This is a genomic window from Pseudomonas sp. SG-MS2, assembly GCF_009933855.1.
GTDB classification, from domain to species: Bacteria; Pseudomonadota; Gammaproteobacteria; order Pseudomonadales; family Pseudomonadaceae; genus Aquipseudomonas; species Aquipseudomonas putida_E.
Genome location: NZ_MOMO01000103.1, coordinates 1 through 41,940, shown reverse-complemented (window position 1 = coordinate 41,940; position 41,940 = coordinate 1). Strand labels below are relative to the sequence as shown.

42 protein-coding genes and 1 riboswitch are annotated in these 41,940 nt (G+C 62.6%); of the genes, 19 read left to right on the top strand and 23 right to left on the bottom strand.

Annotation, left to right across the window (positions count from 1 at the left end; all coding sequences use genetic code 11):
• A partial coding sequence (locus tag BLX42_RS08590) for a lytic murein transglycosylase (RefSeq protein WP_161871565.1) occupies positions 1-1,189 on the top strand: 1,189 nt, incomplete at its 5' end.
• Between the two features lie 105 nt (positions 1,190-1,294).
• On the opposite strand, the gene BLX42_RS08585 is transcribed toward BLX42_RS08590, so the two are convergent.
• The 13 genes from BLX42_RS08585 to BLX42_RS08525 all read right to left on the bottom strand — a co-directional run bounded on the left by BLX42_RS08585 (position 1,295) and on the right by BLX42_RS08525 (position 13,707).
• Positions 1,295-2,233 carry an LD-carboxypeptidase gene (locus BLX42_RS08585; protein WP_046785133.1) on the bottom strand — a complete coding sequence of 313 codons (939 nt, stop codon included), beginning with the start codon at positions 2,231-2,233 and terminating at the stop codon, positions 1,295-1,297.
• Between the two features lie 86 nt (positions 2,234-2,319).
• Positions 2,320-3,336, bottom strand: a complete 1,017-nt coding sequence (lipA, locus tag BLX42_RS08580) for a lipoyl synthase (RefSeq protein WP_012312558.1) — start codon at positions 3,334-3,336, stop codon at positions 2,320-2,322.
• Between the two features lie 2 nt (positions 3,337-3,338).
• Positions 3,339-3,986: a lipoyl(octanoyl) transferase LipB gene (gene lipB, locus BLX42_RS08575; RefSeq protein ID WP_012312557.1), complete on the bottom strand. Its 648-nt coding sequence runs from the start codon at positions 3,984-3,986 to the stop codon at positions 3,339-3,341.
• A complete protein-coding gene (locus BLX42_RS08570) occupies positions 3,986-4,261 on the bottom strand; it encodes a DUF493 domain-containing protein (RefSeq protein ID WP_012312556.1) in 276 nt (91 codons plus the stop codon). The genes lipB and BLX42_RS08570 overlap by 1 nt, the downstream gene beginning before the upstream one ends.
• A gap of 72 nt (positions 4,262-4,333) precedes the next feature.
• Positions 4,334-5,494 (bottom strand): D-alanyl-D-alanine carboxypeptidase family protein, encoded by a 1,161-nt coding sequence (locus BLX42_RS08565; protein ID WP_046785132.1) that lies wholly within the window; start codon positions 5,492-5,494, stop codon positions 4,334-4,336.
• A gap of 261 nt (positions 5,495-5,755) precedes the next feature.
• Entirely contained in the window at positions 5,756-6,754 is a 999-nt protein-coding gene (locus BLX42_RS08560) for a septal ring lytic transglycosylase RlpA family protein (protein WP_046785131.1), read from the bottom strand.
• Positions 6,754-7,764 carry a lytic murein transglycosylase B gene (gene mltB, locus BLX42_RS08555; RefSeq protein WP_161871564.1) on the bottom strand — a complete coding sequence of 337 codons (1,011 nt, stop codon included), beginning with the start codon at positions 7,762-7,764 and terminating at the stop codon, positions 6,754-6,756. The genes BLX42_RS08560 and mltB overlap by 1 nt, the downstream gene beginning before the upstream one ends.
• 17 nt (positions 7,765-7,781) lie before the next feature.
• The gene (gene rodA, locus BLX42_RS08550; RefSeq protein WP_042111868.1) at positions 7,782-8,885 is read right to left on the bottom strand and encodes a rod shape-determining protein RodA; all 1,104 of its coding nucleotides are present in this window, start codon (positions 8,883-8,885) and stop codon (positions 7,782-7,784) included.
• Positions 8,886-8,923: 38 nt separating this feature from the next.
• Positions 8,924-10,813 (bottom strand): penicillin-binding protein 2, encoded by a 1,890-nt coding sequence (gene mrdA, locus BLX42_RS08545; protein WP_046785130.1) that lies wholly within the window; start codon positions 10,811-10,813, stop codon positions 8,924-8,926.
• Between the two features lie 16 nt (positions 10,814-10,829).
• Positions 10,830-11,297 carry a 23S rRNA (pseudouridine(1915)-N(3))-methyltransferase RlmH gene (gene rlmH / locus BLX42_RS08540; RefSeq protein ID WP_008090421.1) on the bottom strand — a complete coding sequence of 156 codons (468 nt, stop codon included), beginning with the start codon at positions 11,295-11,297 and terminating at the stop codon, positions 10,830-10,832.
• Positions 11,298-11,306: 9 nt separating this feature from the next.
• Positions 11,307-11,729: a ribosome silencing factor gene (rsfS, locus tag BLX42_RS08535; protein ID WP_012312550.1), complete on the bottom strand. Its 423-nt coding sequence runs from the start codon at positions 11,727-11,729 to the stop codon at positions 11,307-11,309.
• A 45-nt stretch (positions 11,730-11,774) separates the two neighbouring features.
• Positions 11,775-12,467 (bottom strand): nicotinate-nucleotide adenylyltransferase, encoded by a 693-nt coding sequence (gene nadD, locus BLX42_RS08530; protein ID WP_046785129.1) that lies wholly within the window; start codon positions 12,465-12,467, stop codon positions 11,775-11,777.
• Positions 12,436-13,707: a glutamate-5-semialdehyde dehydrogenase gene (locus BLX42_RS08525; RefSeq protein WP_046785128.1), complete on the bottom strand. Its 1,272-nt coding sequence runs from the start codon at positions 13,705-13,707 to the stop codon at positions 12,436-12,438. The genes nadD and BLX42_RS08525 overlap by 32 nt, the downstream gene beginning before the upstream one ends.
• Positions 13,708-13,910: 203 nt before the next feature.
• Here BLX42_RS08525 and BLX42_RS08520 point away from each other — a divergent pair, with 203 nt between their 5' ends.
• The gene (locus BLX42_RS08520; RefSeq protein ID WP_046785127.1) at positions 13,911-14,603 is read left to right on the top strand and encodes a DNA-3-methyladenine glycosylase; all 693 of its coding nucleotides are present in this window, start codon (positions 13,911-13,913) and stop codon (positions 14,601-14,603) included.
• Between the two features lie 3 nt (positions 14,604-14,606).
• On the top strand, positions 14,607-15,923 hold the full coding sequence (locus BLX42_RS08515; protein ID WP_046785126.1) for a bifunctional DedA family/phosphatase PAP2 family protein: 1,317 nt from the start codon (positions 14,607-14,609) through the stop codon (positions 15,921-15,923).
• Positions 15,924-15,987: 64 nt separating this feature from the next.
• Here the strand turns inward: BLX42_RS08515 and BLX42_RS08510 are convergent, their stop codons facing one another.
• The 3 genes from BLX42_RS08510 to BLX42_RS08500 are packed head-to-tail and all read right to left on the bottom strand — an operon-like array spanning position 15,988 to position 17,663.
• On the bottom strand, positions 15,988-16,578 hold the full coding sequence (locus tag BLX42_RS08510) for an LON peptidase substrate-binding domain-containing protein (RefSeq protein ID WP_046785125.1): 591 nt from the start codon (positions 16,576-16,578) through the stop codon (positions 15,988-15,990).
• 9 nt (positions 16,579-16,587) lie between these two features.
• A complete protein-coding gene (locus tag BLX42_RS08505; protein WP_046785124.1) occupies positions 16,588-17,304 on the bottom strand; it encodes an LrgB family protein in 717 nt (238 codons plus the stop codon).
• The gene (locus tag BLX42_RS08500) at positions 17,301-17,663 is read right to left on the bottom strand and encodes a CidA/LrgA family protein (protein WP_046785123.1); all 363 of its coding nucleotides are present in this window, start codon (positions 17,661-17,663) and stop codon (positions 17,301-17,303) included. Before BLX42_RS08500 ends, BLX42_RS08505 begins: the two co-directional genes overlap by 4 nt.
• 145 nt (positions 17,664-17,808) lie before the next feature.
• Here BLX42_RS08500 and BLX42_RS08495 point away from each other — a divergent pair, with 145 nt between their 5' ends.
• The 3 genes from BLX42_RS08495 to BLX42_RS08485 all read left to right on the top strand — a co-directional run bounded on the left by BLX42_RS08495 (position 17,809) and on the right by BLX42_RS08485 (position 20,765).
• A complete protein-coding gene (locus BLX42_RS08495; protein ID WP_046785122.1) occupies positions 17,809-18,264 on the top strand; it encodes a MaoC family dehydratase in 456 nt (151 codons plus the stop codon).
• A gap of 95 nt (positions 18,265-18,359) precedes the next feature.
• The gene (locus BLX42_RS08490; RefSeq protein ID WP_161871563.1) at positions 18,360-20,093 is read left to right on the top strand and encodes a C13 family peptidase; all 1,734 of its coding nucleotides are present in this window, start codon (positions 18,360-18,362) and stop codon (positions 20,091-20,093) included.
• 27 nt (positions 20,094-20,120) lie between these two features.
• Positions 20,121-20,765, top strand: coding sequence for an oxidoreductase (locus BLX42_RS08485; protein WP_012312540.1), 645 nt, complete (start codon positions 20,121-20,123; stop codon positions 20,763-20,765).
• 46 nt (positions 20,766-20,811) lie between these two features.
• Here the strand turns inward: BLX42_RS08485 and BLX42_RS08480 are convergent, their stop codons facing one another.
• The 4 genes from BLX42_RS08480 to BLX42_RS08465 form a co-directional block, all read right to left on the bottom strand.
• Positions 20,812-21,078 carry a YceK/YidQ family lipoprotein gene (locus BLX42_RS08480; protein WP_371316849.1) on the bottom strand — a complete coding sequence of 89 codons (267 nt, stop codon included), beginning with the start codon at positions 21,076-21,078 and terminating at the stop codon, positions 20,812-20,814.
• A 17-nt stretch (positions 21,079-21,095) separates the two neighbouring features.
• Complete coding sequence (gene ubiX / locus BLX42_RS08475) at positions 21,096-21,725, bottom strand: flavin prenyltransferase UbiX (protein ID WP_039603651.1); 630 nt, start codon at positions 21,723-21,725, stop codon at positions 21,096-21,098.
• Positions 21,722-23,071, bottom strand: a complete 1,350-nt coding sequence (gene mpl, locus BLX42_RS08470) for a UDP-N-acetylmuramate:L-alanyl-gamma-D-glutamyl-meso-diaminopimelate ligase (RefSeq protein WP_119688203.1) — start codon at positions 23,069-23,071, stop codon at positions 21,722-21,724. Before mpl ends, ubiX begins: the two co-directional genes overlap by 4 nt.
• A gap of 66 nt (positions 23,072-23,137) precedes the next feature.
• Positions 23,138-25,123, bottom strand: coding sequence for a sigma-54-dependent Fis family transcriptional regulator (locus BLX42_RS08465; RefSeq protein WP_115273487.1), 1,986 nt, complete (start codon positions 25,121-25,123; stop codon positions 23,138-23,140).
• A gap of 256 nt (positions 25,124-25,379) precedes the next feature.
• Between BLX42_RS08465 and BLX42_RS08460 the strand changes: the two genes are divergently transcribed.
• From BLX42_RS08460 to BLX42_RS08420, 9 genes are all read left to right on the top strand, one after another.
• Positions 25,380-26,900: an aldehyde dehydrogenase family protein gene (locus BLX42_RS08460; protein WP_046785116.1), complete on the top strand. Its 1,521-nt coding sequence runs from the start codon at positions 25,380-25,382 to the stop codon at positions 26,898-26,900.
• 154 nt (positions 26,901-27,054) lie between these two features.
• Positions 27,055-28,503, top strand: a complete 1,449-nt coding sequence (eat, locus tag BLX42_RS08455) for an ethanolamine permease (RefSeq protein WP_039604782.1) — start codon at positions 27,055-27,057, stop codon at positions 28,501-28,503.
• A 48-nt stretch (positions 28,504-28,551) separates the two neighbouring features.
• Positions 28,552-29,946 (top strand): ethanolamine ammonia-lyase subunit EutB, encoded by a 1,395-nt coding sequence (locus BLX42_RS08450; protein WP_046785115.1) that lies wholly within the window; start codon positions 28,552-28,554, stop codon positions 29,944-29,946.
• 8 nt (positions 29,947-29,954) lie between these two features.
• Positions 29,955-30,773, top strand: coding sequence for an ethanolamine ammonia-lyase subunit EutC (eutC, locus tag BLX42_RS08445; protein ID WP_161871562.1), 819 nt, complete (start codon positions 29,955-29,957; stop codon positions 30,771-30,773).
• Positions 30,774-30,880: 107 nt separating this feature from the next.
• The gene (locus BLX42_RS08440) at positions 30,881-31,339 is read left to right on the top strand and encodes an N-acetyltransferase (protein ID WP_012312531.1); all 459 of its coding nucleotides are present in this window, start codon (positions 30,881-30,883) and stop codon (positions 31,337-31,339) included.
• A 191-nt stretch (positions 31,340-31,530) separates the two neighbouring features.
• Positions 31,531-32,178, top strand: coding sequence for a DedA family protein (locus BLX42_RS08435; protein WP_161871561.1), 648 nt, complete (start codon positions 31,531-31,533; stop codon positions 32,176-32,178).
• A gap of 8 nt (positions 32,179-32,186) precedes the next feature.
• Positions 32,187-33,002 (top strand): zinc-dependent peptidase, encoded by an 816-nt coding sequence (locus BLX42_RS08430; protein ID WP_125923504.1) that lies wholly within the window; start codon positions 32,187-32,189, stop codon positions 33,000-33,002.
• A gap of 93 nt (positions 33,003-33,095) precedes the next feature.
• Positions 33,096-33,623 (top strand): inorganic diphosphatase, encoded by a 528-nt coding sequence (gene ppa, locus BLX42_RS08425; protein ID WP_003255365.1) that lies wholly within the window; start codon positions 33,096-33,098, stop codon positions 33,621-33,623.
• 175 nt (positions 33,624-33,798) lie between these two features.
• Positions 33,799-34,500 (top strand): XRE family transcriptional regulator, encoded by a 702-nt coding sequence (locus BLX42_RS08420; protein ID WP_161871560.1) that lies wholly within the window; start codon positions 33,799-33,801, stop codon positions 34,498-34,500.
• 238 nt (positions 34,501-34,738) lie between these two features.
• Here the strand turns inward: BLX42_RS08420 and BLX42_RS08415 are convergent, their stop codons facing one another.
• From BLX42_RS08415 to BLX42_RS08405, 3 genes are all read right to left on the bottom strand, one after another.
• Positions 34,739-35,002 (bottom strand): DUF3077 domain-containing protein, encoded by a 264-nt coding sequence (locus BLX42_RS08415; protein ID WP_046785111.1) that lies wholly within the window; start codon positions 35,000-35,002, stop codon positions 34,739-34,741.
• 122 nt (positions 35,003-35,124) lie between these two features.
• A complete protein-coding gene (locus BLX42_RS08410; RefSeq protein ID WP_161871559.1) occupies positions 35,125-35,367 on the bottom strand; it encodes a hypothetical protein in 243 nt (80 codons plus the stop codon).
• A gap of 337 nt (positions 35,368-35,704) precedes the next feature.
• Positions 35,705-37,879 carry a TonB-dependent siderophore receptor gene (locus tag BLX42_RS08405; RefSeq protein WP_161871558.1) on the bottom strand — a complete coding sequence of 725 codons (2,175 nt, stop codon included), beginning with the start codon at positions 37,877-37,879 and terminating at the stop codon, positions 35,705-35,707.
• Positions 37,880-38,072: 193 nt separating this feature from the next.
• Here BLX42_RS08405 and BLX42_RS08400 point away from each other — a divergent pair, with 193 nt between their 5' ends.
• The 4 genes from BLX42_RS08400 to ribB form a co-directional block, all read left to right on the top strand.
• Complete coding sequence (locus BLX42_RS08400; protein ID WP_161871557.1) at positions 38,073-38,765, top strand: response regulator transcription factor; 693 nt, start codon at positions 38,073-38,075, stop codon at positions 38,763-38,765.
• Entirely contained in the window at positions 38,765-40,111 is a 1,347-nt protein-coding gene (locus BLX42_RS08395) for a sensor histidine kinase (protein WP_161871556.1), read from the top strand. The genes BLX42_RS08400 and BLX42_RS08395 overlap by 1 nt, the downstream gene beginning before the upstream one ends.
• An 82-nt stretch (positions 40,112-40,193) precedes the next feature.
• The gene (locus tag BLX42_RS08390; RefSeq protein ID WP_161871555.1) at positions 40,194-41,084 is read left to right on the top strand and encodes an alpha/beta hydrolase; all 891 of its coding nucleotides are present in this window, start codon (positions 40,194-40,196) and stop codon (positions 41,082-41,084) included.
• A gap of 92 nt (positions 41,085-41,176) precedes the next feature.
• A riboswitch (FMN riboswitch) is annotated at positions 41,177-41,318 on the top strand.
• Positions 41,319-41,398: 80 nt separating this feature from the next.
• The coding region (ribB, locus tag BLX42_RS08385; protein ID WP_161871554.1) for a 3,4-dihydroxy-2-butanone-4-phosphate synthase at positions 41,399-41,940 on the top strand (542 nt) is incomplete at its 3' end.

The following is a 41,940-nucleotide window of genomic DNA, read 5'->3' as shown; positions in this document are numbered from 1 at the left end:
CGCGCCGGTAGTGACTCTGCCCAGCGCCACGCCCGACGTCAGCACTGAAATTCAGCCGCTGCAAACATTTGCCCAATGGCAGGCCGGCTTCCGCCAGCAAGCGCTGCAGGCTGGTATCTCGGCAAGCACTTTCGACCGCGCGTTCATTGGCGTGACGCCGGACATGGATGTGATCAAGGCAGACCGCAGCCAGCCCGAATTCACCCGCCCGGTGTGGGAATACCTGGAGGGAGCGCTGTCGCCGCTGCGAGTGCGAAACGGCAAGAAACTGCTTGAGCAGAATGCCGAGCTGCTGGCCCGCCTCGAACAGCGCTATGGTGTAGACCGTCAGGTCTTGGTCTCGGTCTGGGGCATGGAGAGCAACTTTGGCCAGTTCCAAGGCAGCAAGTCGGTAATTCGCTCACTCGCGACCCTGGCGTATGAAGGCCGCCGCCCGCAGTTTGCCCAGGATCAGCTGATTGCCGCGCTGCAGATCATCCAGCATGGTGACATCCAACCAGAGGCCATGCGTGGCTCCTGGGCCGGCGCCATGGGCCAGACCCAGTTCATCCCCACCACCTACAACACCCATGCAGTGGACTTCGACGGTGACGGCCGCCGCGATATCTGGAACAGCACTCCGGATGCCTTGGCATCGACTGCGCATTACCTGCAAAGCTCCGGCTGGAAGCGCGGGCAACCATGGGGTTTCGAGGTTCAGGTACCTGCAGGCTTCGACTTCTGGCTGGCCGATGGCGCGCTGCGCAAGCCCGTCAGTGAGTGGTTGCAATTGGGTGTGAAACTGCCGGCGGGCACCAAACTGCCGATGGGCAGCAACGAACTTTCCGCAGCCCTGCTGCTGCCGGCCGGCGCCCGTGGCCCAGCATTCCTGGTGCTGGACAACTTCCGCGCCATTCTCAAGTACAACAACTCATCGTCCTATGCACTGGCCGTGAGCTTGCTGGGCGATCGTTTCTCGGGCTGGGGCTTCATCGCTGGCAGCTGGCCGAAGGAAGACTTGCCGCTGAGCCGCAGCGAGCGCATGGAGCTGCAGAACCTGCTCAACGCCAACGGGCATGATGCGGGCAACCCCGATGGCATCATCGGTGCCAATACGCGCAAGGCCATTCGCAATGCGCAGCAGGGTTTTGGGTGGCCAGCAGATGGGTACCCGACGCACAAGTTGCTCGATAGCCTGCGCCAACGGTGATAATGCCGGGGGCGCCTTGCGCCCCATCGCGACACGAGAAATCGCTCATCCCCCTGTAGGGGCGGCCTTGCGTCGCGAAAGGGCCGCAAAGCGGCCCCGACAATCTCACCCCTTGAACAAATCCTGCGCCAACACCAGGCTCCGCGCCTCGCTGTCCAGCACCACCTCTGCACCCAGCGGCAAACACACGTTCGGGTCACAATGCCCGCTGCGCCACCCGGCCAGCACTGGCACACCCAACGGCGCGAAGATGTCCAGCAACAGGGGCGTCAACGCCGCCACGGTGATACCGGCAAAATCCCCCACCAGCACCCCCTTCACCCCCGCCAACTTGCCTGCCAGACGCAACTGGGTCAGCAGCCGGTCCACCCGGTAAAGCGGCTCGTTGACGTCCTCGATGAACAGGATGCAGCCCTTCGTATCGATCTGCGCCAGTGTTCCCAGGGTCGCCCCCAGAATCGACAGGTTGCCGCCCAGCAAACGCCCCCTGGCAACACCAGGCACCACGCAATTCAAGACGAATTCAGCCGGGTGCACGATGGCATCACCCTCCCCTAACGCCCCACTCAACTGCGCCATCAGCGACGACTCGGTCGGTGCGAGCTTGGCACCCAGCAGGTCAGCGTTGAGCATCGCTCCATGAAAGCTGATCAAGCCGCTATGACGATAGATAGCCGTGTGCAGCGCAGTGATGTCGCTGTAGCCGATCAGCGGCTTGGGGTTGCGCCGGATCAGGTCGAAGTCGAGCTGATCGAGCAGGCGCATGCTGCCATAGCCACCGCGCATGCACAGGACTGCGTCGATGGTCGGGTCAGCGAAGGCATCGTGCAGATCCTGTAACCGTTGCTGATCGGAGCCCGCCAGATAGCCCTCGGCCTGGCTCACTCCAGGGTAGATCCGGCAGCGATAGCCGCGCTCGGCAAACCACTGGCCAGCCTTTTGCGCATCCAGCCTTGCCGGCCCGGCCGGAGCGACAATGGCAAAGCAGGCATTGTCCGGCAGCGCGGCGGGCAGGCGGTGTTCAAACGTTTCGGCGCAATTCATCGCAACTCCTTGCAGCGCTGGGCACAAAAACAAAAATGCCGATGCCGCCTTTAGGCGTGCATCGGCATGTACGGCTCAAACCAGGATCAGAGCTTGATCTTGGCTTCGTGAGCCTGCTGGTCGGCATGGTAGGACGAACGCACCAACGGGCCCGATGCGACGTTCTTGAAGCCCATCTTGTAGCCTTCCTCGGCAAACCAGGCGAAGGTGTCGGGGTGCACGAAACGCTGCACTGGCAGGTGGCTGCGCGAAGGCTGCAGGTACTGCCCGAGGGTGAGCATGTCGATGTCATGCTCACGCATGCGGTGCATCACTTCGATCACTTCTTCGTCCGTCTCGCCCAGGCCGAGCATCAGGCCAGACTTGGTCGGTACGTGCGGCACCATCTGCTTGAACTTCTGCAGCAGGTCCAGCGACCAGTCGTAGTCCGAACCGGGACGTGCGGCCTTGTACAGGCGCGGTACGGTTTCAAGATTGTGGTTGAAAACATCCGGCGGCTCTTGCGCGGTAATCTCCAGGGCCACATCCATCCGGCCACGGTAATCCGGCACCAGGGTTTCCAGCTGTACGCCCGGCGACAGCGCGCGGATCTCGCGGATGCAGTCGGCGAAGTGCTGGGCACCACCGTCGCGCAGGTCGTCGCGGTCCACCGAGGTGATCACTACGTACTTCAGGCGCAGGTCGGCGATGGCAACAGCCAGGTTTTTCGGCTCGTCCACATCCAGCGGTTTCGGCCGGCCGTGGCCGACATCGCAGAACGGGCAGCGACGGGTGCAGATGTCGCCCATGATCATGAAGGTGGCGGTACCACCGGAGAAGCACTCACCCAGGTTCGGGCAGGAAGCTTCTTCGCACACGCTGTGCAGCTTGTGCTTGCGCAGCAGTTGCTTGATGCGGTCTACCTCAGGGGAAACCGGGATGCGCACGCGGATCCAGTCGGGTTTCTTGGGCAGCTCATCGGTAGGGATGATCTTCACCGGAATGCGCGCCACCTTGTCGGCACCACGCAGCTTGACCCCAGCTTCCACCTTCTTCGGCGCTGGGCGCGGGGTGGCATCCTGGGTAGGTATCAGGTTCGGCACGGCTTCTTGCACAGTTGTCATATTCAGTCGATTCCGCCCGTCAGGGTCGTCTGCTCAGCATAGTCGAGGTGCTTGACCAGCTGTCCGCGCAGCCTTGTCCTGACCTCGTCGAGTTCGATCGGGCCTGCCAGGTCACGCAGCTGGGTCATGGCCAGCCCCGCATACCCGCAGGGGTTGATTCGGCGGAATGGCGCAAGGTCCATGTCCACGTTCAGAGCAAGGCCGTGAAAAGAACGGCCATTGCGGATTCGCAGGCCGAGGGAGGCGATTTTCGCTCCATCGACATAGACACCCGGCGCATCGGGCTTGGCCGCAGCGCTGACACCGTAACTGGCAAGCAGCTCGATCAGCGTCTGTTCGATGCGGCTGACCAGTTCGCGCACACCAAAGCCAAGGCGGCGCACGTCCAGCAGCAGGTAGGCAACCAGTTGCCCGGGGCCGTGGTAGGTCACCTGGCCACCCCGATCGGTCTGCACCACCGGAATATCGCCCGGTACCAGCAGGTGCTCGGCCTTGCCGGCCTGGCCCTGGGTGAAAACCGCGGGGTGCTCTACCAGCCAGATTTCATCCTGGCTGTCCGGGCTACGCTGCTCGGTGAAGCGACGCATGGCTTCCAGCACCGGTTCATAGGGCTGCAGGCCAAGCTCGCGAAAACCGAGACAAAGGGACATCAGAGCACCATTTTCACGATGCCGGTGGCACGCAGGGCGCTGTTTATATCGTGCAGCTGATTTTCGCTCTCGGCAACGATGTGCAACTGCACCGTGGTGTACTTGCCTTCCTTGCTCTGGCGTTCGGCCAAAGTGGCGAGGTCGACCTTGGCATGCTTGCTCAGGACCTCGATCACCATGTCCTTGAAGCCGACAACGGTATCGCCGATGACCTTGATCGGGTAATCGGCGCAGGGGAATTCGATCTTGTGCGACTTGACGTCAGGTTCGCTCATGGCGGAAACGGCCTCGTAAGCCGTGGCAACAACAACGCCCCCGCAGGATTACGGGGGCGTGCAGGTCACGTATCAGTTGAACAACCCGTAGAAGAATAGACGGATGCTATCCCACATACGACGGATGAAACCACCTTCCTCTACGCCATCGAGGGCGATCAGGTCGGCGCTGTGAACCACGTTCTCGTCCAGTTTGACTTCCACTTTACCGATCACGTCACCTTTGGCGATCGGTGCGGTGAGCTGCGGGTTCATGGTCATCGACGCCTGGAGGCGCTTCATCTGGCCTTTGGGCATGGTCAGGGTCAGGTCGTCGGCCAGGCCGGCTTTGACGATGCTGGTGGCGCCTTTCCAGACCGGGGCCTGGGTCAGTTCGGTGCCCTTCTGATAGAAGGTCTGGGTTTCGAAGAAGCGGAAGCCATAGGTCAGCAGCTTCTGGGTTTCGGCAGCACGGGACTGCTCGCTGTTGGTGCCGAACACCACCGCGATCAAGCGCTGGCCGTCGCGTACAGCCGAGGCCACCATGCAGTAGCCGGCTTCTTCGGTGTGGCCGGTCTTCAGGCCATCGACCGTCTTGTCACGCCACAGCAGCAGGTTGCGGTTTGGCTGCTTGATGTTGTTCCAGAAGAACTCTTTCTGCGAGTAGATGGCGTAGTGGGCCGGGTCGACGTTGATGATCGCGCGCGCCAGGGTAGCCATGTCATGGGCCGAGGAGTAGTGGTCCGGGTGCGGCAGACCGGTCGGGTTCATGAAGTGGCTGTTGGACAGACCCAGGTCGGCGGCAGTCTTGTTCATCATGTCGGCAAAGGCATCTTCGCTGCCAGCGATGTGCTCGGCCAAGGCGACCGATGCATCGTTGCCCGACTGGATGATGATGCCATGCAGCAGGTCACTGACGGTGACCTGGCTACCGACCTTGATGAACATGCGCGAACCACCGGTGCGCCAGGCATTCTCGCTGACGGTGACCGGATCGTTCTCGCCGATCTGGCCACGGCGGATGTCCAGGGTGGCGATGTAGGCGGTCATCAGCTTGGTCAGGCTGGCTGGCGGCAGGCGCTCGTCACCGTTGTTCTCGACCAGCACATTGCCGCTGGACGCGTCCATGAGTACGTAGGACTTGGCTGCCAGTTGCGGTGGTGCCGGCATCATCTGCTCTGCCGCAAAGGCAGCAGGCGTGATCATCAGCAGTACGGGCAGGCAAAGTCGTTTGGCAAGGTTGGTGATGTTCATCCGTCTCTCGAAAATCGCTAATGGTCTGAGATGTTCCCTGGGCCACATCGTGTGCCCAGCGCCAGTCAGTCTAGTTTTTGCGGCTCAGGGCCGAGCCCAGGAAGTGCGGCTTTATGTCGCTGCGGGCAAAAGCGGACATTGTACATGGCCGCGCCCGTCAATTCATGACAAAACAGACAGCTAGAGGCTCAAGCTTCAAGCTGCAAGACAAGGCGACGCGCACCTTGGCTTCTTCTTGAAGCTTGCCGCTTGCCGCTGCCGTCAGTCTGTGACCAGCTTGGCCTGGCCAAGGTTCGCCAGGCGAATGCTGTCCTGCGCCTGCTGGATTTCGCCCTGGCTGCTGATCGGCCCCAGGCGCACGCGGTGCAGGGTCTGCTGGTTGCGCACGATGGAGCTGATGAACACCGGTGCGCTGACCATGGTGCTCAGCTTCGAACGCAACAGCTCGGCGGCGTCCGGGTTGGCAAACGCGCCCACCTGCAGGAAGCTGCCACCGTTGCCTGCCGGCACATTGTTGCCCCCCACTTGCACTGGCACTACGGGCGCTGCGTGTTGCTGCGCCGGCGGCGACCATTGCTCGACACGCCCGGTGCTGGCCGCAATCGCCTGAGGCTGGGTGGCCTTAGGCTCCTTGAGCATCAACGGCGGCTGCTGGCCACGCTGAGCCCACCATTGCTGGGGATCGATACCTTCGACCCGCACATGCGCGGTGCCGCTCTCGGCATAGCCGAGCTTCTTGGCTGCGGCATAGGACAGGTCGATGATGCGGTCGGAGTAGAACGGGCCGCGGTCATTGACCCGCAGGATCACACTGCGCCCGTTGGCGAGGTTGGTCACCCGCACGTAGGCCGGCAGCGGCAGGGTCTTGTGCGCTGCGCTCATGCCATACAGGTCGTACAGCTCACCGTTGGCGGTGTTCTGCCCGTGGAACTTGGTGCCGTACCAGGAGGCGGTGCCTTCGGCACGGTAGTTGCGCGAGTCCTGCATGGGGTAGTAGGTCTTGCCCAGCACCGTGTAAGGGTTGGCCTTGTAGTTGCCAGTGTGCACGGTCGGCGTCGCGTCCGGGATCTTGTTCACATCCACGTCCCACCACGGCGCACCGTCCTTGTGGGCACGGTTGATATCCAGGCCAGGCTGCGCACGAACGGTATTGCCGCTTTTCTGGGGGGCCGGCCGGCTGGAGGAGCAACTGACCAGCAGCATGCCGACGGCCATGCAGGCCAGCAACTTGAAGGTATTGGCAGAAATCATTGCGCGCATTACTTGACGCCCCGTGCTTGGACCAGCTGCTCCGAAAGCTGATGCACCGCCATGGCATACATCACGCTGCGGTTGTAGCGAGTGATCGCGTAGAAATTCTTCAGGCCCAACCAGTATTCAGGCCCGTTTGCGCCTTCCAGACGGAAGGCGGTGACTGGCAGATCACCGCGCAACGCATCATGACTCGACCAGCCAAGCGCCTGCAACTCTGCGACCGTTTTCACCGGCTCGATACCCGTGGTCAGGCCGTCGTCTGCCCGCGCACCACTGACCTGGGCGCGACTGACCACGCCCTGCCCAGCCACCCAGCCGTGCTCTTTGAAGTAGCTGGCGACACTGCCGATGGCATCGTCAGGGTTGTTCCAGATATTGATGTGGCCATCGCCATCGAAGTCCACCGCGTAGTTGCGAAAGCTGCTCGGCATGAACTGCGGCAGGCCCATGGCACCGGCGTATGAACCTTTGAGGGTCAGCGGGTCGAGCTGTTCTTCGCGCGACAGCAGCAGGTATTCACGCAGCTCCTTGCGGAAGAACTCGGCGCGCGGCGGGTAATCGAAGCCCAGGGTCGACAAGGCATCGATCACACGGTAGTTGCCAGTGTTGCGGCCAAAAAAGGTTTCCACACCGATGATCGCGACGATGTACTGCGCCGGTACGCCGTACTCCTGCTCCGCCCGGGCCAGCACCGCTTCATGCTGGCGCCAGAAGTCCACACCGCGGGCGATGCGCGCGTCGGTAATGAACATCGGTCGGTAATCCTTCCACGGTTTTACCCGCTCGGCCGGCCGCGATATGGCGTCCAGGATCGATTGCTTGCGCTGAACCTCGCGGAACACGCCCATCAACTGCTCGCTGGCAAAGCCATAGTCGCGGCTCATCTCACCGACGAATTCGGCCACCTGAGGCGAGCCGTCATAATCGCCGGCATGCGCCTGCTGGACAGCGGCGAACAGGCCCACCGCGCCGAACCACGGCGCAAAACGGGCAGCCCAGTTACGCACTGCTTGCATGAAATTCTTCACCTTTTTCAAACCTGTGCGATCCATTTACGGTGCGTATGGATCGACATGAGAACGCCAAACGCTGACAGCAGCGTCACCAACGAAGTTCCGCCATAACTAATGAAGGGCAGCGGCACGCCCACCACGGGCAATAGGCCGCTGACCATACCGATATTGACGAATACATATACAAAGAAGGTCATGGTCAGGCTGCCTGCAAGCAGCTTGCCGAACAAGGTCTGCGCCTGAGCCGTGATCATCAGCCCACGACCGATCAGCAAGAGGTAAACGATCAGCAGCAGGCAGATGCCGACCAGGCCGAATTCCTCGCCGAGCACGGCGATGATGAAGTCGGTATGGCTCTCGGGAAGGAAGTCCAGGTGCGACTGGGTGCCCAGCAGCCAGCCCTTGCCGAACACGCCACCCGAGCCAATGGCCGCTTTGGACTGGATGATGTTCCAGCCGGTGCCCAGCGGGTCGCTTTCAGGGTCGAGGAACGTCAGCACACGCTGTTTCTGGTAGTCGTGCATGACGAAGAACCACATGGCCACCGCCACAGGCACGGCCGCCGTCAGCACGCTGAGGATCCAGCGCCAGCGCAGGCCGCCCATGAACAGCACGAAGGCGCCGGAGGCAAGGATCAGCAACGCCGTACCCAGGTCCGGCTGGCGGACGATGAGGATGAACGGCACGCCAATCAGCACCAGGCTGATGGCCACGTGTTTCAAATGAGGCGGCAAGGTGCGTTTGGACAGGTACCAGGCGATGGTCGCCGGCATGATGATCTTCATGAACTCCGAGGGCTGGAAGCGTATTACCCCGGGTATGTTGATCCAGCGCGTGGCACCCATGGCGTTATGGCCCATGACGTCCACCACGACCAGCAGCAGCACCCCAGTGAGATAGGCAAGAGGGACCCAGCGCGCCATGAAGCGGGGTTCAAGCTGAGCGATGACGAACATCGACACCAGCCCGATACCGAATGAAGTGGCCTGCTTAAGTAGCAAATCCCAGTTCTTGCCGCTGGCAGAATAGAGCACGAACAGACTGCCGGCGGCGAGGGTCAGCAGGATGACCAGCAAGGGGCCGTCGATGTGGATGCGCTGCAGGAAGCTGGCGCGTCGACGCATCACGTCCTCGCTGGAGAGCATGCGATCGAAATTGTTCTTCACGGGGCCGTTTCCTGGGCGACAGTGGCAGGAGCGAACTCAGGCTTGAGCCGACCGTTCTCGTCGAGCAGCCAGGCGTCCATGATCTGCCGCACCACGGGTGCGGCTACACCGGAGCCGGACTCGCCGTTCTCGACCATCACCGAAACCACGATCTTCGGATCGTCGGCCGGGGCGAAGGCGACGAACAACGCATGATCGCGGTGGCGCTCCTGAATTTTGTTGCGGTCGTATTTCTCGCCCTGCTTGATCGCTACCACCTGCGCGGTACCGCTCTTGCCGGCAATGCGGTACTGGGCACCGGCCGCAGCCTTGCGTGCGGTACCGCGGGCGTTGTGCATCACCTGCTCCATGCCGTGGGTGACCTTGGCCCAGTCGGACTTGTCACGCAGGATGATGTTTTCCATCGGGTTCGGGTCCACTGGCGGCTGGCCTTCGATGGTCTTGGCCAGGTGCGGACGGTTCCAAACGCCTTTGTTGGCGATCAGCGCTGTGGCCTGGGCCAGTTGCAGCGGTGTTGCCTGCATGTAGCCCTGGCCGATGCCCAGAATCAGGGTTTCACCGGGGAACCAGGCTTGGCGGCGGGTGGCGCGCTTCCATTCACGCGACGGCATCAGCCCGGCCGACTCCTCGAACATGTCCAGGGCAACTTTCTGGCCGATGCCGAACTTGTTCATGTAGATGGACAGCCGATCGATACCCATCTTGTGGGCAAGATCGTAGAAATAGGTGTCATTGGAACGCATGATTGCGGTATCCAGGTCGACCCAGCCATCACCACTGCGGTTCCAGTTACGGTATTTGTGATCGTAGTTGGGCAGTTGGTAATACCCCGGGTCGAACACACGACTGCCGGCGTTGACCACACCACTGTCGAGGCCGGCGATGGCAACCGCCGGCTTGATGGTCGAACCCGGCGGGTACAAGCCGCGCAGCACGCGGTTGAACAGCGGCCGGTCGATCGAGTCGCGCAACTCGGCGTAGGCCTTGAAACTGATGCCGGTGACGAACAGGTTGGGGTCGAAACTCGGCTGGCTGACCATCGCCAGCACTTCGCCGTTGCGCGGGTCGAGCGCTACCACCGCACCGCGGCGCCCACCCAGGGCCGCTTCGGCAGCTTCCTGCAACTTGATGTCCAGGCTCAGCACGATGTCCTTGCCAGGTTTCGGGTCGGTACGCTTGAGGACCCGCAGCACGCGCCCGCGAGCGTTGGTCTCGACTTCCTCGTAACCGACCTGGCCGTGCAGGTCGGCTTCGTAGAAGCGCTCGATACCGGTCTTGCCGATATGGTGGGTGCCGCTGTAGTTCACCGGGTCAAGGCTTTTGAGCTCTTTCTCGTTGATCCGCCCGACATACCCTACCGAATGGGCGAAATGCGCCCCTTGCGGGTAATGCCGCACCAACTGGGCGACCACTTCGACGCCAGGCAAACGGAACTGGTTGACCGCCACGCGGGCGATCTGCTCTTCGTTCAGCTCGAACAGGATCGGCACTGGCTCGAACGGCCTACGCCCCTGCCTCATGCGTTTTTCGAAAAGTGCACGATCGTCCGGCGTCAGCTCCAGCACTTCCACGATATTGTCCAGCACTTCCTGCCAGTTACCCGCACGTTCACGGGTCATGGACAGGCTGAAGCTCGGCCGGTTATCGGCGATGATCACCCCATTGCGGTCGAAGATCAGCCCGCGCGTCGGCGGGATCGGCTGCACGTGCACCCGATTGTTCTCTGACAACGTGGAGTGGTAGTCGTACTGGATGATCTGCAGGTAGTACAGGCGTGCGATCAACACGCAGACAAGCAGCATGATCGCGACGGCGCCGACCACGACGCGGTTACGCACCAGGCGGGCGTCTTTCTCGTGGTCCTTGAGGCGGATCGGCTGCGACATCGGACTGCTTACAGGCTCATTTGTGGTAAGGGTGCCCGGACAACACGGTCCAGGCGCGGTAGATCTGCTCGCCGATGAGTATCCTTACCAACGGGTGCGGCAGGGTCAGCGGCGATAGCGACCAGCGTTGCTCGGCGCGCGCACAAACCTCAGGCGCCAGCCCTTCCGGGCCGCCCACCATCAAATTCACCGTGCGCGAATCCAGCCGCCAGCGGTCCAGCTCGGTCGCCAATTGCTCGGTACTCCAGGGCTTGCCATGGACCTCGAGGGTGACGATGCGTTCCCCGGGCTGAACCTTGCTCAGCATGGCCTCACCCTCCTGACGAATCAGGCGGGCGACGTCGGCATTCTTGCCACGGGTGTTCAGCGGAATTTCCACCAGCTCCAGCGACAGCTCCTGGGGCAGGCGCTTGGCATATTCATGCCAGCCTTCCTCGACCCACTTGGGCATGCGCGAGCCGACCGCGATCAGGCGCAGACGCACGACGCTTCCTTATTCCCGGTCTTTGAGCTTGTCGGTGAAGTAGTCGCTGGCGTTTTCCGGGCTGTGGTGCTTGGCATCGGCGGCGCGGCTCTGCTCGGCACCCAGCCACAGGCGTTCCAGGTCGTAGAACTGGCGGGCAGCGGCGGTCATCATGTGCACGATGACGTCGTTCAGGTCCAGCAGTACCCAGTCGCTGTCGCCCTTGCCTTCTTCGCCCAGCGGCTGCGCACCTTCTTTCTTGACCGCTTCACGGACCTTTTCCAGCATCGCGTTGATCTGGCGATTGGAGGTACCGGTGGCAATGATCATGTAGTCGGTCAGGCTGTGCTTCTCGCGAACGTCGATGACCTGGATATCCTGGGCCTTGACGTCTTCCAGCGCGCTGATGGTCAGCTTGACCAGTTCTTCGCCATTGATTTTCTGCTTGCTCATATAAAACTCGTTCAACTCGTTGGATGAGGCGCCCACAGGGCACCGTCAGTTAGGCGCACGATACAGTTCATGCGCCTCGATGTAGGCCAGTACGGCGTCCGGCACCAGGAACCTCACCGACCTGCCGCTGGCCAGCAGCTGTCGGATCTGTGTAGCCGACACCGCAAGCGGTGTCTGCCAGACGAACGAAATACTACCCGCCGGGCCGGACATGGCGGTGGGATCGCTCTCGGAGCGCGCGGCCAACAGGTTGCGCAGCTCGTCAGGGGGTTCAACGTCGGCATCCGGGCGTTGCAGCACCAGGATGTGACAGTGTTGCAGCAGTTCTTCCCAGCGGTGCCAGCCAGGCAAACCGCAGAAGGCATCCCAGCCCAACACCAGAAACAGCTGGTCAGCAGCGCCCAGTTCGGCGCGGACCGACTCCAGCGTATCGATGGTGTAGGACGGTTTGTCGCGCTCAAGCTCGCGGGCATCCACGCTCAGGCGTTCGACGCCTTGCACGGCCCCACGCACCATCGCCAGGCGATCTTCGGCCGCCACCTGCGGGGTGTCGCGGTGTGGCGGCCGGGCATTGGGCAACAGGCGCATCTCTTCCAGCCCCATGAACTCGGCGACCTCAAGCGCGCTGCGCAGGTGGCCGATGTGCACGGGGTCGAAAGTACCGCCAAGAATGCCGATGCGCCGGACTGCCTGGGCCTTGCTCAACTCAGCAGGACTCCTGGCCGCGCAGTTGGCCATCGCCGATCACTACGTACTTCTCGCAGGTCAGGCCTTCCAGGCCGACCGGGCCGCGGGCGTGCAGCTTGTCGGTGGAAATACCGATCTCCGCGCCCAGGCCATACTCGAAGCCGTCGGCGAAGCAGGTCGGGGTGTTGAGCATCACCGATGCCGAGTCCACCTCGGCCATGAACTGACGGGCCTGGCCCTGGTGTTCGGTAATGATCGAATCGGTGTGATGCGAGCCATAGTGGTTGATGTGCTCGATGGCCTGGTCCAGGCCATCGACCACACGAATCGACAGGATGGCGTCGAGGTACTCGGTGTGCCAATCGTCTTCGCTGGCCGGCTTGGCCTCGATCAGCGCACGGGTACGCTCGCACCCGCGCAGTTCGACGCCCTTTTCCTGGAAACGGCGGGCCATTTCCGGCAGGAAACCTTCAGCCACACGTTGGTCGACCAGCAGGGTTTCCATCGCACCGCAAATACCGTAACGGTAAGTCTTGGCGTTGAAAGCAACGCGCCAGGCCTTGTCCAGGTCCGCGTGCTCGGCAACATAGACGTGACAGATGCCGTCCAAGTGCTTGATGACCGGCACACGGGCATCGCGGCTGATGCGTTCGATCAGGCCACGGCCGCCCCGCGGGACGATGACATCGACAAACTCAGGCATGCTGATCAGCGCGCCAACCGCCTCACGGTCGGTGGTCTCGACCACCTGAACCACGGCGGCCGGCAGGCCGGCCTCGGCAAGGCCACGCTGAATGCACGTGGCGATGGCGCGGTTGGAGTGAATGGCCTCGGAGCCGCCGCGCAGGATGGTGGCGTTGCCTGACTTCAGGCACAGGCTGGCGGCATCGATGGTCACGTTGGGGCGCGATTCGTAGATGATCCCGATCACCCCCAGCGGCACGCGCATCTTGCCGACCTGAATACCCGACGGGCGATAGCTCATGTCGCGGATGGCGCCGACCGGGTCTGCCAGGCTGGCCACCTGGCGCAGGCCGGTGATCATGCCGTCGATGCGCGCAGGGGTCAGGGCCAGGCGGTCGAGCAGGGCAGGCTCCAGACCGTTGGCACGGCCGGCGGCCAGGTCCTGTTCGTTGGCTGCGGTAAGCTCGGCACGCGCGGCGTCCAGTGCATCGGCAGCAGCCTGCAGGGCGCGGTTCTTCTGCGCAGTGCTGGCGCGGGCGATCACCCGGGAGGCCTGGCGAGCGGCGCGACCCAAACGGGTCATGTAGTCAAGAACGGACTCAGTCATGGGTTCGGTGTCTTGGCGAAGGGGAAATCGGCTGATTATAACTGCCGCGCAGGTATACGCCCAGCGGCGGGTGGCGGATGGTAGAAAATGGCAGACAAGAATCTGTAGGAAAGATGTAACCGGCCTTATCGAACTGTCTTGGTTCAGCCTCGATTAAGCCAATCGTTGCTATCATCCGCGCCTGACCACGACGAACCGCCAGCATGCCAGACACGACCCCCTGCCCTGCCCGCGCCTTGCCCGACAGCTTCTTCGACCGAGACGCCCAGACCCTGGCCAAAGCCCTGCTGGGCAAGGTCATCCGCCATCGGCATGGCGACCTGTGGCTGGCCGCACGGATCATCGAAACCGAGGCCTATTACCTGACTGACAAGGGCAGCCATGCCTCGCTTGGCTACACAGAGAAACGCAGGGCGCTGTTTCTCGATGGCGGGCATATCTACATGTATTACGCCCGCGGAGGTGACTCGCTCAACTTCAGCGCACACGGCCCGGGCAATGCAGTGCTCATAAAGTCGGCCTACCCCTGGGTGGACGCCCTTTCCGGTGCCAACAGCCTGGCGCAAATGCAGTTGAACAACCCCGACGCCAGCGGCAAGCTGCGCCCAGCCGAACGCCTGTGCGCCGGCCAGACCCTGCTCTGCCGGGCCTTGGGCTTGAAGGTAGCGCAGTGGGATGGCCAGCGCTTCGACCCTGAACGCCTGTACGTCGAGGATTGTGCCATCACCGTGCCCAAAGTGGTCCAGGCCGCGCGCCTGGGTATCCCCCATGGCCGCGATGAGCACCTGCCGTACCGTTTCATCGACGCCGAATACGCCCGCTTCTGCACCCGGAACCCGCTGCGCCGGGGGCAAGTCGAAGGGCAAGACTTTTTCATTCTCAAACAAGGAAGCTGAAACATGGGCCAATGGCTCGACAGCCTGACAGGCTGGCTCAGCGCCAACCCGCAGTGGCTTGGCGTGGCAATTTTTCTGGTGGCCTGCATCGAATGCCTGGCCATCGCCGGCATCATCGTACCTGGTACGGTACTGCTGTTTGCCGTCGCGGTATTGGCCGGCAGCGGCACCTTCAGCCTGGGCGAAACATTGCTGCTGGGGTTCCTCGGTGGCCTGCTCGGTGACGCCCTGTCTTACACGATAGGCAAGTACTTCCACCAGAACATCCGCCGCCTACCCCTGTTGCGCCACCACCCGGAATGGATCGGCAGCGCTGAAACCTACTTCCAGCGCTACGGCATCGCCAGCTTGCTGGTTGGCCGTTTCATCGGCCCGCTGCGGCCGATGCTGCCGATGGTCGCGGGCATGTTTGACATGCCGTTGCCGCGCTTCATCGCGGTCAGCGTGCTGGCCGGTGCCGGCTGGTCGGTCGCCTACCTGTTGCCGGGCTGGGCTACCGGGGCGGCCATGCGCCTGCCATTGCCGGAAGGGTTCTGGCTGGATGCAGGCATCATCGCCGGCGCCCTGGCGGTGCTGATCGGGCTGAGCCTGAACAGCAGCGTACGCGACCAGCGTCACGGGACGCGGCTGATCGCCGGTTTGAGCTTTCTGGCATTGGCCGGGGTGTTTCTGGGATGGCCGTATTTTCACGAGTTCGACCAGGGCGTGATGACCCTGGTGCAGGAGCATCGCAGCCAAGCCTTGGACGGCACCATGGTGCTGGTAACCCGCCTGGGCGATTTCCGCACCCAGCTGTTCCTGGGCGGGCTGCTCACCGGCCTGCTGCTGCTCGCCCGACAATGGCGGCATGCACTGTTCGCCGGTGGCGCCTTGATGGGTACGGCAATTGCCAATGGCTCGCTGAAATGGCTGTTCGCCCGGGCGCGACCGGAGGTGCTGACCGACCCCTTGACCAGTTACAGCATGCCCAGCGGCCATAGCTCGGCCTCGTTTGCGTTCTTCCTGGTGATGGCGGTGCTGGCCGGGCGTAGCCAGCCGCCACGCATGCGCCTGACCTGGGTGATGCTGGGGTGCATTCCGGCGTTGGCGATTGCCCTGTCGCGCGTTTACCTGGGAGCGCATTGGCCGACCGACATCCTGGCCGGAGCCTTGCTGGCCTGCTGCGTCTGCGCGCTCAGCCTGACGCTGGTGCAATATCGCCAGCCGCTCAATGCATTGCCACAACGCGTATGGTGGCTGGTATTACCGGCGTGTATCGCGTTGCTGGCTTTCTTTGCCCTGTATGCCTTGCCGCTGGCCCTGGAGCGTTACCAATATTGACGCTGCCTGTACAGCCCTATCGCCGGCAAGCCGGCGATAGGGCCATAAAGGCAACCACCCTCTATCAGGCAAACAACTCGCCCTGAATCCGCTCCAGCAGCCTCTGGATTTCTGCCAGCCGCTGTGACGGCGAGTCGATCGCCAGCAAGTCCAGCTTGTCCTCTTCCATGAACGGCAGCAGATAAGCCAGCTGGTTGGCCAGTGCCTGGCGCCCCGCGACGTCACGGGGCATGTCCAGCGCCTCGACCATCGGGTGCTCACCCAACGCCACCAGCAGGGCCAGCAGGTCATCGTCCTGATCGGTCAGCGGGCTGTCCGCCTGCTCCGCCAGCCAATGCACCTCGCCCAGCAGCAACTGGTCTTTCTGCACCTCGGTCTGACCCAGCTCGAAGCGCCGCACACCTTCCACACGGATACCCAGCAAGCCGTTGTCCTGCTGGACAAAATCACGGATCAGCGCCTCGCACCCGATCGATGCAACCACAGGCGGCGCCTTGCCGACCTGCTCGCCTTCGACGATGCACACCACACCAAAGCCTGTGCCCTGCTTCATGCAGCGGCCAATCATGTCCAGGTAGCGGGCTTCGAATATCTGCAAATCCAGCAGGCAACCGGGAAACAACACAGTATTGAGGGGAAACAGCGGTAGCGTCATCACAACTCCTCAAGCCACCAGGCTGACCGCCAACGGCAGGAACACCGCCGTGGCCACCCCCATCAGGCTCATCGCCAGTGCGGCAAACGCGCCGCACTCGTCACTTTCCTGCAAGGCCACCGAGGTACCCACGGCATGCGCGGTCACGCCCAGGGACATGCCGCGCGCCTCGGGGCTATGCACACCAAAACGGCTCAACAACGCAGGGCCGAAAATGGCCCCGATCACCCCGGTGATCAACACGAAGACCGCCGCCAGGGCCGCCACACCACCAATTTGCTCGGCCACAAGCATGGCAATCGGTGAGGTCACCGACTTCGGCGCCATGGTCATCAGGATCATGTGTTCGGCGCCGAACCACCAGCCCAGCAACAGGCAGCAGAGCGTGGCGAACAGGCCTCCGATTACCAGCGTAGTAAATGTCGGCCAGAACAGCTGACGGATACGCCGCAGGTTGAGGTAGAGCGGCACGGCCAAGGCCACCGTGGCCGGCCCCAGCAGGATGTTCATGATCTCGGTGCTCTTGCGGTACTCACGGTAGTCGATACCACAGACCAGCAACACACCGATCACCATGACCATCGACACCAGTACCGGCTGCAGGAAGATCCAGCGGGTTTTCTCGTAAGCTGCCAGCACCACCTGATAGGCACCCAGCGTAATGCCAATGCCAAACAGCGGATGGTGGACAACCGCATCGAGCGCGCCCTGCCAATCGAGGATCATGGCTGCTCCCCGCGCTTGCCCTGGCGATGCATGAGTTTCTGCATCAATACACCGACAAAGACCAAGGTGGCCAGGCAGGAGATCAGAAGCGCGCCGGCGATGGCCCAGAAGTCTGCAGCGATATCCTTGGCATACACCATCACACCCACTGCTGGCGGCACCAACAGTAGCGGCAGGTAACGCAACAGACTGCTCGCCGCCTCGTTCAACGGCTTGCCGACCTCACCGCGGGCCATGAGGAACGACAACAAAAGCAAAAGGCCAATGATCGGCCCGGGCAGTATCGGCACCAACAGATGATTGAGCGCCGTACCCAGCAGCTGGAACAGCACCAGCCAGGTCAAACCACGCAACAGCATAAGGATCTCCTTTCGGCCATGCCGGCCATTATAAGCACGCGCAAGGCTATGGGCGGATATTCGCCCTGATGCTGGCAACTTGACTGTAATTGTTCGCCGTGCTGATCTTGCACTCTCGTACCAAATGACAACCTGGAGAGTCGCGATGCCCTATGTACCGGTTACCGAGCTTTCGCAGTACGTTGGAAAGGAACTGGGACGTTCCGACTGGCTGAAGATCGACCAGCAACGCATCAACCTGTTCGCTGAGGCCACGGGCGATTTTCAATTCATCCATGTCGACCCTGACAAAGCGGCCAAGACACCCTTTGGCTGTACCATTGCCCATGGGTTCCTGACCTTGTCGCTGATTCCAAAGCTGATGGAAGACATACTGGTGCTGCCTGAAGGCCTGAAGATGGTGGTCAATTACGGGCTCGACAGTGTGCGTTTCATTCAGCCGGTGAAAGTCGGCAGCAAGGTGCGCCTGAAGGTGGATCTGGGTGAGGTGACCGAGAAGAAACCTGGGCAGTGGTTGCTCAAGGCTACCGCGACACTGGAGATCGAAGGCGAAGAGAAGCCGGCCTATATCGCCGAGCCGCTTTCGCTCTGCTTCGTCTGATCTTTTTTTGGGGGTCGCCACGCGGCCCCTGCCATGGCTGTCTCATCCGCCCCATTGTGCGGCATACTCGGCATAACTTTTGCCCGGATTCGGCCATGCGTGCTCTGTTGCCTCTCACCCTGACCCTGATGCTCGCTGCCTGTGGCGATGGCGAATCGCTGTTGCCACCGGATGCGCGCCTGCCCGACGGCGGTCGCTACAGGGGCCAGGTGGTTGACGGCTTGCTGCAAGGCGAAGGGCGCATCGACTATCCCAACGGCAGCTGGTACGCCGGCGGCTTCAAGGATGGCCAATGGCATGGTCAGGGCGAGTGGCATGGCAGCAATGGCGAGGTCTATCGCGGCCAGTTCGCCGCCGGCCTGTTCCAGGGCGTGGGCGATCTGACCACCCCCGGCAGCCACTATGCAGGCACCTTCAGCCACGGCCGTCGCGACGGCGAAGGTACGCTCAAGCAGGCGGACCAGACCTACCGCGGCCAGTTCAAGGACGATCAGTACCATGGCGCGGGTGAGCTCGAACTGGCGGACGGCAGCCGTTACCAGGGCTTGTTTGCCAGCGGCAAGCCCAATGGTGCCGGCGTACGCAGCGATGCCAGCGGCAATCAGTTCAGTGGCCGCTTCGTCGACGGTCTGTTGCAGGGCAGCGGCACCTACGACAGCGTCGATGGCGAGCAATATATCGGCGAGTTCAAGGACAACCGCCTGGAAGGTCGTGGCCGCTATGAAAACGCCGAAGGTGATGTCTGGATCGGCGAGTTCAAGGACGGCTCGCTGCTTGGCGAGGGGGAAATGCTGGGCAGCGATGGCAGCCACTACAAGGGCAGCTTCGTCGACTGGCGCCTGGCCGGCCAGGGCAGCCTGCAACTGCCCGATGGCAGCCGCTACGTCGGCGGCTTCGAAAACGACGCCTACCAGGGCCAGGGTAAACTGACCCTGGCCAGTGGCAAGGTGCAAAGCGGTTACTGGGTCAATGGTGTGCGCGTTCGCGACCACAACGGCAAACTGCTCCCCGACCCGCTGGAACTGGCCCTGCTCAATCAGGGCAAGCTACTGGATGAGGCGCTGGCGCGCGTACCGCGCTCCACGCCGCCCATTGAGCTGTATAGCCTGGTGGTCGCTGGTGACGGCCAGCAGAGTGTATTTCTGCGCGAGGCCGACTACGTCAGCAATCTTTTGAAGGTGCGCTTCGGTGCCCACGGCCAGATCACGCTGGTCAACCACCGCGACCAGATGTCCACACGGCCCATGGCAACCCGCGAGAACCTTACCCGCGCCGCCCGCACACTGGCTGAGCGCACCGGCCCGCAAGACCTGGTGTTCATCTACCTGACCAGCCATGGCAGCCAGGACCACCAGTTGGTATTCGACCAACCACGCCTGCAGCTTGCCGACCTGTCCGCCGACGAACTGGCCAGCGCCTTGGCGCCGCTCAAAGAGCGCGACAAGGTGATCGTCATCTCCGCCTGCTATTCAGGGGGCTACATCGCCCCGCTCAAAGATGAGCGGACGATCATCATGACTGCCGCACGGGCGGACAGGGTGTCATTCGGCTGCTCGGAAGAGGCCGATTTCACCTATTTCGGCGAGGCTCTGTTTGCCCAGGCGCTGAACCAGACCGACGACCTCGAACAAGCGTTCGAACTGGCGCGCAGCAGTGTTGCCGAACGGGAGAAGAGGGAAGGTTTCGAAGCCTCCGAGCCACAGATCTGGGCACCACCAACCGTACTGGCACATTGGCAACGCTTGCGCCAGCAGCAAGCTGAGAAAGCCTTACGCAATGCCGCACAAGCGACTTCGCAGGGGCAGGAAAAAAGGCCAGCCCCGCACTAGACTTGTGTGTAACACAGGAGAGACATCATGTACTTGACGCCTCAGCATGTCCTGCTTGCCGGAGCCACGGGCCTGACGGGTGAACACCTGCTTGACCGCCTGCTCAACGAGCCCACCATCAGCCGCGTTCTGGCACCCACCCGCCGCCCCCTGGCCGAACACCCACACCTGGAAAACCCGGTCGGTGACCCTGCGGTGTTCCTACCGCAACTGGCCGGGCGCGTGGACATCGCTTACTGCTGTCTGGGCACTACCTTGAAGCAGGCCGGCTCCGAGCAGGCGTTCCGCGCCGTCGACCTGGACATGGTGGTGGCCTTCAGCAAGCGTGCACGGGAGATGGGTGCGCGCCACCTGCTGGTGGTCAGCGCCATCGGCGCCGATCCCAAGTCGTCGATCTTCTACAACCGGGTCAAAGGTGAAATGGAAGAGGCGCTCAAGGCGCAGGATTGGCCGCAACTGACGATTGTCAGGCCTTCGCTGCTGCTGGGTGAGCGCATTGCGCCGCGCTTGGGCGAACGGCTGGCTTCCCCGTTTGCGCGGTTGATGCCGGGCAAGTATCGGGGCATCGAAGCCTGCACATTGGCGCGGGCGCTATGGCGCCTGGCGCTGGAGGAAGAGGACGGGATTCGGGTTGTCGAGTCGGATGAGCTGCGTAGATTAGGCAAGAAATAGCGCCCGCCTGAACGGCCCTGTCGCCGGCAAGCCGGCGACAGGGCCGTTACAGACCGCCAGTGGCCTGGAAGCCGATCCCGGCAGCCGTCAGCAACGATAATGGCAGCAGCAGGGTATCGAGCAACATGCTCCCAGGCAGGTCCAGCCGCGGATACGCCGGCGCCTGAGCCCCGAAATGATCCTTGGGGCAGCACCCGCCATTGATCACGTACAAGTCCAGCCGGGTGCCGGCATACACCACCGGCGCGCCCGGCTTGTTGGCATCAAGCGTGCGCACCGTGGCACAGCCGTTGAGCAACAGGACGGCCAGCATTGCAGGCAACGTGCGTTTCAATCATCCGCCCCAAGATGATGCTCCCCCCAACGCGGCAACATGTCCTGCGGGATGTTCAGCAGGTTGAGAATGCGCGCCACGACGAAGTCGACCAGGTCATCGATGGTCTGCGGCTGGTGATAGAAGCCAGGCGCCGCCGGCAAGATCACCGCCCCCATCTGCGAGAGCTTGAGCATGTTCTCCAGATGGATGGTCGAGAATGGCGCCTCGCGCGGCACCAGGATCAGCTGGCGACGCTCCTTGAGGGTCACGTCGGCGGCACGTTCGATCAGGTTGTTGCAGGCCCCGGTGGCGATGGCCGACAAGGTGCCGGTGGAGCACGGCACCACCACCATGGCCGCCGGTGCGCCGGAGCCCGAGGCCACCGGCGACATCCAGTCTTCCTTGCCATACACGCGGATCTGCCCATCGGCAGCACCGGTGTACTCGGTCAGAAAGGCCTGCATGGCCTGAGGCTTGGGCGGCAGCAGCACGTCGGTCTCGGTGGACATCACCAATTGCGCGGCCTTGGAGATGAGAAAATGCACCTCACGGTCTTCGCGCACCAGGCAATCGAGCAGCCGCAAGCCATACTGCGCGCCGGAGGCGCCGGTCATGGCCAGGGTGATGCGTTCCGGCCCGCTCACTTCAGGGCCTCGGCCAGCTTGCCATGCAGGCCGCCAAAGCCGCCGTTGCTCATGATCACCACGTGTGTGCCCGGCCGCGCCTGGCCCTTGACCCGCTCGATGATCGCTTCGAGGCTGTCGGCGACCACGCTCGGCACCTTGCACTGCGCCGCAGTCGCCGCCAGGTCCCAGCCCAGGTTGGCTGGCGCATACCAGACTACCTGGTCGGCATCGTTGACGCTTTCCGGCAGGCCGTCACGGTGCGCGCCCAGCTTCATGGAGTTGGAACGAGGCTCGATGATGGCGATCACCGGTGCCTCGCCCACCCGCTTGCGCAGGCCGTCGAGGGTGGTGGCGATAGCCGTCGGATGGTGAGCGAAGTCATCATAGATGGTCACGCCTTGAACTTCTGCGACCTTTTCCATGCGCCGCTTGACGCTCTTGAACGCGCTCAGGCCTTCAATGCCCATGGCAGGCACCACCCCCACGTGACGGGCAGCGGCCAATGTTGCCAGCGCGTTGGCAACGTTGTGCTGGCCGGTCAGGGCCCAGTCCACAACGCCTTGCGCTTGCCCCTCGAACAGCACTTCGAAGCGCGAGCCGTCGGCACTGAGCAAGCGCGCCTGCCATTGGCCACCCTCGCCGGTGGTCTGCACTGGCGTCCAGCAACCCATGCCGATTACCCGCTCCAGCGCCTGTTCGGTGGTCGGGTGGATTACCAGGCCTTCGCTCGGAATGGTGCGCACCAAGTGATGGAACTGCCGCTCGATGGAGGCCAGATCCGGGAAGATGTCCGCGTGGTCGAACTCAAGGTTATTGAGAATCGCAGTGCGCGGACGGTAGTGCACGAACTTCGAACGTTTGTCGAAGAACGCGCTGTCGTATTCGTCGGCCTCCACCACGAAGAACGGCGTATCGCCCAAGCGTGCCGACACCGAGAAGTTCTGCGGCACGCCACCGATCAGGAAGCCGGGGCTCATGCCGGCATGCTCCAGGACCCAGGCCAGCATGCTGCTGGTGGTGGTCTTGCCGTGGGTACCGGCCACGGCCAGCACCCAACGCCCCTGCAGCACATGGTCGGCCAGCCACTGGGGGCCGGAGACATAAGGCAGGCCTTTGTTGAGCACATGCTCCACCGCCGGGTTGCCCCGCGACATGGCGTTGCCGATCACCACCAGGTCCGGCGCCGGGTCCAGCTGGGCCGGGTCATAGCCTTGGGTCAGCTCGATGCCCTGGGCCTGGAGCTGGGTGCTCATCGGTGGGTAGACGTTGGCGTCCGAACCGGTCACACGGTGGCCGAGTTCTTTGGCCAGCACCGCTAGCGAACCCATGAAAGTGCCGCAAATACCGAGAATATGAATATGCATGGTCGACCTCGCAAAACTTCGAGGCAGGGTAGCCCAGGGCGCGGGAAATCGCACTCGCTGTTTCGCTCAGACGCCCCTGGCGATGCCGTGTTTGCGCAGTTTGCGATACAAGGTATTGCGGCTGATACCCAAGTGCTCGGCGACACGGGTCAGGTGCCAGCGGTTTGCCTCCAGTACCGATAACAGGGCCTGGCCCTCCGCCTGTAGGAGCGGCCTTGTGTCGCGAAAGGGCTGCGAAGCGGCCCCCGCAAACTGGGCAGCGCTATCGAAATCCTGGGGCCGCTCAGCGGCCCTTTCGCGACACAAGGCCGCTCCTACAGGGCTGGAGGTGTTGCGCACGATTGCGGGCAGGTCCGCAAACGCGACATGACAATCCTCACACAATGCCACCAACGTACGCAGCACGTTGCGCATCTGGCGCACATTGCCCGGCCAGGCAAAATCCAGTAGCGCCTGGCGGGCGCTTGGCTCGATTTCAATGGCCTGGCCTTGCGCTTCCTGTCGCAACAGGAAATCCAGCAACTGAGCCTTGTCACTGCGCTCACGCACCGCCGGCATCGTCACTTCCAGGCCATTGAGCCGGTAATACAAGTCCTCGCGGAAGGTGCCCTGCTCCACCCGCTCAAGCAGGTCGCGGTGGGTAGCACTGACGATCCGCACATCGACCGCTTGCGGCTCACCACCGATCGGCACCACCTGACGTTCTTCCAGCACCCGTAGCAGACGGGTCTGCAGCGCCAGCGGCATGTCACCGATCTCGTCGAGCAACAATGTGCCGCCATCAGCCTGCAGCAGCTTGCCGCGCATGCCTTCCTTGCGCGCCCCGGTAAAACTGCCGCCGCGGTAACCGAACAACTCGCTCTCTATCAGGCTTTCGGGAATCGAGGCGCAGTTGACTGCCACGAACGGCTTGCCGCGCCGCTGGCTAGCGTGGTGCACTGCCTGGGCGAAGGCTTCCTTGCCACAACCGGTCTCGCCCGACACCAGCAGTGGCACATCACGCTCGAACACCCGCAGCGCACGCCGGAAATCACCCTGCAGCGCCGGGTCCATCAGACAAATGCCGGGGGCAGCCTCTGGCCGGGCTTCGGGCAAACCCGCCGGCACCGCCCACACCGGTGCCTTCGCCTGCCCGCGCAAGCTGGCAAATACCTGGCGACCATCACGCGTATACAGCGGCCAGGCCGTGCTGCCATTGGGCATGGCGCGGCTGAAGAGCTCATCATGGTTACAGGCAAAAAACATTTCCAGCGGCTTGCCCAGTACCCCGCCACGGACGGTGCCCAACAGGTTGAGGGCGCTCTGGTTGGCCGCGCAGACACGGCCATCGGCGTCGAACGCCAGCAGCCCTTCGCTGAACAACCCCACCGACTCGGCCTGCAGATGGAAGCGCAGCAACCATTGCTGCTCGAAGTGGCGCAGGAAGTAACAGCTCTCGATCATCTTTGCCGAAAGGTTGACCAGCGCCATGGTATGAAACTGGCTCTGACGCGAGACATCCGGCCTCGCCGATGACACATCGAGCACTGCCAGCAGCTCGCCATGCGGGTCGAAAACAGGGCTGGCCGAACAGGTCAGCCCGGTGTGCCGCCCGCGAAAGTGTTCGTTCTGATGGATGGTCAGCGCCTGGCGCTCGACCAGGCAGGTGCCGATGCCGTTGGTGCCTTCGCGCGCCTCGCTCCAGTCAGCGCCCAACCACAACCCTGCACGCTCGAAAATGCGCCGTTCGCTGGGTGCGGTGACACAATTGAGGATGACACCGCGCGCATCGGTCAGCAGTACCGCGTGCCCGGCACCTGATAGCTGCTGGTGCAGGCTGTTCATTTCATTGTCGGCGATTTTCAGCACCTGGTTCAGGCGCTCACGGCTTTCGAGCAGGCGGCCGTGTTCCAGCACGACCGGCGCCGCAAGCACCTCGGGATCAAGATGATAGTCCTCCAGGCATCGCAGCCAGGATCGGGCAATCGACGGGTCGCTACCGGCACCGCCGGCTTCGCCGTGGGCAACGGTATGCACTTGCTGGGCATGCCGACTGAGGTGGTGGCTCTGCATTGGTTTTTGTTCTCCGCAGATAGAGCGTCCTGCCAGCATCCTCCACCCGCCCGGGCTTTGCAATGCACCGCAATCAAGCGTGTCGCAAACGGTACAAAGTGTCACCCAGGCCGTGCCACTCCTGGGACAGCCCACTCTGCGGGCTCATCAAGAAACTGCGCAACCCCTTGATTCCAATGGCCCTCCCCACGCTGGCCCAACCTTTGCTCTACGCTTTCCAACTCCTCAACAAACACAATTAACCAGGAGACACACCATGCGTTATGCACATCCCGGTACCGAAGGCGCGAAGGTTTCCTTCAAGAGCCGCTACGGCAACTACATCGGTGGTGAATTCGTAGCTCCGGTCAAGGGGCAGTATTTCGACAACACCTCCCCGGTGAATGGCAAGCTGATCGCTGAATTCCCCCGCTCCACTGCCGAAGACATCGACAAGGCGCTCGACGCCGCCCACGCAGCCGCCGATGCCTGGGGCCGCACCTCGGTGCAGGACCGCTCCAACGTGCTGCTGAAGATCGCCGACCGCATCGAGCAGAACCTGGAAGTGCTGGCCATCGCCGAAACCTGGGACAACGGCAAGCCGGTCCGCGAAACCCTCAACGCCGACATCCCGCTGGCGGTCGATCACTTCCGCTACTTCGCCGGCTGCATACGCGCCCAAGAGGGCGGTGCCGCCGAGATCAACGAAAATACCGTGGCCTATCACATCCATGAGCCACTGGGCGTGGTCGGGCAGATCATCCCGTGGAACTTCCCGATCCTGATGGCCGCCTGGAAACTGGCCCCGGCCCTGGCCGCTGGCAACTGCGTGGTGCTCAAACCGGCCGAGCAAACCCCGCTGGGCATCACCGTGCTGGTAGAGCTGATCGGCGACCTGCTGCCGCCCGGCGTGCTCAACGTAGTCCAGGGCTATGGCCGCGAGGCCGGCGAAGCACTGGCCACCAGCAAGCGCATCGCCAAGATCGCCTTCACCGGTTCTACCCCGGTCGGCTCGCACATCATGAAATGCGCCGCCGAGAACATCATCCCGTCTACCGTCGAGCTGGGCGGCAAATCACCCAACGTCTACTTCGAAGACATCATGCAGGCCGAGCCGAGCTTCATCGACAAGGCTGCCGAAGGCATGGTGCTGGCGTTCTTCAACCAGGGCGAGGTATGCACCTGCCCGTCGCGGGCGCTGGTGCAAGAGTCGATCTACCCGCAGTTCATGGAAGTGGTGATGAAGAAGGTGCTGCAGATCAAGCGCGGCGACCCGCTCGACACCGACACCATGGTCGGCGCCCAGGCTTCGCAACAGCAGTTCGAAAAAATCCTGTCGTACCTGCAGATCGCCCAGGATGAAGGCGCCGAACTGCTGACCGGTGGCAAGGTGGAGAAGCTGGAAGGCGCGTTGGCGACCGGTTACTACATCCAACCGACGCTGCTCAAAGGCAACAACAAGATGCGCGTGTTCCAGGAAGAAATCTTCGGCCCGGTGGTCAGCGTCACCACCTTCAAGGACGAAGCCGAGGCACTGGCCATCGCCAACGACACCGAGTTCGGCCTTGGCGCCGGTGTATGGACCCGCGACATCAACCGCGCCTACCGCATGGGCCGCGGCATCAAGGCTGGCCGCGTATGGACCAACTGTTACCACCTGTACCCGGCGCACGCCGCGTTCGGCGGGTACAAGAAGTCCGGCGTGGGCCGTGAAACCCACAAGATGATGCTCGACCATTATCAGCAGACCAAGAACCTGCTGGTGAGCTACGACATCAACCCGCTGGGCTTCTTCTAAGCGGCAGCGGCAAGCTGCAAGCTGCAAGAAAAAGCGGATAGAACGCCGACCTGCTTTTTCTTGAGGCTTGTAGCTTGCATGGCTCGCTTCCTGCAGTACCCATCACCATCGGCCGGAACCCTTCCGGCCACCAAGAAAAAGAACAGGTGAAACTATGCCAAGCGATCAATCCTCCGGCGCACCGGCAGGCGCTTCCGTCGATTTCGAAAAGGTCGGTTCGGACTATTTCCAGCAACGTGAACTGAAAAAAGGCGCCGCCGGCTGGGTCCTGCTGGTGGGCCTGGGCGTCGCCTACGTGATCTCCGGCGACTATGCCGGCTGGAACTTCGGCCTCGCCCAAGGTGGCTGGGGCGGCATGTTCCTTGCCACCCTGCTGATGGCCACCATGTACCTGTGCATGTGCTTTTCGCTGGCCGAACTGTCCTCGATGATCCCTACCGCCGGGGGCGGCTATGGCTTTGCTCGCAGCGCCTTCGGGCCGTGGGGCGGCTTTCTGACAGGCACGGCGATCCTCATCGAGTACGCCATCGCTCCGGCAGCCATCGCGGTGTTCATCGGTGCCTACTGCCAGTCCCTGTTCGGCATTGGCGGCTGGATGATCTACCTGGCGTTCTACATCGTCTTTATCGGCATCCACATCTTCGGGGTCGGTGAAGCCTTAAAGCTGATGTTCATCATCACCGCCGTCGCCGCCATCGCCCTGGCTGTCTTCCTTGTGGGCATGGTGCCCCATTTTGATGCGGCGAACCTGTTCGACATCGCCCAGACCGACGCGGTCGGCGCCAGCAGCTTCCTGCCGTTCGGTTATGTTGGCGTGTGGGCGGCAATCCCTTACGCGATCTGGTTCTTCCTGGCGGTAGAAGGCGTGCCGCTGGCGGCCGAGGAAACCAAGAACCCGAAACGTGACCTGCCACGCGGCCTGATTGGCGCAATGCTGGTGTTGCTGGCGTTTGCCCTGCTGATCCTCGTGGTAGGCCCGGGTGGTGCGGGCTCCGAAGCGCTCAAAGCCTCCGGCAACCCACTGGTAGAAGCACTTTCCAAGGCGTATGGCGGCTCCACCTGGATGGGCGGCTTCGTCAACCTGGTTGGCCTGGCCGGTCTGATTGCCAGCTTCTTCTCGATCATCTATGCCTATTCGCGGCAGATCTTCGCCCTTTCCCGCGCCGGCTACCTGCCGCGCAAGCTGTCCGAAACCAACAAGAGCAAGGCCCCGGTACTGGCCCTGATCATCCCTGGCATCATCGGTTTCGGCCTGTCACTGACCGGCCAGGGCGACCTGCTGATCCTGGTTGCGGTGTTCGGTGCGACGCTGTCTTATGTACTGATGATGGCCGCGCACATCACCCTGCGCATCCGCCGGCCCAAGATGGAACGCCCCTATCGCACCCCTGGTGGCATCTTCACCTCGGGCGTAGCCCTGGTGCTGGCATGCATCGCCGTGGTCGCAGGCTTTTTGGTCGACCCACGGGTGGTGATTGGCGCCGCAGTGATCTATGCAGTACTGATTGCCTACTTTGCGTTCTACAGCCGCCACCACTTGGTTGCGGGTACACCGGAAGAGGAATTCGCCGCGATCCAGAAGGCCGAAGAGGCCCTGCACTGATTGCCGACACCTGCCGCGGGCACGCCCGCGGCACTCTGGAGATTCTGTATGGCAAGTTTCGTACACACGGTAGGCCACCTGGTCTACCGCTTCGACAGCCTCAAGGACGTGATGGCCAAAGCCAGCCCCGCACGCTCCGGGGATTACCTGGCTGGCGTTGCTGCCGCCAACGACGGTGAACGGGTGGCGGCGCAGATGGCACTGGCCAATATTCCGCTCAGCCACTTCCTCAGCGAAGCGCTCATCCCGTACGAGCAGGACGAAGTTACCCGCCTGATCATCGACACTCACGACGCCCAGGCCTTCGCCCCGGTCAGCCACCTCACCGTCGGCGGCCTGCGTGACTGGCTGCTCAGTGACGAAGCCGACGAGGACAGCCTGCGCGCCCTGGCGCCTGGCCTGACCCCGGAAATGGCCGCTGCCGTATCGAAGGTCATGCGCGTACAGGACCTGGTACTGGTGGCGCAGAAGATCCGTGTAGTCACCCGTTTTCGCGGCACCATGGGCTTGCGCGGGCGCCTGTCGACCCGCTTGCAGCCCAACCACCCCACCGACGAGCCGGCCGGGATTGCCGCCAGCATTCTCGATGGCCTGTTGTACGGCAATGGCGACGCCATGATCGGCATCAACCCGGCCACCGACAGCATCGCCTCGATCTGCGCCATGCTGGAAATGCTCGACGCCATCATCCAGCGCTACGACATTCCCACCCAGGCCTGCGTGCTGACCCACGTCACCACCTCGATCGAGGCAATCAACCGCGGCGTGCCGCTGGACCTGGTGTTCCAGTCGATTGCCGGCACCGAGGCGGCCAACGCCGGCTTTGGCATCAACCTCAACGTGCTTCAGGAAGGTTACGAGGCCGGGTTGTCGCTCAAGCGCGGCACGCTCGGGCAGAACCTCATGTATTTCGAAACCGGCCAGGGCAGCGCCCTGTCGGCCAACGCTCACCACGGCGTCGACCAGCAAACCTGCGAAACCCGCGCCTACGCCGTTGCCCGCCATTTCAAACCGTTTCTGGTCAACACCGTGGTCGGCTTCATCGGCCCCGAGTACCTGTACAACGGCAAGCAGATCATCCGTGCCGGCCTTGAGGACCACTTCTGCGGCAAGCTGCTGGGCGTGCCGATGGGGTGCGACATCTGCTACACCAACCACGCCGAGGCCGACCAGGACGACATGGACACCCTGCTGACCCTGCTGGGTGTGGCCGGGATCAACTTCATCATGGGCATCCCCGGTTCCGACGACATCATGCTCAACTACCAGACCACCTCGTTCCATGACGCGCTGTATGCGCGCCAGACCCTGGGCCTCAAGCCCGGGCCTGAGTTCGAGGCATGGTTGCAGCGCACCGGCATATTCACCCAGGCCGATGGCCGGGTGCGCTTTGGCGACAACCTGCCGCCGGCGTTCCGCCAGGCCTTGGCACAGCTGGCATAGAGGTGACCATGGACCATCAGACGCCCACCCCCGAAAACCCTTGGCAGGCCCTTCGCAGCCTGACCCCGGCACGTATCGCCCTTGGCCGTAGCGGCATCAGCCTGCCAACCGGCGCCCAGCTGGACTTCCAGTTCGCCCACGCCCAGGCCCGCGATGCCGTGCACCTGGCATTCGACCACGCGGCCCTGAGCGAACAATTGAAGGAACGCGGGCGTGACAGCCTGGTACTGCACAGCGCCGCCAGCGACCGCAACCAGTACCTGCAACGCCCCGACCTGGGCCGGCGCCTGAACGAGCGCTCGGTGGAGCAATTGCGCCAGCACGCCCAGACCTACCCTGGCGGCTGCGACCTTGCCATCGTGGTGGCCGACGGCCTCTCGGCCCTGGCCGTGCATCGCCACACCTTGCCGTTCCTGGCCCGTTTCGAGGAGCAGGCCGCCGCCGATGGCTGGACCAGCGCACCGGTGGTGCTGGTGGAGCAAGGCCGGGTAGCCGTGGCCGACGAAGTGGGCCAACTGCTGGGCGCGCGCATGACCGTGATGCTGATCGGCGAGCGCCCCGGGCTCAGTTCACCCGACAGCCTGGGCTTGTACTTCACCTACGCGCCGAAGGTGGGCCTGACCGACGCTTACCGCAACTGCATCTCCAACGTGCGCCTGGAAGGCCTGAGCTACGGCATGGCCGCGCATCGCCTGCTATACCTGATGCGCGAGGCCTGTCGCCGACAGCTGTCTGGCGTGAACCTCAAGGACGAAGCGGAGGTCCATACCATCGACAGTGAAAACACCTCTAATCAAAAAGGCAATTTCCTACTCGGTGAAGGGTAAAGAACATGTCACGGACGGCGGATTGCGCTTCTGGCCGGCATTGGGCAGCATGCGATTGAAAGCTGCTGGCATTCCGCTGTTTCCCAAATGGACTCTGAGGGCCGCACATGCGCATCATCAAGGCAACCCTGGAACACCTCGACCTGCTCACCCCGCTGTTCGTCCGATACCGCGAGTTCTATGGGCAACTGCCCTACCCGGACAGCTCGCGCAAATTCCTGGAAACGCGCCTCAAGCGCGACGAGTCGGTCATCTACCTGGCACTGCCGGACGATGACGACGCCAAACTGCTGGGCTTCTGCCAGCTCTACCCGAGCTTCTCGTCGCTGTCGCTCAAGCGGGTGTGGATTCTCAATGACATCTATGTGGCCGAAGACTCACGGCGCATGCTGGTGGCTGACCACCTGATCCGTGAAGCCAAGAAGATGGCCAAGGACACCCAGGCCGTGCGCATGCGGGTTTCGACCAGCGCCAACAACGAGGTGGCGCAGAGGACCTATGAGTCCATCGGTTTTCGCAAGGATACCGAGTTCGAAAGCTACATCTTGCCGATCAGCCAGGACTGATCAGTACTGGCCCGACCGTCGGCTGGCCGGCGATCGGGCCGGTACCGGCACCCTCAGTAACCCCCCGCTACAAACTCTCCGGGCATCCTCGCGACTTGGCCGTATAATGCCTGCTCCTGGCATGTCTGAAAATTTACCCTACCGCAAGTCCGCTCGCCCGTAGCTGCGGGTCAAGAACACAGGTGCTGTACATGGATTTCAACCCGCTGGACCTCATCCTGCATCTCGATGCCTACCTTGATCTGCTGGTCACCAACTACGGCCCCTGGATCTACGCCATCCTGTTCACCGTGATTTTCTGCGAGACCGGCCTGGTGGTAATGCCCTTCCTGCCGGGTGATTCACTGCTGTTCATCGCCGGCGCGGTGGCCGCAGGTGGCGGCATGGACCCGGTACTGCTGGCCGGCCTGCTGATGGCCGCGGCAATCATGGGTGACAGTACCAATTACGTGATCGGGCGAACGGCAGGTGAACGGCTGTTCAACAAACCCGATTCGAAAATTTTCCGTCGCGACTACCTGCAGCGCACCCATGAATTCTATGAACGCCATGGTGGCAAAACCGTGACCCTGGCGCGCTTCCTGCCGATCCTGCGCACCTTCGCGCCGTTCGTCGCTGGCATCGCCCACATGCATTACCCACGCTTCCTGGCCTTCAGCGTTGCAGGCTCGCTGTTGTGGGTCGGCGGCCTGGTGACCCTCGGCTACTTCTTCGGCAACGTGCCGTTCATCAAGCAGCACCTTTCGCTGATGGTGGTCGGCATCATCTTCCTGTCGCTGGTACCCATGGTCCTGAGCCTGCTGCGCGGGCGCCTGGGCCGCACCGCCAAGGCACACTGACGAACGCCATGTGGTCCTTCAGCGCCTGGCGGCGCAAGCGCACGCTGGCGCGCTACCCGGTCGATCCACAGCAATGGCAGGTGGTCCGTGAACGCCTGCCGATGCTCGACGGCATCAGCGACGACGAAGACCGTCGGCTACGTGAGGCCTGCATCCTGTTCCTGCTCGACAAGCACCTGACCACCCTGCCCGGCGTCGAGCTGGATGACCAGCAACGCCTGTTCCTCGCCGCCCAGGCCCAGCTACCGCTGTTGCACCTGGGGGAACTCAACTGGTATCAGGGTTTTCACGAGATCATCCTCTACCCGGACGACTTCAAGAGCCCGCAGCGCCATCGCGACGCCAGTGGCGTGGAGCATGTCTGGGATGGTGAACACAGCGGTGAGGCCTGGCAGCAGGGCCCGGTGATCATGGCCTGGGCCGGGGTGCTGGCCAGCGGCGGCTGGGAAGCCTACAACCTGGTGATCCACGAGCTGGCGCACAAGCTCGACATGCTCAATGGCGATGCCAATGGCCTGCCACCGCTGCACAGCGACATGCAGGTTGAAGACTGGGCCACGGCCATGCAGCAGGCGTATGACGACCTCAACCGCCAGCTGGACGCCGACCCTGAAACGCAAACGGCCATCGACCCTTATGCGGCCGAAAACCCGGCAGAATTCTTTGCCGTCACCAGCGAGTACTTCTTCAGCGCCCCCGACCTCTTGCAGCAGGCTTATCCACAGGTGTACCGGCAACTCTCGCTGTTCTACCGCCAGGACCCTCTGGCGCGCCTGACGCGGTTGCAGGCCGAGCACCCGGACTACCGCGAAAGCCACGCCTGAGGCGCCCGCGCATCAGGTCGGGCGTGGCATGCCCTGGCCGAATGTGCCTATAATCGCCGCCACTTTTTTGATCAAACACGGGGGCACTGCCCAATGAGCTACAGCAAGATTCCGGCTGGCAAAGACCTGCCGAACGACATCTACGTCGCCATCGAGATCCCGGCCAACCACGCGCCGATCAAGTACGAAATCGACAAGGACAGCGATACCCTGTTCGTCGACCGCTTCATGGCTACCCCGATGTTCTACCCGGCCAACTACGGCTTCATCCCGAACACCCTGGCCGACGACGGTGATCCGCTGGACGTGCTGGTGGTTACGCCTTACCCGGTCGCCCCAGGTTCGGTCATCCGCGCCCGCCCGGTCGGCGTTCTGAACATGACCGACGACGGCGGCGGCGACGCCAAGGTCATCGCTGTTCCGCACGACAAGCTGTCGCAGCTGTACGTTGACGTGAAGGAATACACCGACCTGCCAGCACTGCTGATCCAGCAGATCGAACACTTCTTCGCGAACTACAAAGATCTCGAGAAGGGCAAGTGGGTCAAGATCGAAGGCTGGGAAGGCGCCGACGCCGCCCGCGCCGCGATCACCAAATCGGTCGCTGCCTACAAGGGCTGATACCGGTTGCACCAAGCCCCGCTTCGGCGGGGCTTTTTTGTGCGCGCTGTCCCGCAAACAGTAAAAGATCCTACGTTGTCCTAATCCAACAGCCTACAACACGGCATTTTTCTTACACGTCACGTCAACACCCGGTTCATATCCCTACTGGCACCGCGCCGCTACACTCGGCTGCATGAAAACCTCCGGTGACCGCCTCAAGGCCCTCCTCCACGAGTGTGGCCTGACCCCTTCCGACTTCGCCGCCCAGCGCGGTGTGACGCCCCAGCACGTCAACAACTGGTTCAAACGCGGCGTTCCCCTGGCTCGCCTGGACGAACTGGCCGACCTGTTTTGCGTACACCGCCGCTGGCTACGCAGCGGCGAAGGCCCCAAACACCCCAGCTCGATCCTGCGCACCTGCGCCCTGCCGCCCGCCTCGGACAATTCGCCCACCTCGCTATCGACCCGGGCCACCCGGCTCTTGCAGGTGCCGTTTCAGCAAGTGCACGACGGCAAGCTGGTGGCTCTGGACGGCAAATACCTGCAACTCCCGGTTGAAGCGCTGCAGGCCTTAGGCGTGGCAACAGAAAATGTCGTCTGCCTGGCCATGCCAAGCCAAAACATGGCGCCGTGGGTGCCACGCGACGCGATACTGGCCATTGACGTCAGCCAGACCCGGGTCAAGGACGGTGAAACCTATGCCCTGCTGCACAATGGCGCACTCAGGGTGAACAGCCTCAGCCTCGGCCACAAGGGCACCCTGTGCCTGCACAGCCATGACCGGCGCAACTACACCGTGGAACGCTTCACCCCTGCCCAGCGCCAGGCACAGCACTTGAAGATACTTGGCTGGGTTTTCCACTGGTCGCATTTTTCTCAGCAACGCCCGGAATGAAACACCCTGTGCCATTTTTTGCTGGGCATCCTGGGCAGGCCCTTGTATGCTACGCGCCACATTCAGCCCCGACCGGCGCAAGCCGCAGTCCAGAGGGCTCGGCAACGTTTCACACGAACGTTCGCCATCTCTTTCAGGCCCTTGATGGCCACACAGTTAAGGCGGTTGCGGCTTACCATAAATTAGCCGGAAGCGTCCCCGAGAAGCCGGCCACAAGCCGGCTTTTTAATGCCTGCTGTTAATGCATCATGCCCAACTCGGCATCATCCATCAGCGCCTTGGCCATGGCACTGAGGTAATGCGAAGCCCATATCATCATGGGTTTCTCATCCATCAGGCCAATTATGGTCAGTTCCCGCACATACCCCATCAACTCCGACGCTTGCTCCCGGGCATCCTGGCATGGAATGCCGGCTTCGATGCGGAACAGTGGGTGGCTGTGGTCTTCACCCTGGAAGAAGGTGGTCTTGCCGACAGTGAATTTGGTCGTGTGAGTGGTCATTGCTCAAACTCCTTGAAATTTCCGCTGCCCGGCCTGGCGTCATCGCCGGCAAGCCGGCTCCTACAATGCCCGCAGCGCTGCTGAACCCTGTGGGCCGGCTCAGGCGGCAGATCATTTAAGCCTTAATGCAAGGTCCGAGGGCCTGTGGGCATCTGCACCTGGATCAGCGCCGATTCGAGCAAAACCCGTAGCGCCTCCATTTCATGCAGCGAGGTCATCATCAAGATCGATACCGGGGACTTGGGGTGCAGCAGCAGTGCCTGGTGCACCACGGTCGTGGCGCACAGCGCATAGTCCGTGGCCTGGATCAGGGTGTCTTCAAGGGAATGATTATCATGGGGTGGGTCGGGGACAATTTTAAGCATGATGTAATCTCGTCTGCGTCCTGATGGACCACCACGACATCACTTGCATTTGATGGGTGGCGGCTACGTGCAGGTCTGCAAGACCGGACAGACGAGAACCGGCAGATCCGAAGATCTCCAGCACGCAGCCACCATTGGCCGAAGCTGCCGACACTAGGCACCTCGGATAGCGCTGGGATTCGTCTGCGGGCTTGCAGGCCCGGTCGCTGATTTGGCAACGACGGGCCCAGACTAGGCCGCAGAGAAAAGCAGCACAATGCCGAAAAGGCGGTAGCAAGCTATTTCAGAAATGGACTACAAGCAACGGTAAAAATCTGAATATTTCCTGGGAAATACGTCAGAAATCGTAACGTGCACCAACCATCATGCTGCGCGAAGGCCCATAGAAGTTGAACGTCGAAGTCGACCCCACCCGCGACAGGTAATCGCGGTCGAACAGGTTGTTGACGTTGAAGGTGGCCGTCAGCTTCGAGGTGACCGGGTACGACAGCATCGCATCCACCGTGGCATAACCCGGTGCATCGATGCGCACGCCGCCGCTCTCGGAATGGAAGTTGCTCATCGCCGAGACGCCGCCACCAATGGCCAGCCCGGTCAAAGGCCCTTGGCTGATGGTGTACTTGCTCCACAGCGACGCCTGGTTGCGCGGCATGATGAAGAAGGTGGTTTCGGCATCACCGTCGAGGGTTTCGGTTTCCATCCAGGTGTAGCCCGCCAGCAGCTCCCAGTTCGGCGTCAGCTTGCCGCTGACTTCCACTTCGGCGCCCTTCACGCGGGTCTTGCCCGATGCCACGGAGAAACCGGTGTCTACGCCATCTTCATCATATTCGGTGCTGGCGCGGTTCTCGTCGGTCAAACGGAATACCGAGACACGCGTATTGAGGTCGCCGCCAAAGTAACTGCTCTTGAGGCCAAACTCATACTGCTCGCCTTCACGCGGTTTGAGTACGCGGCCATTGCTGTCGGTATCTGACTGCGGCTTGAATACCTGCGAATAGCTGGCATACAACGCATGGTTTTCGGTCAGGTCGTAGACAACGCCACCGTACGGCGTGAACCGTCCATCCACGCGTTTGTTGTCATCGACAGTCGAAGCAGTGCTCAGGGTAGTGGTGTAGAAATCACCGCGATACCAGCTGAAGCGGCCACCAGCAATCAGCGCCAAACGCTCGACCGGGCGCAAGGTGACCTTGGAGTACAGGCCGTACTCTTCCTCCTGCATACCGGTTTCGGTGCTGTAGTTCGGTGACGGCTTGGCGAACTGGGTCGGCGAGTAGCTGTTGACGTTGATGGCCCCCAGGTTGGTGGTGCCGTTGAGGTACTCGGTGTCGTAGTTCTTGTAGTCGGTACCCACCACGAATTCGCTGACCTGGCCGAAGGTTTCGAACGGCTGGCTGTAGCTGGCATCCAGCGAATAGGTATCCTGGGTGAAGTCTCGGGCGCTGGCGCGCTCGGAGTTGGCACCGGTGGTGGCATTGGTCGCAGTGAAGGCATAGAGGTAGTTGGTGTCGCGGTGCGAGCCACGGGCGGCGATACGGCCATAACCACCGTTGTCAAAGCGGTGCGTCAACTCGGCAACCAGGTCGGTGGTCTTGCCGTCGAAGTAGTTCCAGTCAGCGCCAAGGAATTTCGAATGGCTGAAATCCGGGACCTCACCAGACAGCGTTGCCGGGTAGCCGTTGTGCGGGGTGATGTTCTTCACTTCATGGATCAGGCCGAACGACAGCTGGGTGTCGTCATCAAGGTCGATGTCCAGCGCGCCGTAGTAGCTGTTGCTGGTGTTGGCGTTGTAGTCCACTTCACCATTGGTGTCGTCCCGCGATGCAACGAATCGCCCGCGCACTCGGCCTGCATCATCCAGCGGCCCGCCCAGGTCGATTTCTTCGTGGTTGGTGTCCCAGGTGCCGTAGCTGGCTTCGACGTGGCCCTGAAACTCGGCGGTTGGGCGCTTGCGCACCATGTTGACGATACCGCCCAGCTCGCTGGTGCTGCTGAACAACCCCGCCGGGCCGCGCATGATCTCCACACGGTCGAATGCCGCCAGCGACGGCACGGTGCCAAAAATACTGGCCATGGGCGCCGGCAGGCCGTCGATGTTGAACTCGCTGTACTCGTAACCACGGGCATAGATCGACGACCGCCCGCTGTCGTTGGTCAGGGTGCGCAGCCCCGCGGTGTACTTGGCCAGGTCGTCCAGGTGCACGAACTGGCGGTCTTTGAGGTAGTCCTGGGTGTAAACGGTGACCGACTGCGGTATTTCCTTGAGCGACGCTGGGGTCTTGGTGCCCACCGTGGCAGCGTCGACGCTGTAACCGCCGGTTTCTTCCGAAGGCAGCATGTCGTACAGGCGGTTGCCTTCGATGGTCAGCGCCGGCAGGTCGAGCGAGCTGTCCGCAGCAACCTCACTGGCGACCGTTTCGGCCAGTGCCGACAAAGAAAACGGCGCCAACAACCCCAGCATCAGCCAGCCCCGCACCCGTCGGGGGCTTCCCACACCTTTGAAACCGCTCATGACACACCTTCCGCCCAAATGATATTTAATCGCAAACGAAACACGTTGCTTTTTGCGAACGATACCGGACGAAAACTAGGGGTGCAGCAGGATTAACCTTCTTAACACTTAGGCCCGGCACGGGGCGATTGCCCTTCCCCTGCCTGCAATGGGATGATCGCCAACTGATACGAATTCTCATTCAAGACTGCCAATGCCAACCTCACTCCTGCTCGTCGAAGATGACCCACGCCTGCGTGAGGACCTCCAGCGCCACTTCCTCAACCGGGGCTTTGGGGTCAACGCCTGCGCCACCGGCCCTCAGGCGTTGAACGCGGTGCAACACAATGGCTTCGATCTGGTGTTGCTGGACATCATGCTGCCAGGCCTGGACGGCCTCAGCCTGCTCGACGAGTTGCGCCGCCAGCAGGCAGTTCCGGTGATACTGATGTCGGCGCTGGGGGCCGAGCAGGACCGCATCAGTGGCTTTACCCGCGGGGCGGACGATTACCTGCCCAAGCCCTTCAGCCTGGCGGAACTGGACGCGCGGGTCGATGCCCTGATGCGCCGGGTGGCCTTTGACCGCAGGCCGGCGGCACCAAGCGAAACCGGCAAGGTAATGCTCGACCAGGACCATCAGGATGTCATTCACCACGGCAAGGCTGCCGGCCTCACTGCCTCTGAGTTTCGCTTGCTGGCCACCTTGAGCGCCCACCCCGGTGAGGCCTTGAGCAAAGCATTCCTCTACCAGACCGTATTGCACCGCGCCTACACCCGCCTGGACCGTGGGCTGGACGTGCATGTGTGCAACCTGCGCCGCAAGCTGGCCGATATCGGTGCCCAGCATGTGCAGATACAGGCAGTACGTGGCCAAGGGTACATCCTGGTCGACACGGAACACCTGTGATGCGCCGCCACCCCCTGCTGTGGAAACTGGCCGCACTGCAAGTCAGCTTCTGCCTGCTGATGACCTGGCTGATCTGGACCTGGGGCCTGTCGGTGGAGCGCAGCACTTATTTTCTGTCCCAGGCCGACCAGGATTATCTGGCGCGCTATGCGCAGCAGGCTGAACAGGCCTGGCAGCAAGGCGGTGCGGCCGGCGCCGAAGCCTTTCGCAGAAAGCTGCAGCACGCCGAGAACACCTGGGCGGTATTGATCGGGCCGCACCTGCAAAGCCTCGGCACCGCGCCGCTGAATGCCGACGAGGCCAGCCGCCTGACCTTCATGCGCAAACTCGACTGGCCGATGAGCCGGCGCCTGCAGGATGAGCTGCCCTACGTCAGCATCGAGTTCCCGCAGCATCCAGAACACGGCCGGCTGGTGTTGCAGCTGCCCGAGCGCCTGCTACCCACTGGCCTGACCCCCTGGACCCACCTCATCACTCACGGCGTTGCACCCACACTGCTGGCGCTGTTACTTGGCCTGGCGATCTATCGGCACCTGGTGGTACCGCTCAACCGCCTGCGCGACCGCGCCGACGCCTTGCGCGCGGACGACCTGGACAGCCCTGGCCTGCCCCTGCGGGATCGCCGCGATGAATTGGGCGAACTGGCGCAGGCCTTCGAACACATGGCCGGGCGCCTGCGCCAAAGCCTGGAGCAGCAACGCCTGCTGCTGCGTACTTTGTCTCACGAACTGCGCACGCCCCTGGCGCGGCTGCGCATCGCCCATGACAGTGATTTGCCCCCCGCCCAGTTGCGCGAGCGCCTGGGCCACGAGGTCAATGACATGCAGAAGCTGCTCGAGGGCACCCTGGACCTTGCCTGGATGGACACCGAGCAGCCGCAGTTACGCACCGAACCGGTGCTGATGGTGTCCGTGTGGGAAGCGTTATGCCAGGACGCCTGCTTCGAGAGCGGCTGGGACCGTGCACGGCTGCCCTGCTCGCTCGGCATCGAATGCGTGGTGCAGGCCCATCTGGACAGCCTGGCCCAGGCGCTGGAAAACCTCATGCGCAATGCCATCCGCCATTCGCCTGCCGATGGCCGGGTCAGCCTCGATGGCTGGCGTGAGGGCGACCACTGGCATTTGCGCCTGAGTGACCAGGGCCCCGGCGTGCCTCACGCTGAACTCGAACGCATCTTCAAGCCCTACCAGCGCTTGCCCGACAGCGGCGCAGGTTTCGGCCTGGGGCTGGCCATCGCCCGCCGCGCGGTCGAACTGCAAGGCGGCAAGCTGTGGGCCAGCAATGGTCATCCCGGGCTTTGCCTGCACCTGTTGCTGCCTGTTGCCCAGGAATGTTTAGAAAGTTAATACGCTTTACGCCCAATCAGGACTGATTATCATCTGGGCTCTCCCGCCTTGCGCTCCTTGCAAAGCATCGATGAGGCGCCTGATGAGCAAGATCACCCTGTCCCTGGCATTGGCGTTGGCCCTTGCGGCCCCGCTTGCCCTGGCGCAGCCGCAACCCGAGCAGAAGATGGACACTTCACTGCTGCAGCGCCAGGACCTGGCCTATCGTTTCAGCCACCTCGACCTGGACTCGACCGATGGCCAGCGCCATTACCGCTTGTGGGTCGGCAAGCCAAACCGCCCGGCGCCCGCCGCAGGTTATCCGGTGTTGTGGATGCTCGACGGCAATGCCGCACTCGGTGCTTTGGACAGTGCGCAACTGGGCAAACTCGCAGCGGGCCAGGCACCATTGCTGGTGGCGGTTGGGTATCAGACCGAGCAGCGCATCGAGCGAACCGGGCGTACCTACGACTACACACCGGCAATTGCCGGGCTTGCAGAGCAGCGCGATCCGCTGACCCACCTGCCCAGCGGTGGCGTGGATGCATTCCTGGACTTGCTTACCGAGCGCATGCGGCCGATGGTAGCCGGTGTGGCGCCCATCGACCCGCAGCGGCAGACGCTGTGGGGGCATTCCTATGGCGGCTTGGCGGTGTTGCACACGTTGTTCACTCGGCCTGGAGCGTTCAGCGACTATGCGGCGGCCAGCCCGTCGTTGTGGTGGCACGATGGAGCTATCGTTCGGCAAGCGCAGGGGCTACAGCAGCGCTTGGGCAATAACCGAGCGACGCTGTTGCTAATGCGCGGTGGCGACGAACCGTCGAGCCCGCGCGCACCGGTGCAAGGCGATGTAGAGCGGCCGACGCGGGAGCTGGCGGCTTACCTGGCCAAGGTGCCGGGGTTGCAGGTGCGTTTCGAGCGGTTCGAGGGGGTGGGGCATGGGCCGATGCTGCCAGCTTCATTGCAAGAAGTAATTGAGGATATGTCTCGCTAGACCTGCGCGTTCCATCAGGCCTGTCACCCCTGATACGCCAAAGGTCGCAGATCATCGGCTTGTCAGCAGGGTGGCACTGTGCGGTATGCTTGCCCGGTCTTCAGGGCGGGGTGAAAGTCCCCACCGGCGGTAAATCGAAAGATGAGCCCGCGAGCGCCCCGGCCATGCCGGGGGTCAGCAGATCTGGTGCGACTCCAGAGCCGACGGTCATAGTCCGGATGAAAGAAGGCGTCAGGCAAGGGCCATTCGGGCGCCCTTGCGCGCGCATTTTGTTCGCCCCGAGACGTTCATCGATCATTCACGAGGAGCGTTTCATGTCCCCCAAGCATCACCAGCAATTCCCCAATGTGTCCGCTGCCATCGCCGCCTTCCAGGCAGGCCGCCCCGTGCTGCTGCTCGACGATGACGACCGCGAGGACGAAGCAGATATCGTTGCCGCCGCCGAAAACCTATCGTTGCAGACCATGTCCATGATGATTCGCGATTGCAGCGGCATCGTCTGCCTGTGCCTGGACGAAGCCACCGTCGACGCCCTGCAACTGGCACCGATGGTGGCGAACAACCAGGCGCGCCATGGCACCGGTTTCACCGTGACCATCGAAGCGGCAGAAGGTGTGAGCACCGGCGTTAGCGCCCAGGACCGCATCACCACCATCGAAGCAGCGCTGCGCTCGACGGCGCAGCAACGGCACATCGTCAGCCCCGGCCACGTGTTCCCGCTGCGGGCGCGTGATGGTGGGGTGCTGACCCGTCGCGGCCATACCGAAGGCTCGGTGGACCTGGCTCGCCTGGCAGGCCTGCGCCCGGCAGCAGTGCTGTGCGAGCTGATGAACCCCGACGGCAGCATGGCCCGCGG

What these genes read in the sequence shown, in the direction of transcription:
- BLX42_RS08585 (WP_046785133.1), bottom strand. Translation starts at nt 2,233, where the DNA reads ATGAATTGCGCCGAAACGTTTGAACACCGCCTGCCCGCCGCGCTGCCG.
- lipA (WP_012312558.1), bottom strand. Translation starts at nt 3,336, where the DNA reads ATGACAACTGTGCAAGAAGCCGTGCCGAACCTGATACCTACCCAGGAT.
- lipB (WP_012312557.1), bottom strand. Translation starts at nt 3,986, where the DNA reads ATGTCCCTTTGTCTCGGTTTTCGCGAGCTTGGCCTGCAGCCCTATGAA.
- BLX42_RS08570 (WP_012312556.1), bottom strand. Translation starts at nt 4,261, where the DNA reads ATGAGCGAACCTGACGTCAAGTCGCACAAGATCGAATTCCCCTGCGCC.
- BLX42_RS08565 (WP_046785132.1), bottom strand. Translation starts at nt 5,494, where the DNA reads ATGAACATCACCAACCTTGCCAAACGACTTTGCCTGCCCGTACTGCTG.
- BLX42_RS08560 (WP_046785131.1), bottom strand. Translation starts at nt 6,754, where the DNA reads ATGCGCGCAATGATTTCTGCCAATACCTTCAAGTTGCTGGCCTGCATG.
- mltB (WP_161871564.1), bottom strand. Translation starts at nt 7,764, where the DNA reads ATGCAAGCAGTGCGTAACTGGGCTGCCCGTTTTGCGCCGTGGTTCGGC.
- rodA (WP_042111868.1), bottom strand. Translation starts at nt 8,885, where the DNA reads ATGCGTCGACGCGCCAGCTTCCTGCAGCGCATCCACATCGACGGCCCC.
- mrdA (WP_046785130.1), bottom strand. Translation starts at nt 10,813, where the DNA reads ATGTCGCAGCCGATCCGCCTCAAGGACCACGAGAAAGACGCCCGCCTG.
- rsfS (WP_012312550.1), bottom strand. Translation starts at nt 11,729, where the DNA reads ATGAGCAAGCAGAAAATCAATGGCGAAGAACTGGTCAAGCTGACCATC.
- nadD (WP_046785129.1), bottom strand. Translation starts at nt 12,467, where the DNA reads ATGGCCAACTGCGCGGCCAGGAGTCCTGCTGAGTTGAGCAAGGCCCAG.
- BLX42_RS08525 (WP_046785128.1), bottom strand. Translation starts at nt 13,707, where the DNA reads ATGACTGAGTCCGTTCTTGACTACATGACCCGTTTGGGTCGCGCCGCT.
- BLX42_RS08520 (WP_046785127.1), top strand. Translation starts at nt 13,911, where the DNA reads ATGCCAGACACGACCCCCTGCCCTGCCCGCGCCTTGCCCGACAGCTTC.
- BLX42_RS08515 (WP_046785126.1), top strand. Translation starts at nt 14,607, where the DNA reads ATGGGCCAATGGCTCGACAGCCTGACAGGCTGGCTCAGCGCCAACCCG.
- BLX42_RS08510 (WP_046785125.1), bottom strand. Translation starts at nt 16,578, where the DNA reads ATGACGCTACCGCTGTTTCCCCTCAATACTGTGTTGTTTCCCGGTTGC.
- BLX42_RS08505 (WP_046785124.1), bottom strand. Translation starts at nt 17,304, where the DNA reads ATGATCCTCGATTGGCAGGGCGCGCTCGATGCGGTTGTCCACCATCCG.
- BLX42_RS08500 (WP_046785123.1), bottom strand. Translation starts at nt 17,663, where the DNA reads ATGCTGTTGCGTGGTTTGACCTGGCTGGTGCTGTTCCAGCTGCTGGGT.
- BLX42_RS08495 (WP_046785122.1), top strand. Translation starts at nt 17,809, where the DNA reads ATGCCCTATGTACCGGTTACCGAGCTTTCGCAGTACGTTGGAAAGGAA.
- BLX42_RS08490 (WP_161871563.1), top strand. Translation starts at nt 18,360, where the DNA reads ATGCGTGCTCTGTTGCCTCTCACCCTGACCCTGATGCTCGCTGCCTGT.
- BLX42_RS08485 (WP_012312540.1), top strand. Translation starts at nt 20,121, where the DNA reads ATGTACTTGACGCCTCAGCATGTCCTGCTTGCCGGAGCCACGGGCCTG.
- BLX42_RS08480 (WP_371316849.1), bottom strand. Translation starts at nt 21,078, where the DNA reads ATGCTGGCCGTCCTGTTGCTCAACGGCTGTGCCACGGTGCGCACGCTT.
- mpl (WP_119688203.1), bottom strand. Translation starts at nt 23,071, where the DNA reads ATGCATATTCATATTCTCGGTATTTGCGGCACTTTCATGGGTTCGCTA.
- BLX42_RS08465 (WP_115273487.1), bottom strand. Translation starts at nt 25,123, where the DNA reads ATGCAGAGCCACCACCTCAGTCGGCATGCCCAGCAAGTGCATACCGTT.
- BLX42_RS08460 (WP_046785116.1), top strand. Translation starts at nt 25,380, where the DNA reads ATGCGTTATGCACATCCCGGTACCGAAGGCGCGAAGGTTTCCTTCAAG.
- eat (WP_039604782.1), top strand. Translation starts at nt 27,055, where the DNA reads ATGCCAAGCGATCAATCCTCCGGCGCACCGGCAGGCGCTTCCGTCGAT.
- BLX42_RS08450 (WP_046785115.1), top strand. Translation starts at nt 28,552, where the DNA reads ATGGCAAGTTTCGTACACACGGTAGGCCACCTGGTCTACCGCTTCGAC.
- eutC (WP_161871562.1), top strand. Translation starts at nt 29,955, where the DNA reads ATGGACCATCAGACGCCCACCCCCGAAAACCCTTGGCAGGCCCTTCGC.
- BLX42_RS08440 (WP_012312531.1), top strand. Translation starts at nt 30,881, where the DNA reads ATGCGCATCATCAAGGCAACCCTGGAACACCTCGACCTGCTCACCCCG.
- BLX42_RS08435 (WP_161871561.1), top strand. Translation starts at nt 31,531, where the DNA reads ATGGATTTCAACCCGCTGGACCTCATCCTGCATCTCGATGCCTACCTT.
- BLX42_RS08430 (WP_125923504.1), top strand. Translation starts at nt 32,187, where the DNA reads ATGTGGTCCTTCAGCGCCTGGCGGCGCAAGCGCACGCTGGCGCGCTAC.
- ppa (WP_003255365.1), top strand. Translation starts at nt 33,096, where the DNA reads ATGAGCTACAGCAAGATTCCGGCTGGCAAAGACCTGCCGAACGACATC.
- BLX42_RS08420 (WP_161871560.1), top strand. Translation starts at nt 33,799, where the DNA reads ATGAAAACCTCCGGTGACCGCCTCAAGGCCCTCCTCCACGAGTGTGGC.
- BLX42_RS08415 (WP_046785111.1), bottom strand. Translation starts at nt 35,002, where the DNA reads ATGACCACTCACACGACCAAATTCACTGTCGGCAAGACCACCTTCTTC.
- BLX42_RS08410 (WP_161871559.1), bottom strand. Translation starts at nt 35,367, where the DNA reads ATGCTTAAAATTGTCCCCGACCCACCCCATGATAATCATTCCCTTGAA.
- BLX42_RS08405 (WP_161871558.1), bottom strand. Translation starts at nt 37,879, where the DNA reads ATGAGCGGTTTCAAAGGTGTGGGAAGCCCCCGACGGGTGCGGGGCTGG.
- BLX42_RS08400 (WP_161871557.1), top strand. Translation starts at nt 38,073, where the DNA reads ATGCCAACCTCACTCCTGCTCGTCGAAGATGACCCACGCCTGCGTGAG.
- BLX42_RS08395 (WP_161871556.1), top strand. Translation starts at nt 38,765, where the DNA reads ATGCGCCGCCACCCCCTGCTGTGGAAACTGGCCGCACTGCAAGTCAGC.
- BLX42_RS08390 (WP_161871555.1), top strand. Translation starts at nt 40,194, where the DNA reads ATGAGCAAGATCACCCTGTCCCTGGCATTGGCGTTGGCCCTTGCGGCC.